This is a genomic window from Kribbella pratensis, assembly GCF_004365355.1.
GTDB lineage: Bacteria > Actinomycetota > Actinomycetes > Propionibacteriales > Kribbellaceae > Kribbella.
This window is the reverse complement of record NZ_SODP01000001.1, coordinates 985,122-1,041,533: the sequence shown is the minus strand read 5'-3', so window position 1 is coordinate 1,041,533 and position 56,412 is coordinate 985,122. Positions and strand designations below refer to the sequence as shown.

General features: G+C 68.8%; 53 protein-coding genes and 1 pseudogene (2 of these 54 running past the window's edge). 17 read left to right on the top strand and 37 right to left on the bottom strand.

Annotated features, from left to right (window positions below; genetic code table 11):
* The 3 genes from EV653_RS04840 to EV653_RS42670 form a co-directional block, all read right to left on the bottom strand.
* Positions 1 to 902, bottom strand: partial view of an RluA family pseudouridine synthase gene (locus EV653_RS04840; protein WP_134103916.1) — the 5' portion only. It extends 4 nt beyond the left edge of the window; only the first 902 of its 906 coding nucleotides appear in the window; the start codon lies at positions 900 to 902; its stop codon lies beyond the left edge, outside the window.
* Positions 903 to 934: 32 nt separating this feature from the next.
* Positions 935 to 1,411 carry a signal peptidase II gene (gene lspA / locus EV653_RS04835; RefSeq protein WP_238159571.1) on the bottom strand — a complete coding sequence of 159 codons (477 nt, stop codon included), beginning with the start codon at positions 1,409 to 1,411 and terminating at the stop codon, positions 935 to 937.
* A gap of 119 nt (positions 1,412 to 1,530) precedes the next feature.
* A complete protein-coding gene (locus EV653_RS42670; protein WP_134098318.1) occupies positions 1,531 to 2,232 on the bottom strand; it encodes a TraR/DksA family transcriptional regulator in 702 nt (233 codons plus the stop codon).
* 472 nt (positions 2,233 to 2,704) lie between these two features.
* On the opposite strand from EV653_RS42670, the gene ileS reads away from it, so the two are divergent.
* Complete coding sequence (gene ileS, locus EV653_RS04825) at positions 2,705 to 5,857, top strand: isoleucine--tRNA ligase (RefSeq protein WP_134098316.1); 3,153 nt, start codon at positions 2,705 to 2,707, stop codon at positions 5,855 to 5,857.
* Between the two features lie 84 nt (positions 5,858 to 5,941).
* Here the strand turns inward: ileS and EV653_RS04820 are convergent, their stop codons facing one another.
* Positions 5,942 to 6,403 carry a MarR family winged helix-turn-helix transcriptional regulator gene (locus EV653_RS04820; RefSeq protein WP_202871481.1) on the bottom strand — a complete coding sequence of 154 codons (462 nt, stop codon included), beginning with the start codon at positions 6,401 to 6,403 and terminating at the stop codon, positions 5,942 to 5,944.
* 19 nt (positions 6,404 to 6,422) lie between these two features.
* Between EV653_RS04820 and EV653_RS04815 the strand changes: the two genes are divergently transcribed.
* Entirely contained in the window at positions 6,423 to 6,881 is a 459-nt protein-coding gene (locus EV653_RS04815; protein WP_134098312.1) for a pyridoxamine 5'-phosphate oxidase family protein, read from the top strand.
* 97 nt (positions 6,882 to 6,978) lie between these two features.
* On the opposite strand, the gene EV653_RS04810 is transcribed toward EV653_RS04815, so the two are convergent.
* From EV653_RS04810 to EV653_RS04785, 6 genes are all read right to left on the bottom strand, one after another.
* Positions 6,979 to 7,740, bottom strand: a complete 762-nt coding sequence (locus tag EV653_RS04810; RefSeq protein ID WP_134098310.1) for a DivIVA domain-containing protein — start codon at positions 7,738 to 7,740, stop codon at positions 6,979 to 6,981.
* Between the two features lie 197 nt (positions 7,741 to 7,937).
* Positions 7,938 to 8,243: a YggT family protein gene (locus EV653_RS04805; protein ID WP_134098308.1), complete on the bottom strand. Its 306-nt coding sequence runs from the start codon at positions 8,241 to 8,243 to the stop codon at positions 7,938 to 7,940.
* A gap of 50 nt (positions 8,244 to 8,293) precedes the next feature.
* Positions 8,294 to 8,848 (bottom strand): cell division protein SepF, encoded by a 555-nt coding sequence (locus tag EV653_RS04800; RefSeq protein WP_134098306.1) that lies wholly within the window; start codon positions 8,846 to 8,848, stop codon positions 8,294 to 8,296.
* A gap of 81 nt (positions 8,849 to 8,929) precedes the next feature.
* A complete protein-coding gene (locus EV653_RS04795; protein ID WP_134098304.1) occupies positions 8,930 to 9,643 on the bottom strand; it encodes a YggS family pyridoxal phosphate-dependent enzyme in 714 nt (237 codons plus the stop codon).
* Positions 9,640 to 10,365 (bottom strand): peptidoglycan editing factor PgeF, encoded by a 726-nt coding sequence (pgeF, locus tag EV653_RS04790; RefSeq protein WP_134098302.1) that lies wholly within the window; start codon positions 10,363 to 10,365, stop codon positions 9,640 to 9,642. Before pgeF ends, EV653_RS04795 begins: the two co-directional genes overlap by 4 nt.
* A gap of 9 nt (positions 10,366 to 10,374) precedes the next feature.
* Positions 10,375 to 11,358 (bottom strand): S41 family peptidase, encoded by a 984-nt coding sequence (locus tag EV653_RS04785; RefSeq protein WP_134098300.1) that lies wholly within the window; start codon positions 11,356 to 11,358, stop codon positions 10,375 to 10,377.
* 57 nt (positions 11,359 to 11,415) lie between these two features.
* On the opposite strand from EV653_RS04785, the gene EV653_RS04780 reads away from it, so the two are divergent.
* Positions 11,416 to 11,931: an ArsR/SmtB family transcription factor gene (locus tag EV653_RS04780; protein ID WP_134098298.1), complete on the top strand. Its 516-nt coding sequence runs from the start codon at positions 11,416 to 11,418 to the stop codon at positions 11,929 to 11,931.
* 1,003 nt (positions 11,932 to 12,934) lie between these two features.
* Here the strand turns inward: EV653_RS04780 and ftsZ are convergent.
* From ftsZ to mraZ, 13 genes and pseudogenes are all read right to left on the bottom strand, one after another.
* Positions 12,935 to 13,936 (bottom strand): annotated as a pseudogene (gene ftsZ, locus EV653_RS41995) (cell division protein FtsZ); the annotation flags it as partial.
* Between the two features lie 171 nt (positions 13,937 to 14,107).
* Entirely contained in the window at positions 14,108 to 14,848 is a 741-nt protein-coding gene (locus EV653_RS04770; RefSeq protein WP_134098294.1) for a cell division protein FtsQ/DivIB, read from the bottom strand.
* A gap of 18 nt (positions 14,849 to 14,866) precedes the next feature.
* Positions 14,867 to 16,327 (bottom strand): UDP-N-acetylmuramate--L-alanine ligase, encoded by a 1,461-nt coding sequence (murC, locus tag EV653_RS04765; protein WP_134098292.1) that lies wholly within the window; start codon positions 16,325 to 16,327, stop codon positions 14,867 to 14,869.
* Positions 16,324 to 17,412, bottom strand: a complete 1,089-nt coding sequence (gene murG, locus EV653_RS04760) for an undecaprenyldiphospho-muramoylpentapeptide beta-N-acetylglucosaminyltransferase (RefSeq protein WP_134098290.1) — start codon at positions 17,410 to 17,412, stop codon at positions 16,324 to 16,326. Before murG ends, murC begins: the two co-directional genes overlap by 4 nt.
* Positions 17,413 to 17,434: 22 nt before the next feature.
* The gene (gene ftsW / locus EV653_RS04755; protein ID WP_134098288.1) at positions 17,435 to 18,685 is read right to left on the bottom strand and encodes a putative lipid II flippase FtsW; all 1,251 of its coding nucleotides are present in this window, start codon (positions 18,683 to 18,685) and stop codon (positions 17,435 to 17,437) included.
* 15 nt (positions 18,686 to 18,700) lie between these two features.
* Positions 18,701 to 20,137 carry a UDP-N-acetylmuramoyl-L-alanine--D-glutamate ligase gene (gene murD / locus EV653_RS04750; RefSeq protein ID WP_134098286.1) on the bottom strand — a complete coding sequence of 479 codons (1,437 nt, stop codon included), beginning with the start codon at positions 20,135 to 20,137 and terminating at the stop codon, positions 18,701 to 18,703.
* Positions 20,134 to 21,168: a phospho-N-acetylmuramoyl-pentapeptide-transferase gene (gene mraY, locus EV653_RS04745; protein WP_370357940.1), complete on the bottom strand. Its 1,035-nt coding sequence runs from the start codon at positions 21,166 to 21,168 to the stop codon at positions 20,134 to 20,136. The genes murD and mraY overlap by 4 nt, the downstream gene beginning before the upstream one ends.
* 29 nt (positions 21,169 to 21,197) lie before the next feature.
* Entirely contained in the window at positions 21,198 to 22,589 is a 1,392-nt protein-coding gene (locus tag EV653_RS04740; RefSeq protein WP_134098282.1) for a UDP-N-acetylmuramoyl-tripeptide--D-alanyl-D-alanine ligase, read from the bottom strand.
* Complete coding sequence (locus EV653_RS04735) at positions 22,586 to 24,178, bottom strand: UDP-N-acetylmuramoyl-L-alanyl-D-glutamate--2,6-diaminopimelate ligase (protein ID WP_202871639.1); 1,593 nt, start codon at positions 24,176 to 24,178, stop codon at positions 22,586 to 22,588. Before EV653_RS04735 ends, EV653_RS04740 begins: the two co-directional genes overlap by 4 nt.
* Positions 24,178 to 26,376, bottom strand: coding sequence for a peptidoglycan D,D-transpeptidase FtsI family protein (locus tag EV653_RS04730; RefSeq protein ID WP_238159570.1), 2,199 nt, complete (start codon positions 26,374 to 26,376; stop codon positions 24,178 to 24,180). Before EV653_RS04730 ends, EV653_RS04735 begins: the two co-directional genes overlap by 1 nt.
* Before the next feature lie 4 nt (positions 26,377 to 26,380).
* Positions 26,381 to 27,034 (bottom strand): hypothetical protein, encoded by a 654-nt coding sequence (locus EV653_RS04725; RefSeq protein ID WP_238159569.1) that lies wholly within the window; start codon positions 27,032 to 27,034, stop codon positions 26,381 to 26,383.
* Positions 27,034 to 27,999: a 16S rRNA (cytosine(1402)-N(4))-methyltransferase RsmH gene (rsmH, locus tag EV653_RS04720; protein ID WP_134098278.1), complete on the bottom strand. Its 966-nt coding sequence runs from the start codon at positions 27,997 to 27,999 to the stop codon at positions 27,034 to 27,036. The genes EV653_RS04725 and rsmH overlap by 1 nt, the downstream gene beginning before the upstream one ends.
* Before the next feature lie 222 nt (positions 28,000 to 28,221).
* Positions 28,222 to 28,653: a division/cell wall cluster transcriptional repressor MraZ gene (mraZ, locus tag EV653_RS04715; protein ID WP_130446673.1), complete on the bottom strand. Its 432-nt coding sequence runs from the start codon at positions 28,651 to 28,653 to the stop codon at positions 28,222 to 28,224.
* A 618-nt stretch (positions 28,654 to 29,271) separates the two neighbouring features.
* On the opposite strand from mraZ, the gene EV653_RS04710 reads away from it, so the two are divergent.
* The 3 genes from EV653_RS04710 to EV653_RS04700 are packed head-to-tail and all read left to right on the top strand — an operon-like array spanning position 29,272 to position 33,824.
* Positions 29,272 to 30,177 (top strand): AAA family ATPase, encoded by a 906-nt coding sequence (locus EV653_RS04710; RefSeq protein ID WP_238159790.1) that lies wholly within the window; start codon positions 29,272 to 29,274, stop codon positions 30,175 to 30,177.
* Positions 30,178 to 30,180: 3 nt separating this feature from the next.
* Entirely contained in the window at positions 30,181 to 31,467 is a 1,287-nt protein-coding gene (locus tag EV653_RS04705) for a DUF58 domain-containing protein (RefSeq protein WP_134098276.1), read from the top strand.
* Entirely contained in the window at positions 31,464 to 33,824 is a 2,361-nt protein-coding gene (locus EV653_RS04700; protein WP_134098274.1) for a transglutaminase family protein, read from the top strand. The genes EV653_RS04705 and EV653_RS04700 overlap by 4 nt, the downstream gene beginning before the upstream one ends.
* A 926-nt stretch (positions 33,825 to 34,750) precedes the next feature.
* Here the strand turns inward: EV653_RS04700 and EV653_RS04695 are convergent.
* Positions 34,751 to 35,149 carry a DUF3040 domain-containing protein gene (locus EV653_RS04695; RefSeq protein WP_238159568.1) on the bottom strand — a complete coding sequence of 133 codons (399 nt, stop codon included), beginning with the start codon at positions 35,147 to 35,149 and terminating at the stop codon, positions 34,751 to 34,753.
* A 257-nt stretch (positions 35,150 to 35,406) separates the two neighbouring features.
* Positions 35,407 to 36,153, bottom strand: a complete 747-nt coding sequence (locus EV653_RS04690) for a methyltransferase domain-containing protein (RefSeq protein ID WP_134098272.1) — start codon at positions 36,151 to 36,153, stop codon at positions 35,407 to 35,409.
* 196 nt (positions 36,154 to 36,349) lie between these two features.
* On the opposite strand from EV653_RS04690, the gene EV653_RS04685 reads away from it, so the two are divergent.
* Complete coding sequence (locus EV653_RS04685; protein WP_134098270.1) at positions 36,350 to 36,709, top strand: cupin domain-containing protein; 360 nt, start codon at positions 36,350 to 36,352, stop codon at positions 36,707 to 36,709.
* A 1,078-nt stretch (positions 36,710 to 37,787) separates the two neighbouring features.
* On the opposite strand, the gene EV653_RS04680 is transcribed toward EV653_RS04685, so the two are convergent.
* From EV653_RS04680 to EV653_RS04665, 4 genes are read right to left on the bottom strand one after another with little or no spacing between them, the layout of a single operon-like run.
* On the bottom strand, positions 37,788 to 38,999 hold the full coding sequence (locus EV653_RS04680; RefSeq protein ID WP_202871480.1) for a DUF480 domain-containing protein: 1,212 nt from the start codon (positions 38,997 to 38,999) through the stop codon (positions 37,788 to 37,790).
* Positions 39,000 to 39,052: 53 nt separating this feature from the next.
* Positions 39,053 to 39,301, bottom strand: coding sequence for a hypothetical protein (locus EV653_RS04675; protein ID WP_134098268.1), 249 nt, complete (start codon positions 39,299 to 39,301; stop codon positions 39,053 to 39,055).
* 36 nt (positions 39,302 to 39,337) lie between these two features.
* Entirely contained in the window at positions 39,338 to 39,811 is a 474-nt protein-coding gene (locus tag EV653_RS04670; protein WP_134098266.1) for an SAV_6107 family HEPN domain-containing protein, read from the bottom strand.
* Positions 39,808 to 40,338: a DUF6504 family protein gene (locus EV653_RS04665; protein ID WP_134098264.1), complete on the bottom strand. Its 531-nt coding sequence runs from the start codon at positions 40,336 to 40,338 to the stop codon at positions 39,808 to 39,810. Before EV653_RS04665 ends, EV653_RS04670 begins: the two co-directional genes overlap by 4 nt.
* Before the next feature lie 355 nt (positions 40,339 to 40,693).
* Between EV653_RS04665 and EV653_RS04660 the strand changes: the two genes are divergently transcribed.
* Both EV653_RS04660 and EV653_RS04655 read left to right on the top strand, forming a co-directional pair.
* Entirely contained in the window at positions 40,694 to 41,257 is a 564-nt protein-coding gene (locus EV653_RS04660; protein ID WP_134098262.1) for a DM13 domain-containing protein, read from the top strand.
* Positions 41,258 to 41,267: 10 nt separating this feature from the next.
* Positions 41,268 to 41,738 (top strand): YbaK/EbsC family protein, encoded by a 471-nt coding sequence (locus tag EV653_RS04655; protein WP_134098260.1) that lies wholly within the window; start codon positions 41,268 to 41,270, stop codon positions 41,736 to 41,738.
* On the opposite strand, the gene EV653_RS04650 is transcribed toward EV653_RS04655, so the two are convergent.
* Both EV653_RS04650 and EV653_RS04645 read right to left on the bottom strand, forming a co-directional pair.
* Positions 41,731 to 42,456: a nucleotidyltransferase domain-containing protein gene (locus EV653_RS04650; RefSeq protein WP_134098258.1), complete on the bottom strand. Its 726-nt coding sequence runs from the start codon at positions 42,454 to 42,456 to the stop codon at positions 41,731 to 41,733. The genes EV653_RS04655 and EV653_RS04650 overlap by 8 nt on opposite strands.
* 10 nt (positions 42,457 to 42,466) lie before the next feature.
* Positions 42,467 to 44,407, bottom strand: a complete 1,941-nt coding sequence (locus EV653_RS04645) for an N-acetylmuramoyl-L-alanine amidase (protein ID WP_134098256.1) — start codon at positions 44,405 to 44,407, stop codon at positions 42,467 to 42,469.
* A gap of 188 nt (positions 44,408 to 44,595) precedes the next feature.
* On the opposite strand from EV653_RS04645, the gene EV653_RS04640 reads away from it, so the two are divergent.
* From EV653_RS04640 to EV653_RS04630, 3 genes are all read left to right on the top strand, one after another.
* Positions 44,596 to 45,192 (top strand): DUF4126 domain-containing protein, encoded by a 597-nt coding sequence (locus EV653_RS04640; protein ID WP_238159567.1) that lies wholly within the window; start codon positions 44,596 to 44,598, stop codon positions 45,190 to 45,192.
* Positions 45,144 to 46,499, top strand: coding sequence for a phytoene desaturase family protein (locus tag EV653_RS04635; protein WP_238159566.1), 1,356 nt, complete (start codon positions 45,144 to 45,146; stop codon positions 46,497 to 46,499). Before EV653_RS04640 ends, EV653_RS04635 begins: the two co-directional genes overlap by 49 nt.
* A 91-nt stretch (positions 46,500 to 46,590) precedes the next feature.
* A complete protein-coding gene (locus tag EV653_RS04630; RefSeq protein ID WP_134098252.1) occupies positions 46,591 to 48,813 on the top strand; it encodes a HelD family protein in 2,223 nt (740 codons plus the stop codon).
* Here EV653_RS04630 and EV653_RS04625 read toward each other — a convergent pair.
* On the bottom strand, positions 48,810 to 49,349 hold the full coding sequence (locus EV653_RS04625) for a SixA phosphatase family protein (RefSeq protein ID WP_134098250.1): 540 nt from the start codon (positions 49,347 to 49,349) through the stop codon (positions 48,810 to 48,812). The genes EV653_RS04630 and EV653_RS04625 overlap by 4 nt on opposite strands.
* A 25-nt stretch (positions 49,350 to 49,374) precedes the next feature.
* Positions 49,375 to 50,322 (bottom strand): methylenetetrahydrofolate reductase [NAD(P)H], encoded by a 948-nt coding sequence (gene metF, locus EV653_RS04620; RefSeq protein WP_134098248.1) that lies wholly within the window; start codon positions 50,320 to 50,322, stop codon positions 49,375 to 49,377.
* Between the two features lie 58 nt (positions 50,323 to 50,380).
* Between metF and EV653_RS04615 the strand changes: the two genes are divergently transcribed.
* The gene (locus EV653_RS04615; protein ID WP_238159565.1) at positions 50,381 to 51,451 is read left to right on the top strand and encodes a polyprenyl synthetase family protein; all 1,071 of its coding nucleotides are present in this window, start codon (positions 50,381 to 50,383) and stop codon (positions 51,449 to 51,451) included.
* A gap of 3 nt (positions 51,452 to 51,454) precedes the next feature.
* On the opposite strand, the gene EV653_RS04610 is transcribed toward EV653_RS04615, so the two are convergent.
* A complete protein-coding gene (locus EV653_RS04610) occupies positions 51,455 to 51,874 on the bottom strand; it encodes a helix-turn-helix domain-containing protein (protein ID WP_134098244.1) in 420 nt (139 codons plus the stop codon).
* Between the two features lie 76 nt (positions 51,875 to 51,950).
* On the opposite strand from EV653_RS04610, the gene EV653_RS04605 reads away from it, so the two are divergent.
* Positions 51,951 to 52,304, top strand: coding sequence for a DUF4180 domain-containing protein (locus EV653_RS04605; protein ID WP_134098242.1), 354 nt, complete (start codon positions 51,951 to 51,953; stop codon positions 52,302 to 52,304).
* Here EV653_RS04605 and EV653_RS04600 read toward each other — a convergent pair.
* The 3 genes from EV653_RS04600 to thiE are packed head-to-tail and all read right to left on the bottom strand — an operon-like array spanning position 52,287 to position 53,778.
* Positions 52,287 to 52,721, bottom strand: a complete 435-nt coding sequence (locus tag EV653_RS04600; RefSeq protein ID WP_134098240.1) for a barstar family protein — start codon at positions 52,719 to 52,721, stop codon at positions 52,287 to 52,289. The two genes, EV653_RS04605 and EV653_RS04600, sit on opposite strands and share 18 nt — an antisense overlap.
* A complete protein-coding gene (locus EV653_RS04595) occupies positions 52,718 to 53,143 on the bottom strand; it encodes a ribonuclease domain-containing protein (protein WP_238159564.1) in 426 nt (141 codons plus the stop codon). The genes EV653_RS04600 and EV653_RS04595 overlap by 4 nt, the downstream gene beginning before the upstream one ends.
* Complete coding sequence (thiE, locus tag EV653_RS04590) at positions 53,140 to 53,778, bottom strand: thiamine phosphate synthase (protein ID WP_134098237.1); 639 nt, start codon at positions 53,776 to 53,778, stop codon at positions 53,140 to 53,142. The genes EV653_RS04595 and thiE overlap by 4 nt, the downstream gene beginning before the upstream one ends.
* 42 nt (positions 53,779 to 53,820) lie before the next feature.
* Here thiE and thiO point away from each other — a divergent pair, with 42 nt between their 5' ends.
* The 3 genes from thiO to pknB all read left to right on the top strand — a co-directional run.
* On the top strand, positions 53,821 to 54,960 hold the full coding sequence (gene thiO / locus EV653_RS04585) for a glycine oxidase ThiO (RefSeq protein WP_134098235.1): 1,140 nt from the start codon (positions 53,821 to 53,823) through the stop codon (positions 54,958 to 54,960).
* A 168-nt stretch (positions 54,961 to 55,128) separates the two neighbouring features.
* Positions 55,129 to 56,088: a lytic transglycosylase domain-containing protein gene (locus EV653_RS04580; RefSeq protein WP_238159563.1), complete on the top strand. Its 960-nt coding sequence runs from the start codon at positions 55,129 to 55,131 to the stop codon at positions 56,086 to 56,088.
* A gap of 72 nt (positions 56,089 to 56,160) precedes the next feature.
* A protein-coding gene (gene pknB / locus EV653_RS04575; protein ID WP_134098231.1) for a Stk1 family PASTA domain-containing Ser/Thr kinase crosses the window boundary here: on the top strand, positions 56,161 to 56,412 show its start. Its footprint extends 1,707 nt past the window's final position; only the first 252 of its 1,959 coding nucleotides appear in the window; its start codon is at positions 56,161 to 56,163; its stop codon lies beyond the right edge, outside the window.

The following is a 56,412-nucleotide window of genomic DNA, read 5'->3' as shown; positions in this document are numbered from 1 at the left end:
GCGTCGACGAGGAGGTCCAGGGCGTGGTCGAGGTCGGCGGGGTACTCCGAGGTGAACTCGACGTACTCGCCGGTGCCGGGGTGGGTGAAGCCGAGGCGCATGGCGTGCAGCCACTGGCGGGTGAGGCCGAGGCGCTCGGCCAGGACCGGGTCGGCGCCGTAGGTGAGGTCGCCACAGCACGGGTGGCCGATCGCGGACATGTGGACGCGGATCTGGTGGGTGCGGCCGGTCTCGAGGGTGATCTCGAGCAGCGTCGCGTACCGGAACGCCTCGAGCGTCTCGTAGTGGGTCACGCTCGGCTTGCCGCCGGCCACCACGCCGAACTTGTAGTCGTGGTGCGGGTGCCGGTCGATCGGCGCATCCACGGTGCCGGTGAACGGGTCGGGGTGACCCTGCACCAGCGCGTGGTAGATCTTCTTGACCGTCCGCTCCTTGAAGGCGCGCTTGAGGACGGTGTACGCGTACTCCGTCTTGGCGACGACCATCAGCCCGGACGTGCCGACGTCGAGCCGGTGCACGATGCCCTTGCGCTCGGCAGCGCCGCTCGTGGAGATGGTGAAGCCTGCGCCGGCCAGGTGGCCGATGACGGTCGGGCCGGTCCACCCGGGCGACGGGTGCGCCGCGACTCCGACCGGTTTGTCGACGACGACGATCTCGTCGTCGTCGTACACGATCCGCAGGTTGTCCACCGTCTGCGGTACGACGGTCACCTCGGACGGCGGTGCCGGCAACTCGACGTCGAGCAGGTCACCGGCCGCGACCCGCGCGGACTTCGGCGCGGGCGACCCGTCGACCTGGACCAGGCCGGACTCGATCATCTCGGCCGCCTTCGTCCGAGACACGCCGAACAACCGGGACAGCGCCGCGTCGAGCCGCTCCCCCGCGAGACCGTCCGGCACCATCACGGTCCGGGAGGTCCCTGAGGTTCCGGATGTCACTTCTGCTGCTCCCGCGTCCCGTCGAGCTTGACCCCGCGCAGGGTCTGGATCACCAAAAGGATCGCGGCCGACGTCACCGCCATGTCCGCGACGTTGAAGATCGCCCAGTGCGGCGTCTGCAAGAAGTCGACCACGTGCCCGTGGAACGCCGACGGCTCCCGGAAGATCCGGTCGATGATGTTTCCGACCGCGCCGCCGAACAGCAGCCCGAACGCGACCGCCCAGCCCGCCGAACCGAGCCGCCGGGACAGGTAGACCACGCCGATCGCGACGATGATCTGGATCGCCGAGATGTACGGCGTGTAACCGGTCCCCAGACTGAACGCGGCGCCCGGATTCCGGATCAGGTTGAACTTGAGCAGCGACCCGACCACATTCACCGGTTCACCCGGCGTGAGGTGAGCCAGCGCGAGCGCCTTCGTCACCTGGTCGAGCAGCAGGATCACCAGGCCGACCGCACCGAACAGCCCCATCCATTTCCAGGATCGAACCGGCGGTGAGGGTGGCGGGGACGACGGAGAACCGGCCGACGGGTCGTCGGCCGGTTCCGTGGTGTCTGTGTCTCCCACCTGGTGAGACGAGGCAGGGTCGTTCAGCGGCGTTCCTGGCGTTCTTTGCATGACACGCACAGTGTCGCACGCGGGAACGCCTGCAGCCGACCCTTGCCGATCGCGTTGCCGCAGTTCTCGCAGACGCCGTACGTGCCGTCGTCGATCCGGGTCAGCGCGAACTCGATCTGGTTCAGCATGTCGCGGGCGTTGTTGGCCAGCGACAGCTCGTGGTACCGCTCCAGGGTGGTCGACCCGACATCGGCCTGGTCGTTCCCGGCGCCGTCGCTGCCGTCGCGGAACAGGCCCGCGATCTCCTGCTCGGCGTCGCGGATCTCCTCCTTGAGGTGCTCGACCTCACCCTCCAGTTCCGTGCGGAGCTCGGCGAGCTCGGCAGCGGTCCACGGATCCTCGCCCGGCTTCACCTTGAAGGTTTCGGCCGTATGTGCAGCGGACTTCGCCGGCGCAGTGGCCGGGGTCCTGTTCTCGTTCGTCTTCATGGCCACCCTCTTCGTCTGAGCTTCCTTGGCAGGGATCTTCTTGGCCGGAGCCTTCTTTGCCGCGGTGGAAGTCGACGCCGACTTCTTCGCGGGAGTCTTCTTGGCCGGCGACGCCTTCGTCGGTGTGTTCTTCGCCGGGGCTTTGCGGGCCGTCGTCTTCTGGACCGGCTCGGACTTCTTCGCAGCGCTCTTCTTGGCCGCGGCAGAGCGTTGGGGGGCGGATTTCTTCTGTGCCGATGTAGCCATGCTGATCAGCTACCCCCTGCCTTCGTCGGAGACTGAAGCGGACTGGTCGCAAGACAGTAGGCCACGTGATCACCACGTGCCAGCCCGACGCGCAGACCGTGGACATACGGTAGTCGGTTCTTCAAGTTCGCTCGACGTTCCGCGCGTCACAGCCCCGTCTCAGCGACTACGCTACGTCACCGAACGTTTCAGTCGGCTCATCGGCAACTCCCCCAAGAACGATTAACGATTCGTAGTCAGCTCGTACGACGCCGTACACTGACAACCGCGATCCGCAAGGCAGTGATGGGGCGATCACCCCGGAGCCGCCGGAAGAACGGTCTGTAAGGGACCTATTAGAACCGGCAGCGGCAGCAAAAGGAAGTGGGTATCTCGCGAAGGGATACCAAGGAGGGTGGTACCGCGCGGTGCCGGCGCCGAGCCGGTGCTTCGTCCCTCGTCCCGCAGGTCAGTGGCGACGAAGGACGATGAGATGGCGGCAGAGAACCCACATACCCCCTGGCGGCAGGTTCCCGCTCAGGTCGACTTCCCCGCGCTCGAGCGCGAGGTGCTCACCCTCTGGGACGAGCACGACACCTTCGCCAAGAGCCTCGAGCAGTCCGCCGGCGGTCAGCCGTGGACCTTCTACGAGGGCCCGCCCACCGCGAACGGCATGCCGGGCACGCACCACATCGAGGCCCGCGTCTTCAAGGACGTGTTCCCGCGCTACCGGACCATGAAGGGGTTCTGGGTCGAGCGGAAGGCCGGCTGGGACTGCCACGGCCTCCCGGTCGAGGTCGCGGTGGAGAAGGAGCTCGGCTTCAGCGGCAAGAACGACATCGAGGCGTACGGCATCGCCGAGTTCAACGCCAAGTGCCGCGAGTCGGTGCTGCGGCATGTGGACGCGTTCAACGAGCTGACCGTCCGAATGGGTTACTGGGTCGACCTCGAGCACCCGTACAAGACGATGGACCCGGAGTACGTCCAGTCGGTCTGGTGGTCGCTCAAGCAGATCCACGACAAGGGTCTGCTGGTCGAGGACTACCGCATCACGCCGTACTGCCCGCGCTGTGGCACCGGCCTGTCCGACCACGAGCTCGCCCAGGGTTACGAGACCGTCGTCGACCCGTCGGTGTACGTCCGCTTCCCGCTGACCTCCGGTCCGCTGGGCGGCAAGGCTTCTCTGCTGGTCTGGACGACGACCCCGTGGACCCTCGTCTCCAACACGGCCGTCGCCGTACACCCCGACGTCGAGTACGTCGTGGCCACCGACGGCGTGGAGTCGCTGGTCGTCGCCAAGCCGCTGCTCGATCGGCTCGGCGAAGGCTGGACGGTCACCGACGAGTACGTCGGCCGCGAGATGGAGCTGTGGACCTACCAGCGGCCGTTCGAGCTCGTGCCGTTCGACGAGCCGGCCCACTACGTCGTGCTCGCGGACTACGTCACGACCGAGGACGGCACCGGCCTGGTGCACCAGTCCCCCGCATTCGGTGCGGACGACCTCGCGGTGGGCCGCGCGTACAACCTGCCGGTGGTGAACCCGGTGGACTCGAGCGGTCACTTCAACGCCGACGTGCCGCTGGTCGGCGGGCAGTTCTTCAAGAAGGCCGACGAGGACCTGGTCAAGGACCTCGACGCGCGCGGTGTGCTGTTCAAGCACGTGCCGTACGAGCACCCGTACCCGCACTGCTGGCGCTGCCACACCCCGGTCATGTACTACGCACTCCCGTCCTGGTACATCCGCACCACCCAGGTGAAGGACGCCCTGCTCCGCGAGAACGAGCAGACCAACTGGTACCCGGACTCGGTCAAATGGGGCCGGTACGGCGACTGGCTGCGCAACAACATCGACTGGGCCGTCTCCCGCTCCCGCTTCTGGGGTACGCCGCTGCCGATCTGGCGCTGCGCCGACGACCACCAGGTGTGCGTGGGCTCGCTGGCCGAGCTCGGTGAGCTGGCCGGGCGCGACCTGAGCGCTACCGACCCGCACCGGCCGTACGTCGACGACATCACCTTCGACTGCCCGACCTGCGGTGCGGAGTCGCACCGCGTGCCCGAGGTGATCGACGCCTGGTACGACTCGGGCTCGATGCCATTCGCGCAGTGGGGCTACCCGTGGGCGGAGGGGTCGAAGGAGAAGTTCGCGACGACCTACCCGGCCGACTTCATCTCCGAGGCGATCGACCAGACCCGCGGGTGGTTCTACACGCTGATGGCGATCGGCACGCTGGTCTTCGACGAGTCGTCGTACCGCAACGTGGTCTGCCTCGGACACATCCTGGCCGAGGACGGCCGGAAGATGTCCAAGCACCTGGGCAACATCCTCGAGCCGATCCCGCTGATGGACAACCACAGCGCGGACGCGGTGCGCTGGTTCATGGCCGCGTCCGGCTCGCCGTGGAAGGCTCGCGGCATCGGGCCGAACGTGCTGAACGAGATCGTCCGGAAGGTGCTGCTGACCTACTGGAACACGGTCGCGTTCCACGCGCTGTACGCCCGGCTGGCCGACTGGTCGCCGACGGATGCTCCGGCCGTCGCCGACCGTTCGGTGCTGGACCGGTGGCTCGTGAGCGAGACGCACCGGCTCGTCCGCGACACCGACGAGGCGTACGCCGCGTTCGACACCCAGCGGCTCGGTCTGCTGATCAACTCGTTCGTCGACGTGCTGTCGAACTGGTACGTCCGCCGTTCGCGCCGCCGGTTCTGGGCCGGTGACGCCGGCGCGCTGGCCACCCTGCACGAGACGCTCGACGTGCTGACGCGGGTGCTGGCGCCGCTGACGCCGTTCGTCACCGAGCGGGTCTGGCAGGACGTGTTCCGCCCGGTCACGCCGGAGCTGCCCGAGTCGGTCCACCTGTCGAGCTTCCCGACGTACGACGAGACGCTGATCGACGACGTCCTGGCGCAGCACGTGTCGATGGCCCGCCGGGTCGTCGAGCTCGGCCGGTCGGCCCGCGCCGAGGCGAAGGTGAAGACGCGCCAGCCGCTGGCCCGCGCCCTGGTCGGATCGGCCGCGATCGCGGACCTGTCGCCGGAGCTGCTGCAGGAGATCGCGGACGAGCTGAACGTGGGCACGGTCGAGCCGTTGTCGGCGGCCGGCGCGGACCTGGTCGAGTTCTCTGCCAAGGGCAACTTCCGTGAGCTCGGCAAGCGGTTCGCCAAGCAGACGCCGGTGGTCGCGGCCGCGATCGCCGCCGCGGACGCCGGGGCGCTCGCGGTCGAGCTGAAGGAGACCGGGACGGCGTCGGTCGTCGTCGACGGCGAGGACGTCCGGGTGAGCGAGGCCGAGGTCCTGCTGTCCGAGCGGCCGAAGGAAGGCTGGTCGGTGGTCAACGAGCAGGGCGAGACCGTTGCCCTCGACCTCGAGGTGACGCCCGAGCTGCGGCAGGCCGGCCTGGCCCGCGAGGTGGTCCGGACGTTGCAGGAGGCCCGGAAGAACGCCGGCCTCGAGGTCTCGGACCGGATCAAGGTCTGGCTGACCTCGACCGACGCCGAACTGACCGATGCCCTGGGCAAGCACGCCGACGAGATCGCCCGCGAGGTCCTCGCCGTCGAGCTGAACCAGTCCGCCCCCACCGAGTCCGCCGACGTTGCCACCGGCACCGAAGAGGACCTGCGGCTGACGTATTGGCTCACCAAGGCCTGACGCCCGTTCATCCTGCACCCCGCCCTGCATCGCGGGCCGGGGTGCAGGTTGGCGCCGGAGGCCCGGGGCTGCGTGTGAGGGTTGTCAGTGGGGTGGGCGGACGGTTCGGGTGCGGATCGGGGCGGTGCCGCCGAGGCTGTCGATCACGTCGGTGAGTAGTTGCCGTGCCTCCTCGACTCGGTGGTCGCCCAGGGATTTGCGGAGCTCCCGATCGATTGCTGCCCGGTGCTTGCGGGCGGCTTCGATCACCGCCTGTCCGTGATCGGTCAGGTGGACCTGCTTGGCCCGGGCGTCGTCCGGGTCGGTGCGGCGGGCGACGTACCGGCGCGCCTGCAGATCGGCGACGGTCTTCGAGGCGGCCTGCTGGGTGACGCCGAGCTTGTCCGCCAGCGTGGTGATTGTCACCGGCCCGCCGACCAGATGCTGGAACACGACGCCGTCGGCGAAGCGCGCATCGCCGAAGCCGTCGTCGGTGAGGCGGCGCTGCACCTCGTCGGCCAGTGCCCAGCCGGCGAACAACGAGACCAGCGACAGATCCAGATCCATGTCGCTAGAATACACAACCATGGTTGTGCAAAAGGAGTTCATCGAGAGAGCGCACCGGATCGTCTGGTGCGGTGTCGCGACCGTCGGGCCGGACAACCGGCCGCGGAGCCGGATCCTGCACCCGATCTGGGAGCTCGACGGCGACGAGTTGACCGGCTGGATCGTGACGCGGAAGACGCCGGTGAAGGTGCGGCATCTCGCGCACAGTCCGTACCTGAGCTGCACCTACTGGGAGCCCGGTCACGAGGTGGCCATCGCGGATTGCGAGGCGGAGTGGGTCGCGGACGTGGCGACCCGGCAGCGAGTGTGGGAGCTGTATCGAGATGCTCCGGCGCCGCTCGGCTACGACTTCTGGAGTGTGTTCCCCGATGGACCGGCCGGGGAATCACCCGCACTACTCAGACTTGCGCCCTACCGGCTGCGACTCAGCGACGTCGAGACGCTGAGCGGCCGGAAGGAACCTCTCGCCTGGCCCTGACACCCTGTCACCGTGCTGGGACGGTGTGTCAAAAGTGTCCAGACATGACGAAGAGGCGGTGCCGCCGGAAAGCACCGCCTCCTCAACGAGGTGTTGTTTACACGCCGTGACCGTGAGCCTGGGCGCGGGCCTCCGGGCGGAAGCCGTTGCGCGGGCTGAGCGTGTCGTCGCCGTTGCCGAGCGCCTTCAGCTGCTCGGTGAAATACGTCTTCAGGCGGCTGCGGTACTCACGCTCGTACGCGTGCAGGTCGTCGATCGTGCGCTCGAGCTGACCCTTCTGCTTCTCCAGCGTGCCGAGCATCTGCGCACGACGCTCCGCGATCTCGCCGTCGAGCTTCTCGGCGCGGGCACGGGCCTCACCGGTCATCCGATCGGCCTTGCCACGCGCTTCGTTCTCCAGGCGCTCCGCCTTGGCGCGGGCCTCACCGATGATCTTGTCGGCGGTGTCCTTCGCCTCCTGGACCAGGTCGTCGGAGTGCTTGGTGGCCATCTCCAGCAGCCGGACGGCCGAGCTGGAGGCGTCGCCGACCGAGCCGGCCGCCGCAGCCGCACCGGCCGCCGCGACCGCGGGCATTACCGGGGGCTTCTCTTCCGGCTTCTCGACCACGACCGGGGGCTTGGGCTGCTGCACGACAGGCGGCAGGGCGGCGGTCTGGTCGACGACCGGCCGCTGCTGGTCCGCACCCGCGCGCTGAGCCGCAGCGAGCTTGGCCCGCAGCTCCTCGTTCTCGGCGAGAAGTCGCTCGAGCTCTGCCTCGACCTCGTCGAGGAATGAGTCGACCTCTGTGACGTCGTAGCCCTCCCGTAGTCGGACGGGCGTGAATTGCTTCGAGCGGACGTCATCCGGCGTCAGCGGCATCTTTCACCTCGTTTGTCTGTGTCTTGGCGGAGTCCCCGTGGTGTTGCACCCCGGCGACTCAGTAGATCACGTTATCGCTTCGTTGTCTTATGACGGAATCCGGGCGGTCGACAACGGTCCTGCCCAGCGGAGCGGCCTGGTAGACACTGCCCCGTTTTCCCGAGACTCTACCTACCCTGTCCTCGCGTTTCCCACCCTCACAACGACCGCAAAGCCGTTGAGTTGATGGACATCGCCACCGAGACGATGACGAACAGCATCAGCATGGACAGGTCGATCCGCACCCCGCCCGCCCCGATCGGGGGCAGGATCCGCCGCAACGGCTTCAGCAGCGGATCGGTGATCGAGTAGATCAGCTCGAAGAACAGGAGCAGCGGACCCTTCGGGTGCCACTGGGGCGCGAACATGACGATCAGACTGAGCACGAACCGCGCCACCAGCACCAGGAAGAAGGCGAGCAGCACCCAGCTGAGAACACTGAGGACGAGCGCTAGAGCAACCATGTCGTCAATGAGTGTAGAAGACGGCGGAAGGCCAGGAGCCAACCAGAGCATCAGCTCTGGTTGTAGAACCCGTCCGCGGCGATCTTCTCCTTCTCCTCGGCGGCGACCGTGACGTTCGGCGGGCAGACCAGGAACACCTTGGTGGTGATCCGCTCGATCGATCCACGGCAGCAGAAGATCAGCCCGGCGGCGAAGTCGACCAGTCGCTTGGCGTCCGCGTGATCCATCTCGGTCAGGTTCATGATGACGGGGGTGCCGTCGCGGAAATGCTCACCGATGACGCGCGCCTCGTTGTAGCTGCGCGGGTGCACGGTGGTGATGCGGGCCAACTCGGTAACCTCCGGGGACGGCGCGACCCCGCGCCGGTCTGGGAACTTGCTGACCGTGGCGCCGCTGGTGTTCTCACGGTCCTCGCGGTGCTCGCGAGCTTCGCGGCTCTCCCGGCCGGCAGGTACCGGCTCGGTCTCGTGGGAGTCCCCGTCAACATCGTCGACTGCGTCATCGTCGTACTCGTCGTACTCGTAGTCGTCGTACCGCGCGTTGTAGCGCTCCCCGTCCTCGACCAAGCCGAGGTACACACCCATCTTGCGCAGTGCGCCGCTCATGGCCCTCCAGCACCTCGATCCGGTTCGACGAGACTTCGAGTACAACGGTGAGCAGGAAGCAAAACCTGCACGATGTCGACACTAACCGAGTGGAGGACGCGTACCGAGTAAGGCGCGCCCGAGCCGGACGTGTGTCGCGCCATGCTTGATCGCGGCCTCCAGATCACCGGTCATTCCGGCCGAGATCCAGTCGGCGCCGGGGTGTTCGGAGCGTAGCCCCAACGCTACGTCCCGCAGGCCGGCGAAGGCTTCGCCGGGGTCCGATCCCAACGGCGCGACAGCCATCACTCCCCCGAGCTCCAGTGCGTCCGCTGCCGCGATCGCCGCGGCCAGTTCGGGTACGTCGGAAGGCTCGACGCCGCCACGCCCCGCGCCGGTCGCCGCCTCGGCCGGTCCGTACGCCGCAAGGCTCACCTGGATCAGGCAGCGCACCGTCTTCTCCTCGGCGACCGCGGCCTTGGACAGCGCTTCGACGAGTGACGATCGATCGACGGAGTGGACGATCGACGCGTTCCGGACAACAGACCTGGCCTTCTTCGACTGCAGCTGGCCGACGAAGTGCCAGGTGAGGTCCGTGCACTCCGGCGCCTTCACCTTGAGCTCCTGCTCACGGTTCTCCCCGACGTCCCGGACCCCGAGGGCCGCCAGTGCCCGCACATCGCTGACTGGAAAGGTTTTGGTGATCGCGACGAGGGTGACCTCGTCCCGGGATCTCCCGGCCGCCTGACAAGCCTTCTCGATCCGCTCCCGAACGTGCAGCAGGTTGCCGCGCAGCTCGTCGGCGCGATCCGTCATCGCGTCACCAGCTTGATGAGGCCGGCCATCCGGCCGCTGGTCGGGCCTTCGCGCCGGTACGAGTACAAGTTGCCGGACTCGATCGTGCACGCGGTCGCGTCGATCACCTCGACGTCGAGCTCGGCCAGTTGCGCCTTCACCCCGGCAGCCACGTCGAGCGCGGGTGTCCCCCAACTCGTCTCGGAGTACGCCGCCGGTACGCGCTCGGCGACCTCGGCGCGCATCTCTTCGGGTACTTCGTAGCACTTCCCGCAGGCATACGGTCCGAGTACGGCGGTGATGTGCGAAGCGCCGAGGTCGCGCATCGCGTCGACGGTCGCCGGCACGATGCCGACGTACATGCCCTTGCGTCCGGAGTGGGCCGCACCGATGACGCCGTCTCCAACCAGCAAGACGGGCAGGCAGTCCGCGGCGCGGACGGCCAGCACCACGTCGGAGCGTGTCGTGACGAGCCCGTCGGCCTTCGGGTTCTGCTCGAGCGGTAGCGCGTCGTCCGGCCCGACGACGTGGACGTCGCGTCCGTGGACCTGGCTGACCCGGACGACCGCGTCGGGCTCCACCTCGAAGGCGGTCGCGACCCGGCGGAAGTTCTCGGCGATCCGCTCGGCGTCCTCGCCGTACCCACCGAGGTTGAATTCGCCGTACGGCGGTTTGCTGGCGCCGCCGTACCGATCGGTGAAGACGACCCGGGCGGCGGAGAGAACCTCGTCGTAGCCGAACACGACTGAAGATTACCCAGCGGCGACGCCCGCACCCAGCACCGCCCGCGCCTCGTCGGTCACACCGTTCCGCTCGGGCTCGGACGGCAACTCGAGCACATACTCGGCCGCCAGGCGATACGCGTAGGCGAAGGCCTCATCCGCCGGTACGTCGAGGTCGGGAACGACGCCGGTGCCTTCCCAGTTGGTCCCCGTGATCGAGCTCACCGAACGCGCCACCGGCACACTCGCCTCGAGCTGCTCGTGCAACTTGAACCCCTCGCGCGGGTGCGCCCCGCCGCCGGTCCGCTCGCCCACGACGACGGCCCGCCCGAACTGCTGCAGGTTGTACGCCAACTCCTCGCCGCCCGAGAACGTCGCGGGGCTGGTCAGAACCCAGATCGGCTTGGTGCCGCTGAACCGCGGACCCGGCACGTACGGCGTGGTCCAGAACTGCCGCGTCGAACCGTCGGCCGGTTTGACCAGATCGTGCAGATGGATCGCCTCGTCGGAGTCGAGCAGATGACTGCAGACATAGGCGACCTGATCGGGCGATCCACCCACACAGCGGCGCAGATCGATGAGCAGAGCGTCGGTCGATGCGAGCAGCGACATCGCTGCCGTGACCGCCGGTCCGGCCAGATTGGGGGGATAGAGCAACGGCCGGATCTCCAGCAGCCCGATGTTGCCGTCGAGCCGTTCGACGCGCGCCATCCCGCCGGCGTCGAGCGCTGCACGGCGCCGCCAATGCGCTTCCTCGGCCACCGGGTCGGTCTCGTCCGGCAGTCCGTCGCGGCGGAAGATGAGGCGCAGATGTTTGTCGCGATTTCCGACCTGCAGGTCGGCCGTGACTCGCTCGGCCAACTGCTCCGGCGTCGCGAGGTCGTCGTACCGACCTTCGGCGACGGCCGCGGCGAGCCGGTCCGCGACCTCGGCGCCAATCTCGGGGAAGACGTAGTACTCCGCGACGAGCGCGCCCAGCCGGCCGACGACGGCCCTGATCTCTTCGGTGTGCATGGGCAGCAGTAGAGCACGCGGTTTGACAAAGCGTCAAGAAATCTCGACGCTTGATCCATGGCCGAGATTGTCGATCACCTGGAGGTGTCGAGCGCCGCGCAGTTCAAGGCGCTCGGGCACCCGCTACGGCACCGCTTGCTGTTCGCGCTCGGGCAGGAGGCGGCCACGATCAGCCAGCTGGCCGCTGCGCTCGGGACAGCCAAAGGCAACGTCGCCCACCACCTGGGCGTACTGCGTGACGCCGGGATGGTGCACGTGGCCGAGACCCGGCAGGTGCGCGGCGGGACCGAGCAGTACTACCGACGGTCGGTGCGTCGGTTCGACTTCGTCGGTGAAGGCGCGCGGGCGGCCAACACCGTCGCTCTCCAGGCTGTCGCCGCCGAGCTCGAGAGCGCGGACGACGACCCGCTGTTCAACCTGCGGAACATCCGGCTCACCGCCGCCCAGGCCGCGGAACTCGCCGCGACACTCGACCGAATGGTCCACGAACTCACCGACGCCGGCCCAGCCGAGTCCCGCTACGGCGTTCTCGTCACCGTCTACCGCCCCCGCCAGCCCGCCCCGCCTGCCTGACGAGCCCCAACCTTGTGCACCCACCAACCAGTTTCGCGAGCGCAAAGTGGTTGGTGGGTGCACAAGGTTGGGGAGTTACTTGAGGAAGTCCGGGGTCTTCCTCGGGCTCCGGCTTCTTCGGGCGGCCCGACCCGGGGCTGGGACAAGAAGCCGGGAGCTGGGACAAGAAGCCCCGGGCTGGGACAAGAAGCCGGGGCCCTGAGACCAGAACCGGGGGCTGGGACAGGAAGCCGGGGGCTGGGACAGGAAATAACCTGTCTCAGCCCCCGGCTTGATGGCGTGGGCCCCGGCGCCTGGCCGGGCGGGAGGTCTCGCTCGCCTCCCCCGCCTTCTGCCCCTCGGTCCGGGCTTACTTCAGGAAGTCGGGGATGTCGAGGTCTTCCTCGGGCTCCGGCTTCTTCGGGCGGCTGGACGGCGGTGTCTGGTTGGTGCCGGCGGCACCCGCACCGCTGCCGCTGCCGCTCCCATTGCCGCCGCCGCTGCCAATCCCATTGCCGCCGCTGCTGCTCGGACCGTTCGTCGGCCAGGAGTGCTGGGTCGACGGAGCGGTCGGCGAGGCGGGGGTGTGCGGGGCCGACTGACCTGGCTGGACAGTGCGGACCGGGTCGCCGGACTGCGGGCGGGCGGAGTTCGTCGTACCGACGCCCGGGCGTGGCTCGGTGGGAGCCGGGACCGGGACCGTGTCGTCGGTCGGCTGGCCCGTGGGGGCCGCCTGAGTCTGACCCGGCTGCTGGCCGGGCACCGAATGCGTCGGCGCGCTCTGCTGCGTCGGCTGGGCGGCGCCTGGAGTCTGCCCGGGCTGGCCCGTGCCTTGCTGGCCGCCGCCGAACTGACCGCCGGACACTGAGCCGGTCCCAGGCTGGCTTGCGCCCTGCTGGCCACCGGTGAACTGACCCGCGGACGGCGAGCCGGTCCCAGGTTGACCGGACTGCTGGCCGCCGGGCTGGCCGGACTGCTGGCCCGGCGGGGTTGAGGTGCCGGTCATCGGGGCCGAGTAGCTCTGGGGGCGCGAGGACTGGGGCCGCGCCTGGTTCATCGCCTGTTCGCGACGCTTGGGCATGCCGCCGTCGAAGCCGGCTGCGATCACCGTGACGCGGACCTCGTCACCGAGGGCGTCGTCGATGACCGCGCCGAAGATGATGTTCGCGTCGGAGTGCGCGGACTCCGAGACCAGCTGCGCCGCCTCGTTGATCTCGAACAGGCCCAGGTCGGATCCGCCCGCGATCGACAGCAGCACGCCGTGCGCACCCTCGATACTTGCCTCAAGCAACGGAGACGAGATGGCCGCCTCGGCGGCCGCGACCGCGCGGTCCTCGCCGCGGGACGAGCCGATGCCCATCAGCGCGGAGCCGGCGTTCGACATGACCGCCTTGACGTCGGCGAAGTCGACGTTGATCAGACCGGGCGTGGTGATCAGGTCGGTGATGCCGGAGACACCCTGCAGCAGCACCTGGTCGGCCTGCTTGAACGCGTCCAGCACGGAGACGGCGCGGTCGGAGATCGTCAGCAGGCGGTCGTTCGGAATCACTATCAGCGTGTCGACCTCCTCGCGGAGGGTGGCGATGCCGTCCTCCGCCTGGGTCGCGCGCCGCTTGCCCTCGAACGAGAACGGCCGCGTCACCACACCGATGGTCAGCGCGCCGAGCGAGCGGGCGATGCGCGCCACCACCGGCGCGCCGCCGGTGCCGGTGCCGCCGCCCTCACCGGCGGTGACGAAGACCATGTCGGCGCCCTTCAGCGCCTCCTCGATCTCCTCCGCGTGGTCCTCGGCAGCCTTCTGCCCGATCGCCGGGTTCGCGCCGGCGCCCAGACCACGGGTCTCCTCGCGGCCGATGTCGAGCTTGACGTCCGCGTCGCTCATCAACAGCGCTTGCGCGTCGGTGTTGATGGCGATGAACTCAACGCCCTTCAGACCGTGCTCGATCATCCGGTTGACGGCGTTCACGCCGCCCCCGCCGATACCTACGACCTTGATGAGTGCCAGGTAGTTCTGCGGTGCCGCCACGTCCGCGCCTCTCGCCTCGTTGCTTTCCCGTTGTCCAGCGAAAAGACTGAACCTCAAGTACATGCTTAGACTTATGTCAACTTTAGATTACGCCGCACGGTACGTGACGCCTTCTGGCGCTGTCCACGCGCCTCGCCGCCAAGAAACCACACTGTCCCGGGATGTGATACTTCATCGCTTTTCCCCTTTGGTGACAGGGAGATCGGGCGCCGAGACGTCGTACACCTTCGCCTGGCGCTTCATCAGCACGCTCAGTACCCCGGCCTTGCGCGCACTGTCATCGGAACTACCCCAAACGACCTTCACATCCGAGCTCAGGTTCAGCGTGATCGAGTCCGGCGACGCTGCCGAGATCGAACGCACCTGCGCCCGCAAGGTCTCCGGCAGGGCGGCCGAAACCGTCACCACCGAATGGATCGTGACGTCGCGCCGTACGCCGGTGACCTTCGCCTCCGGCAGTCCGGCCGGCCGGTCGGGCACGGTGCGGTACGACGTACCGGTCGCGTCGACCAGTTCGTAGCGCGAGCCGTCCGTGACGACCACGACCGGAACCCGTTCGGTGACGACGATCACGATCTTGTTCGGCCAGGCGCGGGTCACCTGCGCGTCCGCGACCGCCGGGATCGTCCGCACCCGGTCGGCGATCGACCGCAGGTCCACCTTCGCCAGCGGGGTGCCGATCGGTGCGGCCGCGGTCTGCTCGATCGTTGCCAGCGGCACCGTGTCGGCGCCGCTGATCCGCACACCCGAGACAGCCAGCACGGAAGAGAAGTAGAACAACCAGACGATCAGCCCGGCCACGACAACGAGGCCGCCGCCGATCGCCCACGGCAGCCAACTCCGCCAGCGCACCAGCCGTTGCCGGCGCGCGAACCGCTGCTGTGCCCGAGCCAGATCAACGCTCTGGCTCATTCAACAAACCCCACCCAATTACTCCACCACAGCTACCGGCGTTGACTCGGCAGGCTCGCGGGTGGCGGCGCGTTCGGCCAGCAGACCAACGACTTCCGGGCCGATCAGCGTCACGTCCCCCGCGCCCAGCGTCACCACCAGATCACCCGGCTCGGCCAGGTCCGCGACCAGCTGCGGTACGGCGGACCACGACGGCTCGAACCGGACCTGGTCCGGCTTCAGCGGCACGTGGTTCGCGATCAACGCCCCGGTGACACCCGGCTCCGGGTCCTCGCGGGCCGCGAACACGTCCATCACCACGACTTCGTCGGCCAGCGCCAGCGATTCGGAGAACTCCTTGGCGAAGATCCGCGTCCGGCTGAACAGGTGCGGCTGGAAGCACGCGATCACGCGCCCCTCCCCCGCCACCGTGCGCGCCGCGGTCAGGTCGACGGCCAGCTCGGTCGGGTGGTGCGCGTACGAGTCGAACACCCGCACACCGTCCTCGAGCCCCTTGAACTCGAACCGCCGCCCGGTGCCGGTGAACGCAGCGAGCCCCTCGGCCAGGTCGGCCGCGGAGAACCCGAGCCCCAGCCCGACCGTGAGCGCCGCCGACGCGTTCAGCGCGTTGTGCTTACCCGCCTGCTGCAGCTGCACCATCGGCAGCCTCCGGCCGCGGTACACGGGCACGAACGACTGCGTGGCGCCGTTCGCGGTGATCTCGGTGACATGCAGATCCGCGTCCTCCGACTCGCCGTACGTCCGTACGTCGATGCCGCGGGCGCGCGCGTACTCCGCCAGCCGCCGGGCACCGGCGTCGTCCTGGCAGATCACCATGAAGCCCTCGGGCAGCACGCGATCGCAGAACTCCTCGAACGCCTTGCGGTAACTGGCCTCGTCGCCGTAGTTGTCCAGGTGGTCCGGCTCGACCGACGTGACGATCGACACCTCGGGCGTGTACGTCAGGAACGACTTGTCCGACTCGTCCGCCTCGGCGACGAACAGGTCGCCGTTGCCGTCGTGCGCGTTCGACCCGGACTCGTTGAGGTTGCCGCCGATCGCGTACGACGGGTCGGCGCCGCAGTGCTGCAGCGCGACCGTGAGCATCGACGTCGTGGTCGTCTTGCCGTGCGTCCCGGCGACCGCGAGCGTGCGGCGGCCGACCATCACCGAGGCCAGCGCGGCGGCCCGGGGCAGGATCGGGATCCCGGCCTCGCGGGCGGCGACCACCTCGGGGTTGGTCTCGCGGATCGCGGTCGACACCACCACAGTGTCGACGTCCTTGACGTGCTCGGCGGCGTGACCGACCCAGCAGGTCGCGCCGAGCGCGCGGAGCGCGGCGAGCACCTTGCCGTCCTTGGCGTCGGATCCGGACACCTCGATCCCGCGCGAGGCCATGATCCGGGCGATCCCGGACATACCGGCTCCGCCGATTCCTACGAAGTGCACTCTGCCCAGCTTTTCGGCAGGCAGGAGCGTGTCAGGTGCGGTGACGATCACGAAGCAGACCTCACCACATCCAGGATGATCCGCGCCAATCGCTCGTCGGCATCCGTCCGGATCACACCGGTCGCAGCTGTGGACATGGTTGTCAGACGCTCGCGGTCGTGCAGAAGTTGCGGCACATTCGCCCGGATCCAGTCCGCGGTCATCTCGGCGTTGTCGATCAGCACTCCGCCGCCGACGTCGACGACCGGTTTCGCGTTCAGTCGCTGCTCACCGTTACCGATCGGCAGCGGTACGTAGATCGCGGGCAGTCCGACACCGGACACCTCGGTGACCGTGTTCGCTCCCGAGCGGCAGACCACCAGGTCGGCCGCGGCGTACGCGAGGTCCATCCGGTCGACGTAGTTCAGGACGACGTACGGGTAGCGGCCGGTCTGCGGCACTTCGAGGCTGTTCTTCGGGCCGATCGCGTGCAGGACCTGGATGCCGGCCGCCTGCAGGTCCGCGGCAGCGCCGGAGACGGCCTCGTTGATCTGCCGTGCTCCCTGCGACCCGCCGGTCACGAACAGCGTCGGCGCATCCGGGTCCAGGCCGAAGAACTGCCGCGCCTCGGCCCGCAGTGCTGCCCGGTCCAGCGTGGAGATCGCGCGCCGGATCGGCAGCCCGACGTACTCGGCGTGCGGCAGCTCGGTGCCCGGGAACGACGTCTTGACGTACTGCGTGCAGTAGCGCGCGGCGAACTTGTTCGCGATCCCCGGCACCGCGTTGCCCTCGTGGACGACGATCGGCGTCTTCCGCCGCCAGGCAGCGACGTACGCCGGGGTGGAGACGTAGCCGCCGAATCCGACCAGGACGTCGGCCTTGGCCTCGTCGAGCGCCCGGCGGGCCGCGCTGACCGAGGCCAGCATCTTCCCCGGTACGGCGAGCAGCGCCGGCGTCGGTCTGCGCGGCAGCGGCACCGGCGGGATCAGCTCCAGCCGGTAGCCGGCCTCCGGTACGACGCGGGTCTCGAGGCCGCGCTCGGTCCCGAGCGCGAGGATCTCGACGGTCGGGTCGATCCGGCGCAGGGCGTCGGCGGTGGCGATCAGGGGTGAGGTGTGGCCGGCGCTACCGCCGCCGGCCAGAACGATGCTGGGCACAGCTTTCAACGCTCCCGCGGGTTCACTTGTGGTGCGGCGTACGCCGCGAAGGCAGCCACCCGAACCGGGGCCGCCTGGTCTCTTTCAGGGCAGCCTGCGCGCCGGGCTCGGCCTTCGCGAAGGACAGCAGCATGCCGATCGCGATCAGCGTCGGCAGCAGTGCGGAACCACCGTACGACAAAAGCGGGAGCGGGATACCCACGATGGGTAGCAGTCCGATCACGGCGCCAAGGTTGACGAGTGTCTGGGCCATGATCCAGATCGTGATCCCCGCCGCCGCATAGCGCACGAACGGCTCGGTGTTCCGCGTCGCGATCCGCACCCCGGCGTACGCCAGCGTGAGGAACAGAGCAAGCACGGTGAGCGACCCGACCAGGCCGAGCTCCTCACCGATCACCGAGAAGATGAAGTCGGTGTGCGCTTCCGGCAGGTTGCTCCACTTCTGCCGGCTGTTGCCGATCCCGACGCCCCACCAGCCGCCGGTCGAGAGTGCGTAGAACGAGTGGTACGCCTGCCAGCCGACGCCCATCGGGTCCGAGAACGGGTCGAGGAACGACGTGACCCGCTGCATCCGGTACTTCTCCGCGTTAACGAAGTACGTCGCCACCGCGCCGACCACGAGGATCGTCGCGACGAACAGCCGCGTCGGCGCGCCGACGATCCAGATCATGCCGATCATCACGGCCATCAGCACCAGCGCCGTACCGAGGTCGTGCTGGCCGACGACCAGCGCGATCACCAGACCGCAGACCGGCACCATTGGGACCAGCAGATGTTTCCACTGGGTGAGCAGCTTCTCCTTGCGGGCATACAGATCCGCGCACCACATCACCATCGCCAGCTTGGCGAACTCACTCGGCTGGATCTGCAGCGGTCCGCCGAGGTTCAGCCAGTTGGTGTTGCCGTTCACGCCGACGCCGAGGCCCGGGATGTAGGTCAGCACCAGCAGGAACATCGATCCGAGCAGCGCGACGTACGCGAGCATGCGGAAATGCCGGGGCGTCATCCGCGAGGCGACGTAGGCCATCGGCAGGCCGACCACGACCCAGATCAGCTGCCGGACGAAGATCGTGTAGCTGTTCCCGTTGACGCGCAGCGACAGCACACTCGATGCCGACAGCACCATCATCAGCCCGAGCACGAGCAGCAGCCCGGTCGCGCCGAGCACGATGTGGTACGACGTCAGCGGCCGGTCGAGCACGTCCCGGATCGCCGCGACCCAGGCCCGCTCGCCGTTCTTCCTGCCCTCGGGCTGATCCGCGATCGAGGTCACGCGATCACCTCCGGATCAGTTACCGAGCGCGCGCACGGCTTCGGTGAAGGCGTCCCCACGGGCTCCGTAGTTGGCGAACATGTCCCAGGATGCGCAGCCAGGCGCGAGCAGCACGGTGTCACCCACCTGTGCGAGCTTCGCCGCCTCCCCCACCACGATCTGCATAGCTCCAGTGTCTGTTGCCTCGACGACGATCCTCGGGACATCTGGTGCGTGTCGCTCGAGAGCTTCGGCGATCACCTGCTTGTCCTGGCCCATCAGCACGACGGCACGCAACCGACGGCGGGCCGCGATCACCAACTCGTCGAACGTCGCGCCTTTGGCCTGACCGCCGGCGATCCACACCACATGTTCGTACGCGAGCAGCGAAGCCTGCGCGGCATGCGGGTTGGTTGCCTTCGAATCGTCCACATAGTTGACCCCGGCAACCTCCGCGACGTGCGCGATCCGGTGCTTGTCCGGGCGGAATCCCCGCAGCCCGTCGCGGATCGCGGTCGCCGGTACGCCGAACGCCCGCGCCAGCGCCGCCGCGGCCAGCGCGTTCGCGATGTTGTGCGGAGCAGCGGGCGTGACATCGGAGATCATCGCCAGCTCGAGCGCCGACGTGGCGCGCTGCTCGACGAACGCCCGATCCACCAGCAGGTCGTCGACGATCCCGAGCATCGACAGTCCCGGTGTGCCGAGGGTGAAGCCGATCGCGCGGCAGCCCTCGATCACGTCCGCGTCCATCACGAGCTGCTCGGTCGCCGGGTCGGCAACGTTGTACACGCACGCGATCTGGCAGTTCTCGAAGATGCGGCCCTTGTCCTTGGCGTACGCATCCAGCGAGCCGTGCCAGTCGACGTGGTCCGGCGCGATGTTCAGCACAGCGGCCGAGTGCGCCGACATCGAGTGTGTGTAGTGCAGCTGGTAGCTGGACAGCTCGACCGCGATCACGTCGTACGGCTCGGGGTCCATCACGGCCTCGAGCAACGGCAGCCCGACGTTGCCCGCGGCAACAGTGCGGAGGCCGGCGGCCTGCAGCATCGCGGTCAGCATCTGCACCGTCGTCGTCTTGCCGTTGGTGCCGGTGATGCACAACCACGGTGCGGGGTTCGCCGGGTCGCGCAGTCGCCACGCCAGCTCGATCTCGCTCCAGATCGGTACTTCGCGCTCGGCCGCCTGCGCGAGCAACGGCGCATGCGGCGGTACGCCGGGAGACGTGACGACCACGTCGACGTCCTTCGGCAACTCCGCCGTACTGCCCGGGCCGAGGGTGATCGTGGCGCCGAGCGTCTCCAGGATCACCGCCTTCTCGCGCAGCGCCTCGTTGTCGCGATCATCGAGTACGACGAGGTGCTCGGCGCCGGCCTGGATCAACGAGTCCGCGCACGCATAGCCCGCCGTCCCGAAGCCGACAACGACGAACCGCGTCGTCGCCCAGCCGTCGTCGGTGCGTGTCTCAAGCGTCATCCGGTCACCCATTCTGCGTAGAAGACCCCGAGTCCGATCACCACACACAGTCCTTGGATGATCCAGAAGCGGATCACGATGTTGACCTGTTCCCAGCCGAGCATCTCGAAGTGGTGATGCAGCGGCGCCATCCGGAACAGGCGTTTGCCCTTGGTGGCCTTGAAGTACCCGACCTGCAGGATGACCGAGGCGGTGACGATCACGAACAGGCCGCCGAGCAGCAGCACGAGCAGCTCGGTCCGGGTCATCACCGCCATACCCGCCAGCGCGCCACCGAGCGACAGCGAACCGGTATCACCCATGAAGATCTTCGCCGGCGAGGCGTTCCACCACAGGAAGCCGAACAGCGCGCCGGTCAGACAGGCAGCGACCACGGCCAGGTCATGTGGATCCCGGACCTCGTAACACTTGGCGCCGACACCGTTCGCGGTCGCACAGCTCTGGTTGAACTGCCAGATGCAGATCAGCGTGTACGCGCCGAACACCATCATCGACGCGCCGGTCGCCAGACCGTCCAGACCGTCGACCAGGTTGACGCCGTTCGACATACCGGCGATCAGCAGCAGGATCCAGATGATCACCAGGATGGCCGGCAGCTCCAGCCAGCCGATGTCACGGATGAACGAGATGAACGGCGAGGCCGGCCGCTGCCCGCGCTCGTCCGGGAACTGCAGCGCGAGCACCGCGAACACCACCGCGACGAAGGTCTGGCCGGCCAGTTTCGCCTTGCTGCGCAGGCCGAGGCTGCGTTGCCGGAAGATCTTGATGAAGTCGTCCAGGAAGCCGACCGCGCCCATTCCCGCGAACAGGAACAGCACCAGGAGCGCCGAGGCGCTCGGCGGCGTCATCGTGAACAGCTTCGCCGCGAAGTACCCGACGATCGTCGCGACGATGAACACGGCGCCGCCCATGGTCGGCGTACCGCGCTTGATGTGGTGCGAGGTCGGGCCGTCCGCGCGGATCTCCTGGCCGTAGCCGCGCTTGGCCAGCCATCTGATCGCCCAGCGCGTGCCGATCAGCGTCAGCACCATCGCGACGGCGCCACCGAACAGGATCGAGATCACTGCACGTCCTCCAGCAATGCGTCAGCGAGGCTGCGCAGTTTCGAGCCCTTCGAAGACTTCACCAGTACGACGTCGCCCGCGCGCAGCTCGGACCTGAGCAGCTCGAGCGCTTCCGGGATCGTGTCGACGAACGCGGACTCGTTGCCCCAGGAGCCTTCCAGCGAGGCGCCGAGGTGGATCGGTTTCGCTCCCTCACCCACCACGAGCAGCCGGTTCACGTCGAGCCGGACGACGAGGCGCCCGATCGCATCGTGCTCGTCGGCGGAGGTGTCGCCGAGCTCGAGCATCTCGCCGAGCACGGCCCAGGTCCGTGCACCGCGCGAACGGCCGATGGCGACCAGCGACTTCAGCGCCGCGCGCGTCGAGTCCGGGTTGGCGTTGAACGCGTCGTTGATGATCGTCACACCGTCGGCCCGCTCGGTCAGCTCCATCCGCGCGGCAGACACCCGGGTGGCCGCGTTCAGGCCGTCGGTGATCTGCCCGGGCGTCAGGCCGATCGCCGACCCGACCGCCGCCGCAGCGAGGGCGTTCGACACATAGTGCTCGCCGATGAACTGCAGTTGTACGTCGCCGCTGAAGTCCCCGATGTGCAAGACGAACGCCGGACGTCCCTCCGCGTCGAGCTTGACGCCCTCCGCGCGGATGTCGGCCTCGGCCGCCTCGCCGAAGGTCAGGATGCGGGCCTGCGTCCGGCTCCGCATCGCGGCCACCCGGTGGTCGTCGGCGTTCAGGATCGCGATGCCGTCCGCCGGCACCGCCTCGATCAGCTCGCCCTTGGCGATCGCGATGTTGTCCTGGGAGCCGAACTCGCCGATGTGCGAGGTGCCGATGTTCAGCACCAGGCCGATGCCCGGCGGCGTGATCCCGGTCAGATAGGCGATGTCGCCCTGGTGCCGGGTCCCCATCTCGGCGACCAGGTACTTCGTGGTTTCGGTCGCCTGCAGCGCGGTGAGCGGGTGACCGATCTCGTTGTTGAACGAGCCTTCCGGCGAAACGGTCTCGCCGTACGGCCGGATGACCTGGGCGATCAGGTCCTTGGTGCTGGTCTTGCCGGACGAGCCGGTGAGCGCGATGACGGTGAGATCCGGCAGCCTGCCGACCACGAGCCGAGCCAGGTCGCCGAGAGCCCGCTGCGTGTCGTCGACGACGATGCACGGACTCCCCTCGATCGGCCGGGTGGTCAGCGCGGCGGTGACGCCGGCCGCGGTCGCCGTACCGACGTAGTCGTGCCCGTCGACACGCTCACCGGGCAGGGCGACGAACAGCCCGCGCGGTTCCGCGGCTCGCGAATCGATCACCACCGAGCCGTCGACGACAGCCGTGGGTTCGACACCCACGAGCTCGCCGCGAACGGCATCGGCGATCTCGCCGCAACTGACAGGGATCACCGGTCTGCCTCCAACAGGTCACGCACGGTTTCGCGGTCGTCGAACGGGTGGATCACACCGCCGACGTCCTGGCCGGTCTCATGGCCTTTTCCGAGTACGACGACGGTGTCGCCGGGGCCGGCCAGCTCGATCGCGGACGCGATGGCCTGCCGGCGGTCGCCGATCTCGTGCAGGTCGACGCCCGGAACCGCCTCCCGCGCACCCTCAATGGCGGCAGCGCGGATCGTCGCCGGGTCCTCGCTGCGCGGGTTGTCGTCGGTCACGATCACCACGTCCGCGGTCCGGGCAGCGGCGGCGCCCATCGCCGGCCGCTTCCACGGGTCGCGGTCACCGCCACAGCCGACGACGGCGAACAGCCGGCCCTTGGTCGCGCCACGAGCCGCCTGCAGCGCCAGCTCGACCGCGTCCGGGGTGTGCGCGTAGTCGACGATCACGACCAGGCCGTCCTCGCGGGTGAACAGCTCCATCCGCCCGGGCACCGTCGCCGTCCGCAGACCGGCCGCGATCGCATCAGCGGGTACGCCGGCCTGTCGCAGCATCACGGTCGCGAGCAGCGCATTGGCGACGTTGAACTCTCCCGGCAGGGCGATCTCGAGCGTCAGCGTCTCGTCCGGCCCGCGGACGTCGAACACCGTCGTGCCGTGCTCGGACTGATGCCGATTGGCGACCGTCCAGTCCGCGTCCCCCTTGGTCGACACGGTCACGAGCGGTACGACGGTCTGCGCGGCGAGCCTGCGCCCGTACTCGTCGTCGATGGTCACCACCGCGACATCACACCGCTCCGGAGTGAACAACGAGGCCTTCGCCTGGAAGTAGTCCTCGAACGTCTTGTGGAAGTCCAGATGGTCCTGCGAGAGGTTGGTGAAGCCCGCGACCGCGAACCGGGCGCCGTCGACGCGCCCCATCGCCAGCGCGTGGCTCGACACCTCCATCGCGCACCACGCGACCGCCTGCTCCCGCATCACCGCGAACAGCGCCTGCAGGTCGGTGGCCTCCGGAGTGGTCCGGACGCTCTTCACGACCTCGTCGCCAACACGCGTTTGAATCGTCCCGATCAACGCTGCCGGCCCGAGCCTCCGCAGTACTGCGTCGAGCAGGAAGCTGGTCGTGGTCTTGCCGTTGGTCCCGGTGACCCCGAGCAGCCGCAGCTCGCTGGTCGGCTCGCCGTACACGCGGGACGCGACCGCGCCGAGCACGCTGCGCGGGTTGTCGACGACCAGCACCGGCAGACCGCTCGCAGCAGCCCGGTCAGCGCCGGTGGGATCGGTCAGTACGGCGACTGCGCCCGCCTGCTGGGCTTTCGCGACGTACTCCGCACCGTGCGTGACCGCACCGGGCAGAGCGGCGTACAGGTCGCCGGCGAGGACAGAGCGCGAGTCGAGGGTGACGCCGGTGACCGTCACCGGCGGCCCCGCTGACTCTGCCGGGACAGGTGAGTTGGCGACGCTCGCGAGGTCGGCGAGGCTGACCGGCACCACGTGCCGTGGCCTGATCGCTGCGACCGCGCCGCCTGCGGCGGTAGGGGTGGACACGGGCCCTGAGGCTACCGCTCCGGACCCTGTGACTCCTACCTGACCCTGCGTCACCATCACCAGGTGATCGGGACGTCGGGCTGCTTTGCTCCGGTCGGCGGGACAACGTACTTCTGCAGCGCGTAGCTCATCACGTCTCGGAACACCGGTCCTCCTTGCAGGCCACCACCCCGAACTCCGTCACTCGGGTCGTGCAGTACGACGTAGGTAACGAAGCGCGGGTTGTCGGCCGGAGCAAATCCGGCAAAAGAAGTGGCCCACTTGCGGTAACAGCTGCAGGCCGAGTCGACCTCCTGCGCCGTACCGGTCTTCCCGGCCACCAGGTAGCCGTCGATCGCGGCCTGCGGCGCCGTGCCCTTCTTGGCGGTCACCGCCTCCATCATCGTGGCGACCTCCTTGGCAGCCTTCTCGCTCACCACCCGGTGCGGCGCCGCGGTCTGGTTCGGGATCACTGTGCCGTTCGCGTCGACGTAGTTGCGGACCAGCTTCGGCGGTACGTAGACGCCGCCGTTGGCAACGGTGTTCACCGCTGCCGCCATCTGCACCGCGTTCACCGACAGGCCCTGGCCGAACGCGACGTTCGACCGGGTGATCTCCGGCCACTCGTCGCCCTCCATCAGCTTCCCGTTGCTCTCGCCGGGGAAGTTCAGGCCGGTCGGCTGGCCGAACCCGAAGTCGTGCAGGTACTTCACGAACTGCGGGATCCGCATCTGCTGCGCGGCCATGATCGTGCCGACGTTCGACGACTTCGCGACCACACCGGCGATGGTCAGGTTCATCGGTCCGTGGTCCCAGTGGTCCTTGATCTTGCGCCGCTGAACCTCGATGCTGCCCGGCACCCGGAGCTTGGTGTTCAGGTCGATCAGGCCGGCGTCGGCGAGCGCGGCCATGGTGGCCACCTTCTGTACACTGCCCGGCTCGTAGGTGCGCTCCAGCGCGGGGTTGTTCAGGTCGCTGGGCTTGTACGGCTTGTTCGGGTCGAAGGTCGGGTAGTTGGCCATCGCCAGCAGCTCACCGGACTTCACATCCTCGACGATCACCGTGCCGGAGCTGGCCTTGTACTGCTTAACCGCCTGCTCGATCCGCTTCTCGGCGAAGAACTGCAGATCGGTGTCCAGGGTCAGCTGCACGCCGACACCGGGCTTCGGCTCCTCGACCGTGTGGTTCGCGTTCGGGATCTTGTTGCCCTTGGTGTCGACCTCGTACATCGCCCTGCCGTCGTGGCCGGACAGCTTGTCGTTCAGCCCGTACTCGAGCCCCGACAGTCCCTTGCCGTCGGCACCGGTCACACCGACCACGGTCGCGGCGATGCTGCCGTTCGGGTGGCTGCGGATCGGGTCGTCCTCGGTGTACAGCCCGGCCAGCAGGGGGGCCGCCTGGTCCTGCGATTTGCCCTTGTTCTGCTGGGCGATGGTCGCGTTCGCGGTCTTGATCTCGGCCTGGATCGCGCTCCATGTCGTCGGCGGGACCTGATGCGCGAGATACGTGAAGCGGCCCTTGCCGGTCATCGCCGCGACCAGCTTGCCGTACGTCGTACCGGTCACCTTCGGCGCGATGATCGAGGCGAGCTGCTGGGCCACCGGCTTGGTCTGCGTCGGGTCGGCGGTGATCGCGACCGCGTCCTCGGACACGGCCAGCTCGACGCCGTTGCGATCGGTGATCGCACCGCGGGTCGCGTGCAGGATGAACGGCTTGGTGTTCTCCCGGGTCGCCGCCTGCGCGTAGCTGTCCGGGTCCACGCCCTGCAGCAGCACCAGCCGCCCGGCGAACAGCGACAGTACGAACGCCATGACCCCGAACGTCACCCGCAACCGGACCGTCGGCCGCCCCAACCGCAACATCCGCGGCGCCTTGCGTACCCTCGGCTTCCTGGGCCGCGGCTGAGGCCGATTCTGCGGCGGCCGCTTCTTGCCGGAGGTCTTCTTCACCGGACGTTTGGCCGTCTTCCTGGCCGCGCCGTTGGCGGGAACTTGCTTGCGCGGCGCCGCACCCCCGGGAGCAGGCCGCTTCGCAGCGGCCTTCTTCACCGGCCGCGGATTCGCTGCCGCCTTCTTCACCGGACGACGCGCCGCCGCCTGCTCCTCTTCGCGAGCTTTGCGGAGGAGGCGGTCGCGGGTGGACTCGGGCCGGGGTGGGGTCGTGCGGGCACTGTCCGTAGTGGATGGACGACGGGGTTGAGCCTTGCGGGGTGGGTTCTCCCGGCCCGGTGTCGCTCCACGCTTGCGTGGCGGCTCGTTTCCCCGTCGATCCGTCATCCGATCATCCCCGTGTGGTCGTAGCAGGCTTCTTCGTCGTGACCGGCGGCTTCGTCGTCCCGGTCGGCGGCTTCGTCGTACCCGTCGGAGGCTTGGTGGTGTTCGCGGGCGGCTTGGTGGTGCCGGCCGGCGGCTTCACCGGTGTCGTGGTGGTCGGCTTCGTCGTCGGCTTCACCGGTGTTGTTGTGGTCGGCTTGGTAGTGGTGGTGCCGGTCGGAGTACCCGGGCCGAACATCGCCGTTCCGGTCCCGGCCTTGCCCTCGGCCGGCACACCGAGCACCCGCCCGTCGGACAGCCGCAGGAACACCGGGTTCGGGTTCGGCACCATGCCCATCCGCAGCGCCCGGTCGGACAGGTTCTGCGGCGACTCCAGCGTGCGGACCTGCTTCTCCAGTTGCTCCTGCTGGTCGCGGAGCTGATCCGCCTGGCTGCTCAGCTTGGTCACCTGGAACGTCCCGCTCTGCAGCTGCGTGTTCAGCAGCAACAGACCGACCAGCCCGGCGGCCAGCAGCGAGACGACGAAGATGACGAACGGCATCCGCGGCGGCCGGAAGGGCGCGCCGTACACAACTCGCAGCCGCGGCTCGGAACGCTTCTTTGCTGTGCCACTGGCGACCGGCGTCACCCGCGCCTTCTGCGGACTGAAGACAGTACTCATCAAGCCACCAGTCCCTTCTCCCGGATTCGTGTCGCCGCCCGGACCCGAGCGGACGCGGCGCGCGGGTTCGCCGCGACCTCTTCCTCGGTCGGGCGCTCGGCGCCGCGGGTCAGCAGTTTCAGATAGGGCTCATGTCCGGCCGGGATCACCGGCAGGTCGTCCGGTACGTCGGACTTCGTGGCGGCCGCGAACGCCTGCTTGGTGATCCGGTCCTCGAGCGAGTGGTAGCTCATCACCACGATCCGCCCGTGCAACGCCAGCCCCTGCAGTGCCGCGGGCAGGGCACGACGCAGTACGTCGAGCTCGCCGTTCACCTCGATCCGCAGCGCCTGGAACGTCCGCTTCGCGGGGTGTCCCCCGGTACGCCGGGCCGCCTGCGGGATCGCGTTGCGCACCAGCTCGGACAGCCGCGCGCTGTTGGTGAACGGCTCGGTCTCTCGCTCGCGCACGATCCGGTCCGCGATCCGGCGGGCGAACTTCTCCTCGCCGTACTGGAACAGGATCCGGGCCAGGTCGGCCGCGCTGTAGGTGTTGACGATGTCGGCCGCCGTGGTCGGGCCGGTCGGGTCCATCCGCATGTCCAGCGGCGCGTCCTGTGCGTACGCGAACCCGCGGTCGGCCTCGTCCAGCTGCATCGACGAGACGCCGAGATCGAACAGGATCCCGTCGATCGCCGGCACCCCGAGATCCGCCAGTGCGCGCGGAAGCTCGTCGTACACGGCGTGCACGAGCGTGATCCGGTCCTCGTACGGCGCCAGTCGCTCGCCGGCCAGCCGCAGCGCGGCCGGGTCCCGGTCGAAGCCGATCAGCCGTACGTCGGGGAACTCCCGCAGGAACGCCTCGGAATGACCGCCGAGGCCGAGGGTCGCGTCGACGACGACAGCGCCGGGATGCGCGAGTGCCGGCGCCAGCAGCGCGACCACGCGCTCCAGCATCACCGGCACATGCCGCTCCGCAGCGTTCATCTCGACCCTTCCCGTCGCCGCGGGAGCGACCCCTGCCCCCGCAGGTCTTGTGGTACGTAGACAGCACCGTCCGGTCAGATCGCGGGTACGCCTCCCGGGGAAGTACCTGATGGTCTTGGCGCCGGGGAAGTGGCGCCAACACGGCAGGTCGGAAGTCGGACCCGTGATCTCACCGGACGGTCGGTGTGTCCTCGCACTCTGTTCAGCTGTTCATCTGTGCAGCTAGAAGATGCCTGGCAGCACTTCCTCGGAGAGGTCGGCGAACGCCTGCTCCTGCTCCGCGGAGTACCGGTTCCAGTTCTCCGTGTTCCAGATCTCCACCCGGTTCATCGCCCCGATGACGACGCAGTCGCGATCCAGTGACGCGTAATCACGCAACATCGGTGGGATGGTGACCCGGCCCTGCTTGTCCGGCATCTCGTTGGAGGCGCCGGCGAACAACATCCGTAGGTAGTCCCGCGCACCCTTGTTGGTGATCGGAGCCTGCTTCAACTGCTCGGTCAGCTGGACGAACTCACGCTCCGGCCACACGGACAGCGATCGCTCCTGCCCACGCGTGATCACCAGACCGTCGGCCAGCTCGTCGCGGAACTTCGCCGGCAGGAACAGCCGGCCCTTGTCGTCGAGCTTGGGGAAGTGAGTTCCGAGGAACACGCTCCACCTCCCCGTTGCGGACTCTCCGACTCAGGCGAGTGTTTCCACCACTTCAGTTCCACTGCGCTCCACCTTACTCCACTTTCCACCACCGTCAACCAACTTCCGCCCCATTCCGCCCCCGCGCCGCCTGAATCCGCGCCTGCTTTCCCGCGTGTCGCTGCCGGCTCAGCCGTCGAGTCCTCCACATCGCCCCACGCCCTTCCTCCACTTCGCTCCACTCCCTTTCCTCCACTCCGCTCCACTCCCTTTCCTCCACTCCGCTCCACTCCCTTTCCTCCACTCCGCTCCGCCGGGGAACTGATGAACCATTCGGCGCAGTTGGTCGTGAACCTTCTGCGGGCCAGCAACGTCGTACGGCGCACGCAGGCTTTTCCCGCCCGTACGCTTGGAGGGACGACTCCGACCCCGTGAGGGCGTGCGCCGATGAACTCCGAAACACCAGGTAACGAAACCCCCGCCGCTCTAGGCCCGACCCCTACAGCGGGTGAGAATGTGTCGGCAGTCAACGAATGGGGAGGACACAGAGTGAGCAGCACCACCGCGACCAGCTCGCCGCTGGCAGGAGCCGGGGACTTCGACGAGCTGTCCGAGGTGGCGGGCCGCGTCCGCCGGGCCATGGAGCAGGTGATCGAGGGCAAACCCGACGTTGTCGAGGTCGCCATCACCGTGCTGCTGGCCGAGGGACATCTGCTGATCGAGGACGTGCCGGGCGTCGGCAAGACGATGCTGGCGAAGGCGCTGGCGAAGTCGATCGACTGCACCGTGCGCCGGATCCAGTTCACGCCGGACCTGCTGCCGTCGGACATCACCGGCGTCTCCGTCTTCAACCAGGAGATCCGCGACTTCGAGTTCAAGCCCGGCGCGGTGTTCGCGAACATCGTGGTGGGCGACGAGATCAACCGTGCCTCGCCGAAGACCCAGGCCGCGTTGCTGGAGTCGATGGAGGAGCGCCAGGTCACCGTCGACACCACGACGTACCACCTGGACTCTCCGTTCATGGTCATCGCGACGCAGAACCCGATCGAGATGGAAGGCACCTACCCGCTGCCCGAGGCGCAGCGGGACCGGTTCATGGCCCGCGTCTCGATGGGCTATCCGGAGCCGGCCGCCGAGCTGCGGATGCTCGACGGGCACGCCGCCGACGACCCACTGCTGAGTCTGCAGCCGGTCACCGACGGCCAGCAGATCCTGCGGCTGGTGAAGACGGTGCAGTCCGTGCACGTGTCCGAGTCGGTGAAGGAGTACGCCGTCGCCCTGGTCGGGGCGACCCGGCGGTCGCAGGAGCTCCGGCTCGGCGCCAGCCCGCGGTCGACGCTGCACCTGATCCGGGCGGCGCGTGCGGCGGCCGCGCTCGACGCACGCGAGTTCGTGCTGCCGGACGACATCCAGGAGCTCGCGGTGCCGGTCCTCGCGCACCGGGTGCTCCCAGCGGCTGAGGCGCATCTCGGTGGGCGCGGTGCAGCCGACATCATCTCCGGGTTGGTGTCCAGCGTGGCCCTCCCCCGCACCCGCCGGGACTGAGACATGCGGCAGGCACTGCGCGGACTGACCACCAGGGGGCGGGCGTTCGTCGCGGCCGGTCTCACCGCATCGCTGTGCGCGCTACTTCTCGGCCAGAAGGACCTGCTGCGCGTCGGCATCCTGCTGGCGGCGTTGCCGGTCGTCGCGGCGCTCGTCGTCGGCCGGACGCGGCTGCGGCTGCAGGTACGGCGGAGCCTCGCGCCCGACCAGGTTCCGGTCGGGACTCAGGCCACCGTGGAGCTGACCCTGAGCAACCAGGGCCGGATGCCCGCGGGCCTGCTGCTGCTCGAGGACCGCATTCCTTATGTACTGGGTCACCGGCCGCGATTCGTCGTCGACCGCGTCAGCCCGAACTGGCGTCGCACGGTCACCTACCCGGTCAAGTCCGACGTCCGTGGACTGTTCCAGGTCGGGCCGCTGATGCTGACGGTGGCCGACCCGTTCGGGCTGGTGGAGACCAGCCGGACGTTCACGCGCAGCCAGCACCTGCTGGTGACTCCGCGGGTCTACCGGCTGCCTGAGATCCGGCTGGGTGCGGACCGGGCCGGCTCGGGCGAGAACCGGCCGCGGGCGATCGCCTCTGCCGGTGAAGAGGACGCGACGGTTCGCGAGTACCGCGACGGTGACGACCTGCGCCGGGTGCACTGGCGGTCCACGGCTCGCCGCGGTGAGCTGATGGTCCGCCGCGAGGAGCAGCCCTGGCAGAGCCGGTGCGCGCTGTTCCTGGACGCGCGGACGATCTCGCACCACGGGCACGGGCCGTCGTCCAGCCTGGAGTGGGCCGTCAGCGCGGCCGCATCGGCCGGGATCGACCGGATCAGGCGCGGGTACGTGACCACGATGCTCGGCGGGCCGACCACGCTGTCCGCCATCAGCCACCGGACGTCCGCTTCGGTGCACCAGCCGCTCAACCAGCAGGAGTTGCTGACCGAGTGCGCGACCGTCGAAGAGCACAAGTACGCCGAGCTCGCACCGCTGCTGACTGTCGACCGGCACGCGCAGGAGCCGAGCCTGGTGATCGCGATCGTCGGCGCCTGCAGCACCGACGACGTCATCGCGCTGAACCGCTGGCGGACCAGCCAAGCCACCGGGGTCGCGCTGCTGCTCGACGCCGCGAGCTGGGCGGTCGGCGCCGAGGCGACCGAGAAGGCGGCCCGGCTCACGGCCGCCACCGACGCTACTGAGAACGAACTACGCCGCAACGGCTGGCGAGTAGCCAGGGTCCGCCGCGGCGACCACCTCCCCACCGTGTGGTCCGGCCTAGGACTACGGAGCGGACGTATCGCATGACCGGTCACGCAAGGATCTCTATCGCTGCTTGGGGAGCGACCGTTCTCGGTTCGCTCGTCCTGACTCCGGTGTTCTCCGGGCCGTTCCTGTTCATCAGCGCGTTCCTGTGCGCATTGGTGACGGGGATCGGGGTCCTGCTGCAGAACCTGCGGACGCCGCGGATCGTCGTACCGATCGTCCAGCTGTTCGTGCTGGTGGAGCTGCTGTCGCTGTTCTTCCTGCACGGGACGATGAAGTTCGGGCTGATCCCGTGGAAGGCGACCGCGCTCGAGTTCAACTCGCAGATGGTCGACGCGATGGACTCGATCAACCGATTCAGCGCACCGCTGCCGCAGGACTCGCATCTGACCCTGTTCGCGGTCTCCGTGATCACGGCGACCGGGCTCCTCATCCACATCATCGCCGTACAGCTGCGGCAGGCGGCGTGGTCAGGCTTGCTGCTGCTGATCATGTACACGGTGCCGGCCGCGACGGTGCACGGCGGGCTGCCTGCATTGCTGTTCATCCCGCCGGCGATCGGCTACATCCTCCTGCTGTCCGCGGAGGGTCGCAGTCGGCTCAGCCGCTGGGGCCGCCGGATCTCGGGAGTCTCGCACCTCGACGCAGCCGAGCCGGTCGAGGCGTCGGCGCTCGGCCAGGCTGGTCGTCGGATCGGGCTTTCCGTCGTCGCGATCGCAGCGCTGCTGCCGGCCTTGCTGCCCGCCCTGCCGGAAGGTGTCATCGGCAACGGTCTGGCCGGTGGCGGCACCGGCAACGGGCTCGGGGCGTCGATCTCGTCGACCGACCCGATGCTCGACATGGGCAAGAACCTGAAGCGTGGCGACAACGTCGTCGCCCTCACCTACAAGGGCGGCTCGCCCGGCGGCACGTACCTGCGGCTGACGGCGCTGGACCTCTTCGACGGCAACACCTGGCGGATCTCGCAGCGCGACTCGCCACACAAGATCACCGGTGACCTGACCGCCCCGTCCGGATACAGCGGTGACCTGTCGAAGGTCCCGCAGACCAGCATGGAGATCGACGTCACCCGGACGTTCCGCTCGCAGTTCGCGCCGGTCCCCTACCCGTTGCACTCGATCTCGCTGAAGCGCGACTGGCAGTACGACGCGGAAGCGCTCGACGTGGTCTCGTCGGACGGGTCGATCGTCGCGGGCAAGAAGTACAAGCTGACGTCGTACGACCTGCAGCCGACGCCGCAGGAGCTGCACGACTCGATCACGACGAGCGCCCCGGACCAGTACACGTCGAACGTGCCGCAGCGAACGCCGAACGACATCAAGCAGAAGACGCTCGAGGTCACCGCTGCGGCCGGGGACAACAAGTTCGAGGCCGCGGTGCTGATCCAGAACTGGTTCCGCAGCGGCGACTTCACCTACAGCACCGCGAACGCCAAGGGCAGCGGGATGTCGGCGCTCGAGGACTTCCTGCTGAAGAACAAGACCGGGTACTGCGAGCAGTTCGCGACCGGGATGGCGCTGATGGCGCGGATCATCGGGATCCCGTCCCGGGTCGGGATCGGCTTCCTGCCCGGGCAGGCCGGCAAGGACGGCGAGTTCACCGTCCGGATGCACGACATGCACGCCTGGCCGGAGCTGTTCTTCCAGGGCATCGGCTGGGTCCGGTTCGAGCCGACACCGTCGGCCCGCGTCTCGGCCACGCCGAACTGGACCGTCCCCGCGACCGGTGACTCGACCAGCCCGACGACCGCGCCGACCACCGTGCCGAGCACTCCCGGCGCCGGCGAGACCCTGGGCATCGACAAGCCGCGGCACGACCCGAACCTGCCGGACCAGAGCGGCATCCCGATCGTTGACTCCGGCAACTGGTTTACCAACGGCGGCGGACAGATCATCGCCGGCGTCCTCGGGGTCGGTCTGCTGCTGTGCATCCCGTGGATGATCCGCGCGGCGACCCGACGACGCCGCTTCCTGCGACCGCCGGGCCGGGAAGGAGCCGAGGGGCTGTGGGCGGAGATCCGCGACACGGCCCGAGATCTGGGGCTGGACTGGTCCGAGATCTCCACGCCACGCCAGACCGGCCAGTGGCTCCTCACCAAACTCCCCGACGAAACCCATCCAGCGGCCCGCAAGCTGGCCCGCGGGATCGAAGCACTCCGCTACGCCGGTGACGCGGACCCCGAGCTGGATCTCCGCCCGGAGGCATCCGCCATCCGCAAGGCGCTCTGGGCCCGGGCTCCACGCCGCCGCCGCTGGCGCGCACGCTTCCTCCCACCATCTTGGCGCTGGTACCTAAGCCGAGGCAGCACAGAAGCCTCCGACCTCCTAGACGAGTTCGACCTCCTCCTAGCCCGCCTACGCTCTCTGCTCTTCCCCAACCGCCGCCCCCACACCAACTAACCCCACCGCGACCACGGTCGCCCTGCGCGGTCCCGGCAGGGCGTACGGCTGAGCGTGCTCGGCATGGGTTCAGGGCAGGACGTGCGGCTAAGCGCTCGGCGCAGCTCCAGTGCGGGACGTGCAGCTGAGCGTGCTCGGCATCGGTTCAGGGCAGGAGGTGCGGCTAAGCGCGCTCGGCGCAGGTCCAATGCAGGACGTGCAGCTGAGCCTGCCCGGCGCGGGTTGACGGCGACTGGTCGCCCGAGCCTGCTCCTCCGTGGCTCCAGAGCAAGAGGCGCAGTCCAGGGCAGGAGGCGCGGCTGACCTGGCCCCGCGCCGGTGCACGGCGGGAGGTGCAGCTCAGCCTGCTCGGCGCGGGTTGACGGCGACTGGTCGCCCGAGCGTGCCCTCCGCGGGTTCGGGGCAGGAGGTGCAGCTGAGCCTGCCCGGCGCAGGTTCGCAGCAGTAGGTGCCGCTGAGCGCGCTCGGCGCAGGTCCAGGGCGAGGAGGTGCAGCTGAGGCTCCGCGTGGGTGACGGCAGGCTGGGCACTCAGCCTGCTTGCGGCTTAAACCAAGCCGTATGCACCGCGCCCATCGCGCTCAAGCCACGCCAAGCGCCCCCGCGCGTCACCCGACGCACAGCCGCGGCATCCCGCCTGAAGCCCTCGCAACGCACGCCTACGCGGCCCACTGCACTCAAGCCACGCCGAGCACGCTCGCTTACCTACAACCCGACGCAAGCGTCGGCATCCTCCCCTGGGTTCCGCGCCCCATGCACCGTGCACGAGACCGCAGCCTGGCGGTCGGAACGGCGCTTGGCTTTGAGCTCACGGTGAATAGAGCGGGTGGCGACGTCAGCTCGCCTGCGTGGGCTCGGCTCGGCATCGGGTAGAGAAACCACCACACCCGTGCCGCGGGGGCACGGGTGTGGTGGGAAGGTTGTGGGGCTAGAGGTCTTCGTCGCGGCGGCGGCGCCAGCGGTCTTCCATGCGTTCCATGAAGGTGCCGGAGGAGTCGTGCTTGGTCCGGTGGCGTTTGGTCGGCGGCGGTGGGATGTCGTCGGAGTCCCCCGCGTTGCTGATCCGCTTCATGCTCAGCGCCGCGATGTACAGGCACGCGACCATCATCACGAAGCCGATGACGCCGATGATGGTGTTGGGGATGATCGCACCGGTCATCAGCACCACGATGCCCAGCACAAATCCAACGCCGGCAAGCACTGCCCGCCGCTTGTAGTACAAGCGCACATTGGTTCCCCGCATGGCGGAAACGAACTTCGGGTCTTCCGCAGCGAGGGCGCGTTCGAGCTGCTCGAACTGGCGCTGCTCTTCTTCCGAGAGGGGCACCGTCGATCCCTCCATGATGAGCGCGATCTCGATAGGCCGCCTTCAGTCTAGGCCGCAGGTGGCTGACACGAAACCCTGACCGGCTGTCCAGCGCGTCACGGTCCGGCAACTGCCCCGCAGAACAGGTCCCAAACCCATGTATTCCGGCGTGTCGCTCACAGCCGGTTCACAGCGATGACGCCGTAACCGTGCCTCAGGTAGCCCGCTCGTCACCCTCTGTCGCGACCGGCGCGCCCGCCGGACATCCGGCGTACGGCTCAGCGCGTCGCGAGAATGTGCAGCTGAGTGGCCAGCGCGCGGAACGCCGGGTGCTGGCTGGCGGCGCGTTCGAGCTCGGCCAGCGAGTCCGCGGCGCCGGGCTCGGAGTCGACGAACGCGGCCGGCACCAGGTCGGCGAACGTCCGTACCCCGTGCACCGTGTGCACCATGAATCCGGCATCGGCCAGCTGCGCGATGATCCCGGCCTCGTCGAACCGCCGCGGCATCGGATCGGTCGCACCCCAGCGCCCGTCCGGGTCCTGTAGCGCGATCCGCGCCTCGGCCAGATGACCGGCCAGCGCTCGCGCCAGTACGACGGCGTTGCGCTGGGCAACAAGCAGACTCAGTACGCCGCCCTCCCGCAGAACCGACGCCATCGCCTGCAGCGCCTGCACCGGGTCGTCGACGACCTCGAGGACGCCATGGCACAGTACGGCGTCCGCGCTCGACTCCCCCGCCAATCCGGGGAGCTCGGCCGCGTCGCCCTGGACGCCACGAACCAGCTTGCTCACGCCTTCGTCGCTGGCGCGTCGCTCCAGCGAGGCCAGCGCGTCCGGGCTCGGATCGACAACCGTCACGCGATGTCCTTCGACCGCCAACGGAACCGCGAACCCGCCGGTGCCGCCGCCGAGGTCGACGATGTCCAGCCCGCCGTCGGGATCGGTCCGGCTCCGGCCTGCCAACGCAACGCGCAACGCCTCGCCCACCAACGCCGTACGCACGCTCCGCCGTCGCCGATCCACCATCAACCCTCCAGCCAGTCCCCCATCAGCACCGCCGCGCCACACCCTACTTCCACCTCACCCCCGGTCCGGCAGACGGATCCCATGCGTGCTCCTGTGCCGCCCGTCGTAAGCAGTCCATAAGTCCTGACACCTATCGCCCGCCAGGCAGCGGAGCAATGGTGAACGGAAGGGGAGAGCCGATCACCAGGGAGGGATCATGGCCATCTTCAGCAAGTCGTTCGACGAGCCGGACGAACAACGTTCACCGGACAAGACGAGAGTCGACGTCGTCAAGCTGCCGGGCGCCAGCGTCGCCCGGCTCACCTTCCAACCGGGCTGGCGCTGGTCCGAGTGCATCCAGCCCGTCATCGGCGGCGAGTCCTGCCAGGTCCGCCACGTGGGGACGCTGCTCTCCGGCGAAATGGAGATCGTCCACAACGACGGCACCAAAGCCCAACTCCTGCCAGGCGTCGCCTACGTCATCGAACCAGGACACGACGCCTGGGTCGTCGGCAACGATCCAGTCGTCAGCCTGGAGTTCGAGTCACTCGCAGCCGAGACGTACGCCAAGGCCTGACGTGACCACCCGCCGCTCCGCGGCTGAAACCAGCTGAGGCGACCGCCGGAGCGCGATAGGCCGCAGGCGCAGGACCGCAGGCGCAGGCGCAGGGCCGAGGCAGGGGCGGCGGTCGGCAAGCCGCAGGCCGCGGCCGGAGGGCGGCAGGCAACAGGCGGAGGCCGGCGGGCAGCCGCCGGCCGTGGCAGGGGGCTGCGGGCTGCGGGCGGCGGGCGGCGGGCGGCGGGCGGCGGGCGGCGGGCGGCGGGCGGCGGGCGGCGGGGTGAACGATGCGGTGCCCCCCGCACGACGGCCGACGGAGCGGAGCCGCGCACGGGAGCGTCGTGTCGGGACGGCGTACGGCGAAGACGTACGAGCGGCAGGCGGGAGGCGCAGGATCTCAGGCCTCAGGTCTCGGGCGCAGGGCGGCAGGCCGCGGCCGGAGGTCAGCAGGCAACAGGCGACGGACTGCAAGCAGCCGCGGGACGGCGGCGGGCGGCGGGCTGAACGATGCGCTGGCCACCGCCCTCACCACGGTCGGCAGAGTGGGTCCGGGGCGGGGCTGTCAGGACGGCGTACGGGCGATGAGACACAGGCGGAGGACGGCGGGCCGCGGAGTGGAGCCGGGGACGGGGGCGTCGTGTCAGGACGTCGTACCGCGATGACGTACGCGCGATGGGCGCCGGGCGGCGGACGGAACGATGCGATGGCTACCGCCCTCACCACGGCCCGGCGGAGTGAATCCGGGGCAGGGGCTTGTCAGGACGGCGTACGGCGATGACGTGCGAGCGGCAGGCCGCACAATGCGCTGCCCACCGCCCCTACGACGGCCGACGAGTGGAGCCGGGCACGGGGCGTCGTGTGAGGACGGCGTACCGCGATGACGTACAAGCGGCGGGTGGCAGGTGGCAGGTGGCGGGCTGAACGATGCGCTGCCCATCACCCGCACGACGCCGACGGAGTGGAGCCGGGCACGGGAGCGACGTGTCAGGACGGCCTACGGCGATGACGTACGAGTAGCAGGCGGCAGGTGGCGGACTGGACGATGCGCTGGCCGCCGCCCCACGACGGCTGGCCGGGTGGATCCGGCGTGAGCTTGTCAGGAGGGGGTGTGGGCGATTACGTATAGGCGGCGGGTGGTTTCGGAGCGGGTGGGGAGGGGGCCGCGTAGGTACCACTCGATGTTGACGAGGCCTGCGGACTCGAGGATGTTCACGATCTGGGTTGGGTCGTGGAGTACGTAGTCGAGGTCGACCTCGTGGCCTAGGAACTCCTCGACGTGGCGGACCTCTGCGCCGGCGTGGAGGGCGAGCACCAGCCAACCGCCTGGGTCGAGTGGACGAGTGAGTGCAGCGATCGCGTCGGGGAGCTCTGAGGCGGCGAGGTGGATGAGCGAGTACCACGCGAGGACCGCGGCCCAACCGGAGCTGGTCGGTGGACGACCGAGTCGGCGGAGATCGCCGACCTCGAACGTGCGATCCGGGAAGCGCCGGCGTGCCTCGGCGACCATCTCCGGCGAGATGTCGACACCGACGGCGTCCACGCCGTACTCGGCCAGGTACGCCGTGATGTGCCCGGGACCAGAGCCGACCTCGACCACCGGGAGACCGTTGGCCTGGGCAACGACCCGGTCGAGCAGCCACCGCTCGAACGGCAACCCGTCGAGCTCGTCGAGCAGCTGATCCGCGTACGCCGCCGCCACCGCGTCGTACGACGAACGCACGCGGGCGTCGCGCGCTTCGGTGCCATCGGCGAGGACCGTGTCGCGGTCAACGGACTCGACGGCGGCGACTGCCTCCTCTTCGGGCACCGGACCGAGGAGGTGAATCCACCGGCGGTCGTGCTGACCGGCGCGGCGCTCGAGCTCACGCACCAGTGGCTGGGGGCGTGCGGCCATCCGCCGCAGACACGCCTCGACATCGGTGCGGTCGTCGAACTTGTGCAGCCGCTCGGTCCGCGTCCGCAGCTCACCCGGCGCCTGTGCACCACGCAGCAGCAACACGGTGATCAGCGCGCGCTCGTCCGGCTCGAGTCCGAGCCTCTCGTCGAGGGTCTGGTGGTACTTCAACGTCCGCCGACCGGTGTCGACCCAAACGATCCGCAGCAGCTCGCGATCCCGCAGCGACCGCGCGACCCGCTCCACGGTCGCTTGGTCGTAATCGACGACCGGATCCCGATTGCTGGTCTGATTGCACGCCGTCCGCAGCGCGTTAGCGGTGAGCGGGTACGACGCCGGCACGGTCGCCTGCTTCTCCAGCAAGCTCCCCAGCACCCGCTGGTCCTCAGCATCCAGAACAGGAAGGTCACTCACCTGGCTGACCTTAGTTCCCTCCCGGTGCCAGCAAGGAACAACGGGCGGGGTGATCAGCCGGGTTGGTAGGTCTCCGGAAGCGTCAATGGCTCGAAGGCGGTGCCGTTGCAGGCTGAGCAGAGGGCATCCGCCTGGATGCCGGAACCGGCGCACTGGGTGCAGAGGCCGTCATGCCAGGTCTGATCGGTCAGCGAGTGGTGAGGTCGCGGGTAGTGGGTGTCAGGCAGGTAGCACTCGGCGCCGGTGTGGGCGTGCACACGACCGCACAGGTCCTTGCCCAGGCCTCTCGGCTGTTCGTTCACGGTCGGGATCTCCTCAGTGCCTCAGCGCCAGACTGGTCAGCTGGCTTGCATCCAGGGTTGGGTCAGAACGGACTGCGGGTCGGTGGTTGCGGTGAGCACCGGGGTGGTGGACAGTCGCAGGCTGGCCTCCACCTGGCCGTAGAAGGTGTCGACCGCGCGGACCAGGTCGTCGGCCTCGCGCGTGGTGACGGCCCGCTCCAGGCCCGCCTCGGCGGCGGCACGCTGGGAGGCACCGGCGGCGAAGAACGTGGCCCACTCGCCGAACTCCGGTGCGACCTCGGCCAGCAGCACCCAGGCGTTGCGCTGGACCCGGCGGCGGCTGCCCGAGCGGACCGGGCGAGCGCGGACGGCGAGCACCGCGGCCGCGACCCGGAGCGCCGCGACGTGCGCGCTCGAGTAGCGGATCAGGTGGTCGGTGGTCTCCGTGGCCTCGGCCAGTGCGGCGCGGGCACGGGACAGCTCTCGGCTGGCCGCGCCGGCAGCTGCCGGCGATACCGGTGAAACAGTCATCGGTCGGTCACCCTCTCCAGTTGCCAACGACCCGAGTGCGGGTCGTGGGCGAGATCGAACAGCTCACGGCGGCCATACCGCCCGGAGCCCGCTTCCACGCGGAACACCGTGCGCTCCGGTCCCCAGTCCGCATCCAGCACTCCGACGGCCGCCGGGCTCGCCTCGGCAGCCGGCTGCGCGGAGGAGAGCGTGGCGGCGGCGTGCGAGCGGGGGGTCGCTGCCGCCGCCACGCCGGCCGGATGGACCCGGGTCGGACGTGTGCTGCGTGCCGCCGAGCAGGCTTCGGCGACCATGGCCGCGTCGATCCGGGCCGGCAACACTTCGGACTGCGCCGGGCGCTGGACGCGTGGGTCGTGGATGGTCCCGGGGCCGATGATGCCGCGCTCCCACCAGACGGCGGTCTCGGTCCACTGGGACTTGAGCGCGGTGACCCGCCAGAGGCGACCGCGCCAGAGGAACTGGTCCGGGGTCTCGATGCCGTCCACGAACACCGAGTGCACCTCGACAGCGTCGTCGAACTCCCACATGGCCCATCGCCTCCTCTGTACGCCGCCTGTAATCGATGGCAGTCCCTGTTTCACTGCCGGGTCCGAGGCCCGGCGGGTGGGCCCGGGGTGGGGGTCGAGGTCCACCCCGGTGCCCGGCCCGCCGGGACCACCGGATTCCGATGCGGCCGCAACTCCGCACCGGAGCCGTCCAGCTGTCCGACTCACCCCGGTCCGGCCTCCCGACGAAACCGGAGCCGAGGTAATCGAACATCTGTTCGAACACTGGAAGCGTATCGTCGCCCGCCGACAATCGTCAACGGCCCGTAATTCCGGCGCGCCGCCACGCGACGCCTCCGGACGCCAGACTGGGAAGCCCGGGACGGAAGGACGAACGATGCGAAGACGGACAGCGGGAATCGCCGCGGCGGCGGTTGCCGTCGTGGTCACAGCGGTCGCGCTGCCGCTCTTCCAGCCGTGGCGGCTGCTCACCGACAAGGTCGTCGACGAGGCGCTGCCCGGCACTGTTCCGATCTCCACCACTTCATCGTCGACCACGCCACCGACAGTTTCTGCGCACCCGGCAACTCCGACGCCGGTTGTCAAGCCCCGGCCGAAGGTTCTCCTGACCGGGAAGCTGATCGCTCACGAACACCGGACGTCCGGCACGGTCGCCGTCCTCGCGCTGCCGGACGGCAGCCGGGTGCTGCGGATCGAGAACCTCGACACCTCCGACGGCCCCGATCTGAAGGTGTGGCTGAGCGACGCCGAGGTGGTCGCCGGCCGCGCGGGCTGGCATGTCTTCGACGACGGCGCCTATCGGAGCCTGGGCAGCCTCAAGGGCAACCACGGCAACCAGAACTATCCGGTCCCGGCCGACGTGAAGCTCGGGGACTTTCGCAGCGTGGTGATCTGGTGCGACCGGTTTAACGTGTCGTTCGGCGCGGCCCCGCTCGCATAAGCTCACTGAGGTGAGCAGTCATCCCAATGTGCAGAAGGTCGCCGACGCACTCGCGGCGGCAGGCGCCACCGGCGAGATCGTGATCCTGGACGAGGCAGTGCCGACCGCGGCTGCCGCAGCGGCCGAGCTCGGCTGCGAGGTCGGCGCGATCGCGAACAGCCTGATCTTCAACGGCGACGGCGCACCGGTCCTGATCCTCACCTCGGGCGCGCACCGCGTGGACACCGCGAAGGTCGCCGCCGAGCTCGGGATCGCCAAGCTGAAGCGGGCCACCCCGGAATTCGTGAAGGAGCACACCGGTCAGTCGATCGGCGGCGTCGCCCCGGTCGGGCACCCGGGCCGCGTCCCGACGTACGTGGACACCGCGCTCGAGCAGTACGACGTGATCTGGGCCGCGGCCGGCATCCCGCACTCGGTCTTCCCGACGACGTACGACGAGCTGCTCAAGCTCACCGAGGGGACGCCGGTCACGGTCAACTGAGTACGGCGGGAATCGCCGTACTCGTGAATCGCCGGGCCAGCACGCCCCGGCGGTGCCGCCACCACGGCCACGTCCGGGGCACTGGTCCGTAGCGGCGTGCCCTGATGTCGTCGACCACCGACGTGGGCGCCCCGAGACCGGGCAGTACGTCGAGCGCGGCGCGCTTGGTGATCAGGTCGCCCGTCGCCAGCGTCACGTGGGCACGGGCGAGCGTGAGCAGGCTGAGGTCGACCCAGATGTCGGCGTACCAGTTGGTCCGCTTGCGCGTCGCCGGGAGCCAGAAGTCCCGCAGGTCGCGGCGGACGAATGCGAACAGCTCCTCGTCGGTTGTCGCCGGCAACAGCTCCGCGGGCGTCGGACCGAACAGCGTGCGGTTGCCGATGGCAAGCTCCCGGCGGGTCACCGGAGTCACCGGGCGGTCGAAGTATCGCTCCTGGGCGAACGTCGGATGCCGCACCGACTGGTCAGTCAGCTCTGTCATGTAGGAGCAATGCAGCTTCCTGGCGAGTGGTGAGTCGCGGATCAATCTCCGGTGTACATCGGCCACAGCACTAGGCGGCGGTGCCGACGTCACGACGATCACATCCAGGTCGCTGCGGCCCAACTGGTAGTCCCCCAGTGCCAGTGAGCCATGCAACCAGACCGCCTGGACGGCGGCGACTTCGCGTACAGACGTGACGAAGCCGTCCAGCAATTGCTGGACGGCTTCGTCGATCACGTGCGACAGACTAGATCGCCGGTCGGACGTCTACGTCGGCAGCCCGTACGTAGGCCATCCGGTGGCCGAACCAGATCTGGTAGTACCTGTCCTTGCCGAGCACCTGGACGTGGTCGGTCGGCGGCTGCCCGTCGAACGTCACGGCCCGGTAGTAGTCGGTCTCGATGTTCAGGTCACCGACCGGGTACGACTGACCCGCGCCGATCGTGTACTGCAGCGGCGTCACCGTCTGGTACGGGATACCCGTCGGGTACGCCGACTGCTCCGGGTACGCACGTCCGTACACCGGCACCGACGTCCTACCGGCCTTCGGCTTCACGACCAGACCCGGCTTCCCGAAGGCATCCGGTGCGTTGACCGGGCTCTTGAACCAGCCCAGTGCACCCAGGTACCAGACAGCCACCCAGTCGCCCTGACGCTGCGCCACGACGTACTGCGAACCCGCTGCGGCTCGCGAGCCCATGTCCGAGACGTCAGTGGTGCCGTCGATCCCGCTCGGGTGCAGGCCGATGTCCTTGACCAGCGGGGCGTTGTCATCCGGCGCCTGACGCAGGTACACGAAGTTGGTGCCCTGCGGCGTGCACGTGGTGTTCGGAGCGTCGCAGTTGGAGACGACCTGGACGTTGTCCGCGAAGCCCGGCTTGATCGTCACGATCGAACCGGCGCGGACCGGGACACCCTTGTGCCCGTAGATCGGAGCGCCGAGCAGGTCGAAGTAGTGCTCCCAGTCCCAGTACGGTCCCGGGTCCCAGTGCATGCCGGCGACGGTCGACGGGACCGTGCCCGGCACCTGGTCGTGGCCGATGATGTGGGCCCGGTCGAGCGGGATGTTGTTCTTCGCGGCCAGGTACTTCACCAGCTTGGCCGAGTTGCGGTACAGCGACTCGGTGAACCAGGTGGCGCCCTGCGGGGCGAAGCCCTCGTGCTCGATACCGATGCTGTGCATGTTCACGTACCAGTTGCCGGCGTGCCAGGCGACGTCCTTGGCCTTCACGTGCTGCCAGGTGTGCCCGTCGGACGACCGCATCGTGTAGTTCCAGCTCACGTACGTCGGGTCCTGCACCAGGTTCAGCACGCCCTGCCAGGTGCCCTCGGTGTCGTGGATGACGATGTAGTCGATCTTGCCGGTCTTCGGCCGGTTGGCGAGGTCGTGGTTGCCATAGTCGCCGGCGGTGCCGAACTCGGAGTACGGCGCCGGCAGCCACTCACAGCCCAGCGTCGGCGGGCACTCCACGTCCGACGTCGACGGCTGTACGCCGGCCGGCAGCGACAGCTTGGCGACCTGCGCCTTGTCCGGCTTGACCGCGACGGCCGGCATCACGATCTGCTGGCCGGTGTTCGTCGTACGCGCGGCACCCTTGGCCATGATCGAGTAGACGTCATCGGCGAACTCGGCAGCGCCGACCTTGTCGCCGGCCTCGGCGTACGACGCGACCGCGCCGTACCACTCGGCGGGTGAGGTGGTCGCGCCGACCGGCAGGCCGAGCGACTTCTGGTACGACGCGAGCACCGCGGCGCCACCGTTGATGTTCGCGGTGACGTCGTTGCGCAGCGAGGACGCGTCCAGTCCGGTCAGCTCGGACGCCTTCTTCAGCGTCTGCAGCGACTCGGCGGTGGCGACCTTCTGCTTGCCGGACAGGTCGGCCACTTCGGACGCCCCCAGCGAGGTGAGGTGCATCGGGCCGTAGCCACCTGACGTGCTCGGCGCGCCGGCGTGGTCGTCCCAGCGCGACTCGGCGTACGAGACCGCCAGCAGGACGGACTCCGGTACGCCGTACTTCGCAGCGGCCGCGCTGTACGCCGTGGCGGCGACGGCGGACGGAGCGGTCGGCGCGGATGAGGCCGACAGTGGTGACGCCTCGGCGGGTGGACCTCCCATCGACACGCCGACCAGGGCGGCCGGCAGTGCTACCGCAGCGAGTGCGGCAAGAATCTTCGGACGACGCAGCATGATGTTCTCCTGAACCCCTCGGGCGGGTGCCGGTCACACAGACTGGCAGCCTAGTCACTGTGAGTCGAGGCGACGCGGATGTCAACGGTTAACCAAAACTCACAACCGAGGGTTCGATACTGACGAAAACGTGTGTCGTGACGTACGGCCACTGAGGGTTACGGAGCAGGACATTGGAAGCGCTGCCGTTGGCGATCACGACTGGCTGGGCCAGTGGCGTGAATGCCTATGTCTGCGTGCTGATTCTCGGTCTGCTGGGCCGGTTCGCCGGTGCCGACGACGTACCGCACGCACTGACCACGACACCGGTGCTGATCGCAGCGGGTGTTCTGTTCGCGTTCGAGTTCGTCGCCGACAAGATCCCGTACGTCGACTCCGCGTGGGACGCGATCTCGACGGTGATCCGGCCGACGATCGGCGCGATCCTGGCCGCGATGCTGGCCGGCCAGGCCGGCACGCTGCACCAGGCGATCATCGCGACCACCGGTGGACTGGTGGCGCTCCTCTCGCACTCCGTGAAGGCCAGTCTGCGGCTGGCGATCAACACCTCCCCCGAGCCGGTCACCAACATCGCCGCGTCCTCCGGTGAGGATGTGGCGGTCGCCAGTGTGGTGTCGCTGGCGGCCTTCCATCCCGAGGCCGCGATGATCATCGCCGGTGTCCTGCTGATCCTCGGACTGATCGGGGTGTACTTCGCGTTCCGGTTGATCCGGCGCGGATATCGCAGGTTCAGAGCGTGGCGAGAGAGACGAACTACCACTGCGACCGGGAGCACTGCTGCCTGATGGCGAACGTGATTGTTGTCGGTGCCGGTCTGGCTGGTCTGGCCAGTGCGGTGCGGCTGGCCAAGCTGGGCCACCAGGTCACCATCTGCGAGCAGAACGAGCATCTCGGCGGCGTGCTCGGCCGCGTCGAAGCAGACGGCTTCACCTGGGACGCCGGAGCAGCCAGTACGACGCTGCCGGCCGCGCTGCGCGACTTGTTCCGCAAGAGCGGCCGTCCGATCGAGAGTCTGGTCCAGCTCGAGCCGGTGACCGAGCCACGCAGGCACATGTTCACCGACGGCTCTGTACTCGACCTGCCGATCAGTGACCGCGGCTTGCAGGAGGAGGCGTGGACCGACCTCGCAGGCGCGGCCGTGGCCGAGCAGTGGACCGCACTGGTCGACTCGTACGGCGACACGTGGCAGATCCTGCGGAAGACCTCACTCGAGCCACCGCTCGAAGACAAGCTGCCCATCAAGACGATCCGGGCCCTCAAGCCGTGGCAGTCGCTGGAGAAGGTCGCTCAGCGCGAGCTGAGCGACGAGCGGGCCCGTGCGGTCCTGCGGCACTTCGCAGCCCAAGGCGGTTCGGAGGCGGCGCTCACGCCCGGGTACGTCGGCGTGTGGACGTACTTGGAGCGCACGTTCGGCCGCTGGACGATCGCAGGTGGCTTCGGCGCACTGGCGGATGCCCTGGTGCAGCGGGCGAGCGAGCGGAAGATCACCGTTCACACCAGCGCAGAGGTGGTCGCGGTGACGACGACCGGCGGCGTCGTGACCGGCGTACGGCTCGCTGACGGCACAGAGCTCCCAGCGGACGTCGTGGTGAGTGACATCGACCCGCGGGTGCTCTACGAGAGCTTCGTGGCCGATCCGGTGGCCAAGAAGGTCCGCAAGCGGATCCTCGCGACCCACCAGGCCCAGGCGGCGTACGTCGTCCACCTCGGCCTGAAGGACCCGGTTCCGGAGCTGCCGTTCGAGACCGTGCTGCACGGGACACCGACGGTCGTGGTGCGCACGGGCGGTACGGCGCCCGCCGGTCACCAGGCGTGGTCCGTGCTGGTCCACGGCTACCCCACCGACGACGTACTGGACCTGCTGGTCGCGCGCGGGCTGCCCGTCCGGGACAACGTGGTGTCGCGGCAGACGTCTCCGTCCTGGTGGGCCGGCGTGGCCTGGGAGGGCTACCGGACCGCCCGACGACGCGCCTCGAACGTGTCGCCGGTGAAGGGCCTGTACTGCGTCGGAGCGGGCGCGCACCCGGGCTCCGGCGTGCCCGCCACCACGCTCGGCGCCGCGATTGTGGCCGACGCCATCGGGAAGGCCTGAGGCCGCGGTGGGGTTGGACAGGGGAACAACCTAAGATTGGTTGTTCCTGTGTTCTGTGTCGGGGTGGTGCCCGGCGGTAGAGAGGACCTCGGTGGATCAAACCCCCACATCGGCCGATCACGACAACTTTGACAGCGTGGAGCGGGCGGAGCTGGCGGCTGAGCAGCAACACATCGACCGGGTGTACGGCCGGGTCGAGGAGGCCGCGCGGTCCGCGTCCCGGATCGCGGTCGAGGGTCACCAGCGTGGCCAGGCGCAGAACGTCGGCCGGGTCCGCGACGAGGAGCAGACCGGCCTGTACGAGCGGGACGTGCTCGTGTTCGCCGCTGCCCGCCGGATCGCCGAGCTCGATGCCGAGCACGAGGGCCTGGTGTTCGGCCGGCTCGACTCCGACCACGGGGACGACGAGCCCCCTGTGGGGACGGCGGCCGACCTGGACAAGCTGTACGTCGGCCGGATCGGTGTCCGCGACGCGGAGTACGAGCCGCTGGTGATCGACTGGCGCGCGCCCGCGGCCGAGCCGTTCTACCGGGCCACGGCCACGGACCGGCAGAAGGTCGTCAGGCGTCGCGTACTGCGGAACAAGGGCCCGCGGATCGTCGGGCTCGAGGACGACCTGCTGGCGCCGGAGCGCGCGCCCGAGGACCTGCCGGTGATGGGTGAGGGCGCGCTGATGGCCTCGCTGTCCCGGGCCCGTGGCCACACGATGCGCGACATCGTCGCCACCATCCAGGCCGAGCAGGACGAGGCGATCCGCGCGCCAGCTCGTGGCGTCACCGTCATCGGCGGTGGACCGGGCACAGGTAAGACCGTGGTCGCTCTGCACAGGGCGGCGTACCTGCTCTACAGCGACCGCAGGCGCTTCGAGCGTGGCGGCGTACTCGTCGTCGGGCCGTCTGCCGCGTTCATGGCGTACATCGAGCGCGTGCTGCCGAGCCTTGGTGAGAACACCGTCTCGCTGCGTGCTGTTGGTGAGCTTGTCGACGGTGTGAAGGCCACTGCGGTCGACGAGGCCGATGTAGCCGCGATCAAGGGCTCACTGCGGATGCGCGCCATCCTGGCGCGTGCTGCCCGCGACCGGGTGCCGAACGCACCGACCAACCTTCGCGTGTTCCTCGGCGGCGCCACGGTCGAGCTGGACGCCAACCAGCTCGACAACGTACGCCGGAACGCGCTGCGCCGCACTGCTCGCAACAAGGCGGCTAGTGAGGCTCGCAAGGGGCTGATCGCCGCACTGTGGCAGCGGTTCCCGGAGGATCTCCGCAGCGGGCCGCTGGGCGACCGTGAGGCGTTCGGTGATCGTGTGGCCGACACTCCGGCGTTCAGGACGTTCTTCAGCCAGTGGTGGCCGGTGGTGACGCCGGAGTCCGTGCTGCGCTGGCTCGGTGACCCACGCCGGCTGCAGCGCTGGGCGCGGAACGACCTGACCCCTGCTGAGATCGACGCGCTTGCCAGAGGGATCCGTACGACGGATGAGTTCACCATTGCCGACGTGGCGTTGCTGGACGAGCTGAGCACTTTCCTGGGTCGCCCACCGGTGCAGGAGAACACCGACGAGGAGTTCGACTGGCTGGAGGGACTGAGCGACGGCGTCAACGAGGTGCTGACCAGCTCCGAGCGCCGCGCCCGGGCGGCTGCCGCCAGGGAGGCGGAGGAGCCGGAGGAGTACGCGCACGTGCTGGTCGACGAGGCGCAGGACCTCTCCCCCATGCAGTGGCGGATGGTCACCCGGCGCGGGCCGCAGGCCAGCTGGACGATCGTCGGCGACCCAGCGCAGAGCTCGTGGCCGGACCCGGACGAGGCACGGGCCGCGATGGACTCGATGCTCTCGCATTTGCAGCGGCACTCGTTCCGGCTGTCCACCAACTACCGGAACTCGGCCGAGATCTACTCGTTCGCCGGTGAGGTGATCCGGCAGTCCATCCCCGACGCGGACCTGCCCAACGCGGTCCGCAGTACTGGCGTGGAGCCGGAGCACCGGATCTTCGACGAGGGCAAGGTCTCGGAGGCCGCCGCCGACGCGGCCGCCGAGCTGCTCCAGCTGGTCGAGGGCACGGTCGGCGTCATCGTGCCGCCGAAGCTGCGCCCTGCCGTCGACCAGGTGCTCGCCGAGCTGGGCGATCCACGCGTCGTCGCACTCAGCCCACTGGAATCCAAGGGCCTCGAGTACGACGCGGTCGTGGTCGTCGAGCCGGACCGCATCGTCAGCGACACCCTGGGCGGGGTACGCGCGCTGTATGTCGTGCTGACCCGGGCGACCCAACGCTTGATCACCATCAACAGCACGACCCGTTGGTTGCCTGCCGCGAGCTAGCCGCGCGGTACGACGTACTGCACGAGGTCGGCCTCGTTGGGGGCGAGGTCCGACCAGCGGCAGGTCAGGTGCAGGATCGCGAGACCGGACGTCGGGTACTTCTGGGTGAGCTCGACGCGCTCCGGGCTGGTGCCGTCCAGGGCCAGCTCGTCGGCGAGCCACGGGATCCCGGGCGCATGCCCGACCACGATCACGGTGCGGGCCTCGGTCGGGGTCTCGTGGATGACGTCGAGGAGTCCGTCGGCGTCGGCGCTGTAGATCCGCTTGTCATACCAGACGTCGGACGCGGTGACGCCGGCCTCGGCGACGTACTTCCAGGTCTCGCGGGTGCGCTTCGACGGCGAGCACAGGACCAGGTCGGCTTCGATGCCCTGGGCAACGAGATACCGGCCGGCCGCTGCGGCGTCGGCGCGACCGCGGTCCGCGAGCGGCCGGTCGAAATCGGGCAGATCCGGCCTCGACTCGGGCGGCACCGCCTTCGCGTGCCGAAGCAGGACGAGCGTGCGGTCGATCAACAGGTCCGACGGGTCAGCCATTGCGCAAGGATACGACCGAGCAACCTCAGCCGTTGGTGGTCAGAGAAGAAAAAGACGAACTTGTGGGCTGGGAGCTGAGGTTGCGGAAGACCTGCCGGGTCGCTGTCGACCTGTTCAGGGTGATGAAATGAATACCCGGTGCCCCGCCGGCCAGCAGGCGTTCGCAGAGCTCGGTCGCGATCTCGATGCCGACCTCGCGAACCGCCGCCGGATCGTCCTCGACCGCAAGCAGCCGCGACGTCACCGCCTCGGGCAACGCCATCCCGGTGAGCTCGGCCATCCGCTGGATCTGCTTGATGTTCGTGACCGGCATGATGCCCGGCAGCACCGGCATGCCGCAGCCGAGCGCGGCGGAGCGGTCGACCAACCGGAAGTAGTCGTCTGCACCGAAGAACATCTGGGTGATCGCATAGTCGGCACCCGCCTGCGCCTTGGCGGCGAGCACCTGGGCGTCCGCCTCCAGCGAGGTCGCTTCCGGGTGCTTGTCCGGGAACGCCGCGACGCCGACGCTGAAGTCGCCGAGTGAACGGATCAGCTCGACCAGCTCGACCGCGTGGTTGAGGCCCTCGGGGTGGGCGACCCACGGCTGGTTCGGCCCGCCGGGCGGGTCGCCGCGCAGCGCGAGCATGTTCCGCACGCCGGCTCCGGCGTACGCGCCGATCACCGAACGCAGCTCGTCCCGCGAGTGCGAGACGCAGGTCAGGTGTCCGAGTGGGGTCAGCGACGTGTCCTGGGCGACCCGCTCGGTGACCCGGATCGTGCCGTCGCGGGTGGTCCCGCCGGCGCCGTACGTGATCGAGACGAAGGTCGGGCGCAGCTGCTCGATCTCACGGATCGACCGCCACAGCACTTCCTCGGCCTCGGGCGTCTTCGGTGGGAAGAACTCGAACGAGAAGGACCGGTCTCCGGACGCAAGCAGTTCACGGATCGTCGGCGCCCCGCCGGGACGCGTCGAAGGAAGCCCGTTCGCCATGCCGCACAGGTTACCCGCGGTGCTCAGCCCTGTCTGCCCAACGACTACGCTCCGAGATGTGGATGGCGATGTGGATATTCCGGGCGGGATCCAGCAGGCGCTGAGCGGGTTCCTGGACCGGCAGGAGGAGCGGCTGGCGGCGCTCGGGCCGGAGCTGACCGAGCAGGTGCAGGCCGCGCGGGATGCGACCAGCGGAGGCAAGCGGCTGCGTCCGTCCTTCTGTTACTGGGGTTTCCGGGCCGCCGGCGGTGATCCTGCGCAGCCGATCCTGACCGCCGCGGCCAGCCTTGAGATGCTGCACGTCAGCGCGCTCGTCCACGATGACGTGATGGACTCCTCCGACGTACGACGGGGTGCGCCGGCCGCTCATCGCCGGTTCGAGGCGCTGCAGCGGGAGCGCGCCGAGAAGAGCGGCCACGGCGGCGATCCGGTCGGTTTCGGGATCGGCGCGGCGATCCTGCTCGGGGATCTGTGCCTGATCTGGGCTGACGAACTGCTGCACACGTCGGGGTTCGATGCAGCGGCGCTGGCCCGCGCAGAGCAGTACTTCGACGCAGTACGGGTCGAAGTGACCGCCGGGCAGTACCTCGATCTGCTGGCGCAGGCGAGCGGTGAGTCGGACATGGATCTGGCCTTGCGAGTACTGCGGTACAAGTCCGCGACGTACACGGTCGAGCGGCCGCTCCATGTCGGCGCCGCCCTGGCCGGCGCCGACTCGCGGTTGATCTCGGCGTTGTCGGGCTACGGGTTGCCGCTGGGTGAGGCGTTCCAGTTGCGGGACGATCTGCTCGGAGTCTTCGGTGATCCGGCGGTCACCGGCAAGCCGGCCGGGGACGATCTGCGCGAGGGCAAGCGCACGGTCCTGATCGCCTACGCGATCGATCACGCGTCCGAGGTTCAGCTGTCCGAGTTCGACCGGCTGTTCGGGCGGCCGGATCTGGACGACGACGAGATCCAGCTGCTGCGCGAGATCCTGCAGGACTCGCGCGCCGTACAGGCCTGCGAAGACCTGATCACCAACCGAACGGAAGATGCCCTCTACGCTCTGGACGAGGCGCCGCTCGCCGACGACGCGAGCCGGAAAGCCCTGACAGACTTGGCGATTGCGGCGACCTCTCGCTCGGTGTAGCTGCTACTGGTCCGCCATCAGGTTGATCAGCCGCAGCAGGTCGGCGGTCGCCGGAAGGTTGCCGAGGACGATGACCTTGAGGACGGCCCGGTCCTCGTCGTAGATGGTCTCGGCCTTGAGATTGACCGCCTCGGGCTGGTTGAGCGCGCCGAGGATGTGCGTGGTGATGCGGTCCGCGGTCGCGCGATCGACGGCGTCGATGTGGACGATGCTGGACGCCTCGACGTGCCGGGCGGACCGGTCGACGTCGACCACCGCGGTCGGTGCGCCGGTGAACTCCTCGAGGTCCTCGCGGCTGATGCGGTACTGCTTGCCGATCCGCACCGCCTTGAGCCGGCCGTCGCGGACATAGTTCCGGATCGTGCGAACGTGCAGCCCCAGCCGATTCGCCACCTGCTCGACCGAGTACAGCTCCTGCGCCATCTCCCTAGACTATGGCAAGTTCCTTAGAATTCCCTATAAATGGTTAGGTAGGGACAGATAAGGTATTTTGAAGCACATGGTTGATCTAGCCGGCGTGAAGGTGTTCGTCAGCGACACGGCCGTCGCCACCGAGAGCGACGCCGTGCAGCTCATCGTCGACGCGTACTACGCACACCAGGCCGAGTGGATCGCGTTCACGCCGGAGCAGCTCGGTGACGAGTTCTTCGAACTGCGGACCGGGCGGGCCGGTGCGATCACGCAGAAGTTCGTCTCGTACCGGATGGGGCTTGCGGTGGTCGGCGACATCTCGTCGCGGGTCGCGGCGAGCAAACCGCTGGCCGACTGGGTCCGGGAGAGCAACCGCGGCCGCAATCTCTTGTTCGCCGAGGACCTCGACGAACTGACCGAGCGCCTACAGGACCGGCAGTGAGCTCAACAGGTCCGGCGCTGCGGCGCCGGGCTCGTCTTGAATGAGGACCCGGAGCTGACCGGAGTTGGTGGTGTCCTCGGCGAAGATCTGCAGGGCTACGTCGACGGTGTCGTGGTCGTGCTCGAGCAGGTGCCGTAGACCGCGCCACAGCACGACCTCGGGCTCTCCGGTCGACCGGTCGCTGAGCGAATCGGCCAGCGCGTCCCAGTTCCGGCCGAACCACCGCGGCAGGTCGAAGGCAGTCGCACACAGGTCCAGGAACCCTGCCTTGTCGTGGATCTCGCCGGTGTCGAGCAGGACGAATCCGAACCCGGCGGCGGCCGCATCACGGCGTACCTGGTCGACAGTTGCCGTTGACGGCCACCGGTAGACGCCTGGACGGAGCCCAGCCGACAGCAGCGCGCGTAGATCGGTCATGAAGTTCCCCCGTCTTCCGCGATGCGGCGGAAGGACTTGTAGTGGTCGTCCGTGTAGTAACGCTCCTGAGCGTTACCGGTCACGATCCGGCGCGCGCCGCGGTCCTTCTCGCCTGGCGTCTTCACGGTGTACTCGTGGTAATAGCCGCGGTCGTGCTTCGGGAGGATCTTCTCCAGATTCCCGAACACCACGCCGTCGCGGCTGTACGGGTACGGCCCGCCCTGGTCGATCAGCTTCAGCGTGTCCTGCGCCTCCTTCGGCAGGTCGGCCACCGCGACGATCTTGAGACCGCTCTCCGGGTCGACGCCGTTGGAGGCCTTCGTGTCTGCCGCACACCCGAACAGCGATGCCGCCAGGGTGATCACCAGCATGGCGATCACCACGACCGCGACGATCCGCGCGGCCTTCGGGTTGTTGATCACCGCAGCCTCCGACTGAACTCGGCGGCCGCCTCCCCCGGGTCGTCCGCGTCGGTGATCGCACGGACGACGACCACTCGCGTCGCACCCGCTTCCAGTACGTCGTCCAGCCGCTCCAGGTCGATCCCGCCGATCGCGAACCACGGCTTCGACTGACGGCGGCCCGCGGCGTACGACACCAGCTCCAGACCGGCGGCCTGCCGTCCCGGCTTGGTCGGCGTCTCCCACGTCGGCCCGACACAGAAGTAGTCCGACCCCTCCTCGGCCACCGCAGCGTTCACCTGGCTGAACGTGTGCGTCGACCGCCCGATGATCGGCCCGGGTCCGGTGATCGCCCGAGCGGCGTGCACCGGCAGGTCCCGCTGCCCCAGATGCAGTACGTCGGCTCCCGCCGCGAAGGCGATGTCGGCGCGGTCGTTGACTGCCAGCAGCTTGCCGTGCCGCTTGCATGCGTCGGCGAACACCTCCAGCGCAGCCAGCTCGTCGGCAGCCTCCATCTCCTTCTGCCGCAGCTGCACGATGTCCACGCCACCGGCCAGGGCAGCGTCGAGGAACTGCTCGAGGTCACCTTGCTTCTCGCGGGCATCCGTACACAGGTAGAGGCGGGCGTCGTCGAGTCGTTCGGTGTGGTCAGTCACACCCCAAAGCCTGCCATGTCTGGTCAGTCGTAGGCTCTGGGCATGCCTGAGCTGACGTCGGATGTGGTGGTGATCGGCGCCGGGCTGATCGGTCTGGCAACCGCGTGGCGACTGGCCGCGGACGGTATCCAAGTGACGGTCTGCGACCCGACACCGGGCGCTCAGACCTCCAACGTCGCCGCCGGCATGCTCGCACCGGTCACAGAGGTCGAGTACGGCGAGGACGACCTGCTCGCGCTCAACCTCGCATCCGTGAACGCCTGGCCCGCATTCGCCGAGGAACTGGAAGAACTGACCGGACAGCCCGCCGGCCTGCACCGGACCGGCACACTGTCGGTCGCGTATGACGTCGACGACGCAGCGGCGCTCCGCAGGCTCGCCGACTACCAGCGGCGGCTCGGACTCGACGTAGAGGAGCTGTCCGGCCGGGACGCCCGCCGTCGCGAGCCACTACTCGCAACAGGTGTCTCCGGCGGCGTATGGGTCCCCGGCGACCACTCCGTCGACAACAGGCAGGCAGTCGCCACTCTCCTGCGCGCCGTCGACCTCTCAGGCGTCAAACTCATCCGCCAGCGCGTCACTCGCGTCATCACGTCCGGTACGACGGCCGTCGGCGTACTGCTGGAGAACGGCGACACCGTGCACGCCGGTCACGTGATCGCTGCCACCGGACCGTGGTCGTCACAGCTGGACGGCGTACCCGACGAGCTCCGTCCGCCGGTGCGACCGGTGAAGGGTGAGGTACTCCGGCTTCGAGTGCCCGAGGCGTACCGTCCTGCGCTGCAGCACACCGTCCGAGCGACTGCGCGCGGCTTCTCGGTCTACCTGGTGCCGCGGCCTGGTGGCGAGCTCGTCGTCGGCGCGACCACCTCCGAGCTCGGTTACGACACCCGTGTCTTGGCGGGTGGCGTGTTCGCGCTGCTGCGCGACGCCAGGACCGTCCTGCCGCTCATCGACGAGCTCGAGCTGGTCGAGGCGATCGCCGGTCTCCGTCCCGCGACTCCCGACAACGCGCCGATCCTCGGACCGTCCGGCCTGGATCGGTTGCTCTGGGCAACCGGCCACTATCGCAACGGCGTCCTGCTGACGCCGGTCACCGCGCAGGTGCTGGCCGAGACCGTCCGCACCGGGACGCTGCCGGATCTCGCGAAACCCTTCCTCGCCGGCCGGTTCGGGCACTGACTCACAGTTGCCTGCAGCAACCGGAATGCTTGTGAACGACAACAATGTAGTTCAGCCTTGAATTGTAAACATTGCATTACAGGCGTAACACGTACCCCATGGCCCCCTGTTGTCACATCCGTACCAGCCCTTACGGTCAACAGGACGTCACACGGGGAGATGGTTGCCATGCACAAGGTCTTACGGGTGCTGAGCGGGCTCGCCGTACCGGTCCTGACCGCGGCGGTGATCACCGCCGGCTCGCCCGGCTTCGGCGCGTACAAGGTGAAACAGGGTGACACCCTCAGCCACATCGCCGGCCGCTACGGCACGTCGGTCAAGACGCTGGTCGCCCTGAACAAGCTGCCCGGCAACGGCAACGCGATCTACGCCGGCGAGGTCCTGAAGGTCCCTGCCAAAGGCTCGACCACGCGGACCGCTCAGCCGGCGAAGCGCTCCCAGCTCGGCCGGGTGACGTACGTCGTCAAGCGTGGCGACACCGTCTCGAAGATTGCGAAGCGATTCAAATGCTCCCAGGCCAACCTGCTCGCCGCGAACGGGCTGCGCTCGGGCGACCACATCTACGCCGGCAAGCCGCTGCAGGTCCCGGTCAAGCTGCACCCCAAGAAGCCGGCGAAGAAGGCACGCACCGACAACACGTTCGCCGGCCGCACGTACGCCGACCACATCGTCGCGCAGGCCAATCGCAACCGGGCCATCTTGAAGAAGCGCAAGCTGCCGACCCGGACACAGATGCGGTCACTGATCGTGACGACCTCGAAGCGGTATGGCGTGGACCCGCAGCTCGCCCTCGCGGTGAGCTGGCAGGAGTCCGGCTGGAAGCAGCGTGTCGTCTCCCCCGCCAACGCCATCGGCGCGATGCAGGTGATCCCGTCGACCGGAACATTCGCCTCGAGCATCGTCGGCCGGAGGCTCGACCTGCTCAAGCCGCAGGACAACGTCACCGCCGGAGTCGTGCTCCTGAGCCGGCTGACCGGCGCGGCCCGCCTCGACCTGGCCGTCGCCGGCTACTACCAGGGCCTGGGCGGCGTGAAGAAGAACGGTGTGTATCCGGACACGAAGCTGTACGTCCGGAATGTGCTCCGGATCAAGGCTCAGCTCGAACGCGGGTGGGACCCGCTGCGGTGAGCCTGGCCCGGTGACGCTGAGGCGTTATCTACACTCTCTGAGCAGAACGTTTGGAGAGGCGGCTCACCGCAAGTGACGGACGACGTGGACACGCAGGTCAGCGATCGCCTCGTCGGGCGAATGCTCGACGGCCGGTACCGCGTGGACGCGCGTGTTGCGAAGGGCGGCATGGCGACCGTCTACCGGGCCCTCGACACCCGGCTGGACCGCACCGTCGCGCTCAAGGTGATGCACGACGGACTCGGGGACGACGCCCAGTTCGCCCGCCGGTTCGTGGCCGAAGCCCGGGCCGCCGCCCGCCTCTCGAACCACAACGTGGTCGCC

Excerpts from the sequence above, each read along its gene's own strand:
- lspA (WP_238159571.1), bottom strand. The coding sequence starts at position 1,411 with ATGGGGCTGTTCGGTGCGGTCGGCCTGGTGATCCTGCTGCTCGACCAG.
- EV653_RS42670 (WP_134098318.1), bottom strand. The coding sequence starts at position 2,232 with ATGGCTACATCGGCACAGAAGAAATCCGCCCCCCAACGCTCTGCCGCG.
- ileS (WP_134098316.1), top strand. The coding sequence starts at position 2,705 with ATGGCGGCAGAGAACCCACATACCCCCTGGCGGCAGGTTCCCGCTCAG.
- EV653_RS04820 (WP_202871481.1), bottom strand. The coding sequence starts at position 6,403 with ATGGATCTGGATCTGTCGCTGGTCTCGTTGTTCGCCGGCTGGGCACTG.
- EV653_RS04815 (WP_134098312.1), top strand. The coding sequence starts at position 6,423 with ATGGTTGTGCAAAAGGAGTTCATCGAGAGAGCGCACCGGATCGTCTGG.
- EV653_RS04810 (WP_134098310.1), bottom strand. The coding sequence starts at position 7,740 with ATGCCGCTGACGCCGGATGACGTCCGCTCGAAGCAATTCACGCCCGTC.
- EV653_RS04805 (WP_134098308.1), bottom strand. The coding sequence starts at position 8,243 with ATGGTTGCTCTAGCGCTCGTCCTCAGTGTTCTCAGCTGGGTGCTGCTC.
- EV653_RS04800 (WP_134098306.1), bottom strand. The coding sequence starts at position 8,848 with ATGAGCGGCGCACTGCGCAAGATGGGTGTGTACCTCGGCTTGGTCGAG.
- EV653_RS04795 (WP_134098304.1), bottom strand. The coding sequence starts at position 9,643 with ATGACGGATCGCGCCGACGAGCTGCGCGGCAACCTGCTGCACGTTCGG.
- EV653_RS04785 (WP_134098300.1), bottom strand. The coding sequence starts at position 11,358 with ATGCACACCGAAGAGATCAGGGCCGTCGTCGGCCGGCTGGGCGCGCTC.
- EV653_RS04780 (WP_134098298.1), top strand. The coding sequence starts at position 11,416 with ATGGCCGAGATTGTCGATCACCTGGAGGTGTCGAGCGCCGCGCAGTTC.
- EV653_RS04770 (WP_134098294.1), bottom strand. The coding sequence starts at position 14,848 with ATGAGCCAGAGCGTTGATCTGGCTCGGGCACAGCAGCGGTTCGCGCGC.
- murD (WP_134098286.1), bottom strand. The coding sequence starts at position 20,137 with ATGACGCTTGAGACACGCACCGACGACGGCTGGGCGACGACGCGGTTC.
- mraY (WP_370357940.1), bottom strand. The coding sequence starts at position 21,168 with ATGGTGCTGACGCTGATCGGCACGCGCTGGGCGATCAGATGGCTGGCC.
- EV653_RS04735 (WP_202871639.1), bottom strand. The coding sequence starts at position 24,178 with ATGGTGACGCAGGGTCAGGTAGGAGTCACAGGGTCCGGAGCGGTAGCC.
- EV653_RS04730 (WP_238159570.1), bottom strand. The coding sequence starts at position 26,376 with ATGACGGATCGACGGGGAAACGAGCCGCCACGCAAGCGTGGAGCGACA.
- EV653_RS04725 (WP_238159569.1), bottom strand. The coding sequence starts at position 27,034 with ATGAGTACTGTCTTCAGTCCGCAGAAGGCGCGGGTGACGCCGGTCGCC.
- rsmH (WP_134098278.1), bottom strand. The coding sequence starts at position 27,999 with ATGAACGCTGCGGAGCGGCATGTGCCGGTGATGCTGGAGCGCGTGGTC.
- EV653_RS04710 (WP_238159790.1), top strand. The coding sequence starts at position 29,272 with ATGGAGCAGGTGATCGAGGGCAAACCCGACGTTGTCGAGGTCGCCATC.
- EV653_RS04705 (WP_134098276.1), top strand. The coding sequence starts at position 30,181 with ATGCGGCAGGCACTGCGCGGACTGACCACCAGGGGGCGGGCGTTCGTC.
- EV653_RS04700 (WP_134098274.1), top strand. The coding sequence starts at position 31,464 with ATGACCGGTCACGCAAGGATCTCTATCGCTGCTTGGGGAGCGACCGTT.
- EV653_RS04690 (WP_134098272.1), bottom strand. The coding sequence starts at position 36,153 with ATGGTGGATCGGCGACGGCGGAGCGTGCGTACGGCGTTGGTGGGCGAG.
- EV653_RS04685 (WP_134098270.1), top strand. The coding sequence starts at position 36,350 with ATGGCCATCTTCAGCAAGTCGTTCGACGAGCCGGACGAACAACGTTCA.
- EV653_RS04670 (WP_134098266.1), bottom strand. The coding sequence starts at position 39,811 with ATGACTGTTTCACCGGTATCGCCGGCAGCTGCCGGCGCGGCCAGCCGA.
- EV653_RS04665 (WP_134098264.1), bottom strand. The coding sequence starts at position 40,338 with ATGTGGGAGTTCGACGACGCTGTCGAGGTGCACTCGGTGTTCGTGGAC.
- EV653_RS04660 (WP_134098262.1), top strand. The coding sequence starts at position 40,694 with ATGCGAAGACGGACAGCGGGAATCGCCGCGGCGGCGGTTGCCGTCGTG.
- EV653_RS04645 (WP_134098256.1), bottom strand. The coding sequence starts at position 44,407 with ATGCTGCGTCGTCCGAAGATTCTTGCCGCACTCGCTGCGGTAGCACTG.
- EV653_RS04625 (WP_134098250.1), bottom strand. The coding sequence starts at position 49,349 with ATGGCTGACCCGTCGGACCTGTTGATCGACCGCACGCTCGTCCTGCTT.
- metF (WP_134098248.1), bottom strand. The coding sequence starts at position 50,322 with ATGGCGAACGGGCTTCCTTCGACGCGTCCCGGCGGGGCGCCGACGATC.
- EV653_RS04610 (WP_134098244.1), bottom strand. The coding sequence starts at position 51,874 with ATGGCGCAGGAGCTGTACTCGGTCGAGCAGGTGGCGAATCGGCTGGGG.
- EV653_RS04605 (WP_134098242.1), top strand. The coding sequence starts at position 51,951 with ATGGTTGATCTAGCCGGCGTGAAGGTGTTCGTCAGCGACACGGCCGTC.
- EV653_RS04600 (WP_134098240.1), bottom strand. The coding sequence starts at position 52,721 with ATGACCGATCTACGCGCGCTGCTGTCGGCTGGGCTCCGTCCAGGCGTC.
- thiO (WP_134098235.1), top strand. The coding sequence starts at position 53,821 with ATGCCTGAGCTGACGTCGGATGTGGTGGTGATCGGCGCCGGGCTGATC.
- EV653_RS04580 (WP_238159563.1), top strand. The coding sequence starts at position 55,129 with ATGCACAAGGTCTTACGGGTGCTGAGCGGGCTCGCCGTACCGGTCCTG.